The organism is Lentzea albidocapillata (assembly GCF_000719115.1).
In the GTDB taxonomy this organism is placed as follows: Bacteria; Actinomycetota; Actinomycetes; order Mycobacteriales; family Pseudonocardiaceae; genus Lentzea; species Lentzea albidocapillata.
In genome coordinates this window covers 57,672-114,045 of the sequence record NZ_JOEA01000022.1, presented here as the reverse complement: position 1 = coordinate 114,045, position 56,374 = coordinate 57,672, and the positions used below count along the sequence as shown (strand labels likewise).

Below are 56,374 nucleotides of genomic sequence, written 5' to 3'. Positions count from 1 at the left end.
ACAGCAGGCAGAACCGAACTGCTGCGCGTACTTCTCCGCGACGTCCCCCTGGAGTCCGATGTGGACTTCGGCGAGGTGGCCGCCCGCACCCCGGGCTTCGTAGCGGCAGACCTCTGCGCCCTCCGCCGAGAAGGAGCAGTACGAGCCGCCCTACGCCAACGCGAGGTGGCAGAACCCCGAGTGGGCCAGGAAGACCTGCTGGGCGCCCTGAACACAGTCCGCCCGATCTCCATGTCCGCCTCCGACACCGTGCAAACCGGCGGCCTGACGCTGGACGACGTAGGCGACATGAAGGAGGTCAAGCAGGCCCTCACCGAGGCAGCCCTCTGGCCCCTGCGCTACCCGGACTCCTTCGCCCGCCTGGGAGTAGAACCCCCACGAGGCGTCCTGCTCTACGGCCCACCGGGATGCGGCAAGACGTTCCTGGTACGAGCCCTGGCAGGCTCAGGCCAACTGAACGTCCTGACAGTCAAGGGCGCCGAACTGATGGACAAGTTCGTAGGCGAGTCAGAACGAGCAGTACGAGAACTCTTCCGCAGAGCGGCAGACGCAGCCCCGGCCCTGATCTTCCTGGACGAGGTGGACGCCCTGGCCCCACGCCGAGGCCAATCCTCAGACTCAGGCGTAACCGACCGAGTGGTAGCCGCCCTCCTGACAGAACTGGACGGCGTAGAACCCCTCCGCGACGTAGTGGTGATCGCAGCAACGAACCGCCCAGAGCTGATCGACCCGGCCCTACTCCGCCCAGGCCGCCTGGAACGCCTCGTCTACGTGCCACCACCAGACGCAGAGGCCCGCACAGAAATCCTCAAGGCCTCATCCCGCAACACGCCCCTGACCGAAGACGTGGACCTGGCCGCCCTGGCAGGCGAACTGGACATGTACTCGGCAGCGGACTGCGCAGCACTGGTCCGCGAAGCAGCACTAACGGCAATGCGGGAGTCGCTAGAAGCGGCCGAGGTGACGCAGGCACATCTGGCGAAGGCACGAAACGTAGTGCGCCCATCCCTAGACCCAGCACAACTGGTGTCACTAGCCGCATACGCAGCAAACCGAACCCTCAAAGCAACAGGCAGCCGCCCAAAGCAACAGGCGTGCCATCAACCCACAGGCGGCGCTACCCCCTGATCAGATTGCCGGGGGTCTGGGGGCAGAGCCCCAGGGGAAGCACGCAACGCAAACTCGCCGCCCGCAAAGTGACCACCCGCTCGGTCGCGCCCCTGCAAGGCCGCCGCCCGCAAAGTGACCACCCGATCGGCGACCTACTTGTTCTTAGAAACACCCTGATAGTCATTGGTGACAATCAAAATGATCCCAGCCGCAGAAGACTGGATTCCATCGAACCGAGGCTCAACCCGGGCCCGCAACACCGAGGCCAGCTCCTTGGCAGAAGCTTCCTCATCAGTCCCAGGCCGGAAGTAGACGGTGGTGGTGGGAATGGTCCCACCGGAGTAGTTCCCAGTCCCCTCAACCGTCCACCCACTGGCCCGAACCTCATCAGAGGCCCTGGAAGCCAACCCGGTGATAGTCGAGTTGTTGTAAATCCGAACCGGAGCCTTGGCAGTCCCAGGCTGGGTAACAGGCGGAGGCGGCACAACAGAAGAAGCAGGCACAGTAGGCGAAGCCGAGGTAGTGCCGGCAGCAGAAGACGACACAGGCGGCTGCTCAGAAGAGGCCTGCGCGGAAGCGGAGGTAGTGGCCACGGGAGGAGGCGTTGTGGAAGACCCTCCGGCAACAGGGGGTGTGTCGGAAGACCCCCCGCTGAAGAGGCTCACAATGCCGATCACCAACGCGACGGCGGCGACGCCGAGCAGGGCGAAGCCGGCGGCCTTGGCCGGACGGGACGGGCTTGCGGACTCGGGGGAGGTCATCGGTCCTCGGTGCTCCTGGCGCGGGCGCGAACCCTTTGGCGGCCTGTCCGGACACCGCGCAGCCGTTTGACGAGCATCGGATCGGCAGCCAGGGCGGCTTCGGATTCAACGAGCGCGTTGAGCAGCTGGTAGTAGCGGGTCGCGGACATGTCGAACAGTTCCCTGATGGCCTGTTCCTTGGATCCCGAGTACTTCCACCACTGACGCTCGAACGCGAGCATCGTGCGTTCGCGGCTGGTCAGCCCGTCAGCAGAGGTGAGCGTCTCGGCGTGATCCATCTGGCTCCCCACGGTAGCCACACCATCTCAGGTGCGGGCAATTCAATCACGTGATCGTTCCAACCTACCGCGCGACACCGACAGTTTTGGACCGCATAAAGTTCAGCCATGGCCGTCCACCGCATCCGCATCGCCGGCGACCCCGTGCTCCACAACCCGACGCGCGAGGTCACCGAGTTCGACACCGGGCTGAAGACCCTCGCCGACGACATGTTCGAGACGATGGCAGCGGCTCGCGGAGTGGGGCTCGCGGCCAACCAGATCGGCGTCGACCTGCGGATTTTCGTCTACGACTGCCCGGACGACGAGGGTGTGCAGCACCGCGGTGCGATCGTGAACCCCACGCTCGAGACCTCCGGGGTCCCGGAGACCATGCCGGACCCGGACGACGACTTCGAGGGCTGCCTGAGCGTGCCCGGCGAGGCGTACCCGACCGGACGCGCCCAGTGGGCGAAGGTGATCGGCCAAGACCTCGACGGGCAGCCGTTCGAGGTCGAGGGCACCGGCTTCTTCGCGCGCTGCCTGCAGCACGAGACCGACCACCTCAACGGCTACCTCTACACCGACCGCCTGATCGGCCGGTACAGGAAGGAAGCCAAGCGGATGCTGCGCGACAACGAGTGGAACCAGCCGGGCCTCTCGTGGGACCCGACCGATCCCGCGAACTTCGACGAGGACGACGAGGACTAAGACTCAGGATTGGGGCCGGAGCACCGACTCCACCTGCGCCAGCTCGTCCACCGTCAAAGCGCCGAACTCCAGAGCACCCGCGTTCTCCTCGACCTGAGCCACCGTCCGGACGCCCGGAATCGGCACCAGGCGGGGAGAACGCGCCCAGAACCACGCCAGCGCACCCTGCACCAAAGTGCGACCGCCCGACGTCAGCACGTCACGAACGGCCTCACGAGCCGCGAAGTACGCCGGTGACGGCCGACCGTCGACGAAGAACCGCAGCCAGGACGGGTTCGTCACACGTACGTCGTCCGCAGGCAACTCCGAGAACGTCTCCCGCGCCAGCAGCCCCATCGCCAACGGCCTCCGGCACAGCACCGCGAAGTCACCCGCGTACATCGCAGGGTTGTCGAACAGCAGGTTGATGTCGGCCTGCGCCGCGATCCCGTGCTCGCCCTCGCAGAAGAACCGCGCCCGCTCGACGTCGTCGGTGCTCCACCCGTAGGCGCGGATCTTGCCGGCCGCGACCAGCGCCTCGCACTCGTCGCGCAGCAACGCCGCCGCCTCCAGCCCCAGGTCGCCCACGTGCAGCTGGTAGAGGTCGATCCGGTCGGTCCCCAGCCGCCGCAACGACCCCTCGACGGCGCGGCGCAGGTACTCGACCGACCCCTCGTTCCCGGTCATCCGCCTCGACGAGGCGTCGAACCCGCAGCCCCACTTCGTGGCGATCAACACCTGGTCACGCACTTCCGCAAGCGCTTGCCCCACCAGGGTCTCCGCGTGCCCGCAGCCGTAGACGTCCGCGGTGTCGAACAGCGTCACGCCCAGCTCCACCGCCCGCCGCAACGCTTTGACCGACTCGCCGTCGTCAGTCGGCCCCCAGCCGACCGGCAGGCCGTCCGGGCCCGAGAACGGTCCACCCATGGCCCACGTGCCGAATCCCAGCTTGCCCAGTTCCAAGGTCATGGGGCCACCGAACATCCTGGAGCGCGCTCCAGGTCAAGAAACAAGTTGCGGGAACCAGCGACCATCAACGCATGCCCATCGACAACATCGTCGCCTTCGTCGCGGCCTCGTTCCTCATCGCACTGTCGCCCGGACCTGGCACGGCCATGGTCCTGCGACAGTCGGTGCACGGGCGAAAAGCCGCGCTGGCGACGGTGTTCGGCATGGAGGTCGGCGTCGCCTGCTGGGCCATCGCCACCGCCCTGGGCCTGAGCGTCCTGCTCACCGCGTCCGAGATCGCGTTCCACGCACTCCGGATCGCGGGAGCCGTCTTCCTGATCTACCTGGGCATCAAGGCCCTGATCAGCAAGAGCCTGCCCGACGCCGCGCCGCCGCCCGCCGGCCACGCGTTCCGCAGCGGCCTGGTCGTGAACCTGGCCAACCCGAAGCTCGGCGTGTTCGCGATCTCGTTCCTACCGCAGTTCGTGCCTGCCGGGGAGGCCGGCCAGGGGGTTCTGCTCTTCCTCGCCATCGGCTGGGTGCTGATCGACACCGTCTGGTACCTGATCATCGTCTCGATCCTGCACACGATCAGGGGCTGGCTCGGCCGGCCGCGCGTCCGTCCCGCGCTCGAGAAGCTGTCGGGCGGCGTGCTGCTGGCGCTCGGAGTCCGGCTGGTACTCGACCCGCGTTGAGATCGGGTTGCCGCGGCGCCAGAAGAGCTCGGGCAACCCGGCCAGCTCACCGAAGGTGTGGCAGGTCGCCATCGACGCGTAGCCGCCGGCCAGCACGTGCGCGCGGATCCGGTCCAGGCGGCCGAACTCGATCACCTCACCGGCGATCAGGAACGGCAGCACCAGCTGCCAGGCCTGCACGACGGCCGGACGACGCCGGTGAGGTGCGCGCAGGGCCGCGCGGGCGACTCTCAGCAAATGCTCGTTCGCGCTCATCGTGTACGGGTGCGCCGCGTGGTCCCAGCTCCACCGGCGTTCCTCGGTGACCGCGCACCGCACGCACTCGACCGGCCCGGTGCCCAGTTCGGCGCCGCAGCGTGAGCACGCCAGCAGCGTCATCGCCCAGTCGACACACGTCCACGGGTACTGGCCGACGTCCGCGGAGGTGACCAGTTCGGCCAGCTCCCGGTCCGCCAGCTGGGACGACGTGCGCAGCGCCTCCCAGTCCGCGAGCCAGAACTGGTCGAGCAGTTCCGCGCAGAAGCCGCAGTCGGGGTAGCCCCGACCTGCGAGTTCTCCGCAGGAAGGGCATGCCGAGACCACGGCGGGACGCTGACCGCGACGCGCGCCGGGCGGGAACGGCTGGTGATCAGCCACGAGGAAGAGATTAGGGGCAAACGACGCCCTTGGCAGCTACGGCGCGCTCTGACTATGGTCGGTTCTCGACAACTCAACACAACGCGGGAGCTCGCGCCTGAGCGGGCTGAGAGGGTGACTGGCAGTAGTGCCGGCGTCACCGACCGCCTGAACCTGACCGGGTAATGCCGGCGTAGGGAGGAATGTCGTGACGGCACTTGACGACCGTTCGGTCAAGCCCAGTGTGACCACCGGCCCGATCTCTGGGTCTCGCAAGGTGTACCGAGATGGTGTGCCTTTTCGCAGGGTGGAACTGACCAACGGCGAACATGTCGATCTGTACGACACTTCCGGTCCGTATACCGACGACAACGCGACCATCGACGTCCACAGTGGACTCCCTGACCTGAGGTCGGGGTGGATCGCCGAACGGGAACCGATCAACGGAGCTGTCAGCCAGCTCGCGTACGCGAAGGCCGGGATCATCACCCCGGAGATGCGCTACATCGCGGTGCGGGAGAACCTCGACGCGGAGTTCGTGCGCGAGGAGGTGGCCATCGGGCGTGCGGTCATTCCGTTGAACCGCAAGCACCCCGAGGCCGAGCCGATGATCATCGGCAAGAAGTTCCTCGTGAAGATCAACGCCAACATCGGCAACTCCGCCGTGTCGTCGTCGATCGAGGACGAGGTCGACAAGATGGTGTGGGCGTCCCGCTGGGGTGCCGACACGATCATGGACCTGTCCACCGGCAAGCGGATCCACGAGACGCGCGAGTGGATCCTGCGCAACTCGCCGGTGCCGATCGGCACCGTGCCGATCTACCAGGCGCTGGAGAAGGTGAACGGCGACCCGGCGGCGCTGTCGTGGGAGGTCTACCGCGACACCGTGATCGAGCAGGCCGAACAGGGCGTCGACTACATGACCGTGCACGCGGGCGTGCTGCTGCGGTACGTGCCGCTGACGGCCAAGCGCGTCACGGGCATCGTCTCGCGCGGCGGGGCGATCATGGCCGCGTGGTGCCTCGCGCACCACAAGGAGAGCTTCCTCTACACGCACTTCGAGGAACTCTGCGACATCCTGCGCACCTACGACGTGACGTTCTCGCTGGGTGACGGGCTGCGGCCGGGTTCCATCGCGGACGCCAACGACGAGGCGCAGTTCGCCGAGCTCAGGACGTTGGGCGAGCTCACGCACATCGCCCGCGCCAAGGACGTCCAGGTCATGATCGAGGGCCCCGGCCACGTGCCGATGCACAAGATCGCCGAGAACGTCCGGCTCGAGGAGGAGTGGTGCGGCGAGGCGCCGTTCTACACCCTCGGGCCACTGGCCACGGACATCGCGCCGGCGTACGACCACATCACGTCCGCGATCGGCGCGGCGCAGATCGGCTGGCTGGGCACCGCGATGCTCTGCTACGTCACCCCGAAGGAGCACCTGGGCCTGCCGAACCGGGACGACGTGAAGATCGGCGTGATCACGTACAAGATCGCGGCGCACAGCGCGGACCTCGCCAAGGGCCACCCAGGCGTCCAGGACTGGGACGACGCGCTGTCCAAGGCGCGCTTCGAGTTCCGCTGGGAGGACCAGTTCAACCTGTCGCTCGACCCGGACACCGCGCGCTCGTTCCACGACGAGACGCTCCCCGCGGAACCGGCGAAGACGGCGCACTTCTGCTCGATGTGCGGGCCGAAGTTCTGCTCCATGAAGATCACGCAGGACGTGCGGCGCTACGCCGAGGAACGCGGACTGTCCACAGTGGAGGCGATCGAGGCGGGCATGGCGGAGAAATCCGACGAGTTCGCCGACACGGGCAACAAGGTCTACCTCCCGGTCGTGGAGACTTCGTGACCGAACCACCACTCAGGGTCCTCACCATCGCCGGAAGCGATTCCGGCGGTGGTGCGGGTATCCAGGCCGACCTCCGCACGCTCTTCGCGTGCGGAGTGCACGGCTGCGTCGCCCTGACGGCCGTGACGGTCCAGAACTCCCTGGGCGTCACGGGAGTCTCGGAGATCCCGGCGGACGTCGTCGCGGCCCAGATCATCTCGGTCGCCGAGGACATCGGCGTGCAGGCCGCGAAGACCGGCATGCTCGCGTCGGCGGCGATCATCGAGGCCATCACACCGGCCCTGGACCGCGTCGGCATCGGCTCGGGGAAGACGCCGTTCGTCGTCGACCCGGTCTCGGCGTCCATGCACGGCAACCAACTCCTCGCCGACAACGCCCTGGACGCGTTGCGCGGCCTGCTGTTCCCGCGCGCGACGCTGGTGACGCCGAACCTCGACGAGGTGCGGCTGATCACCGGCATCGAGGTGAAGGACCGCGTGGACCAGCGCGTGGCGGCGGAGGCGTTGCACGCCCTGGGCCCGGAGTGGGTGCTCGTGAAGGGCGGCCACATGTGGGACGACCCGGAGTGCCTCGACCTGCTCTACGACGGCCACGAGTTCATCGAACTACCCGGCCCGCGCTACGACACCGAGAACACGCACGGCAGCGGCGACACCTTGGCGTCGTCGATCAGCTCGGCGCTTGCTCGTGGTGCTTCGGTGCCGGAGGCCGTGCGGTTCGGCAAGGACTTCATCGTCCGGTCGGTCGCGGCGTCCTACCCGCTGGGTGGTGGCGTCGGCCCGGTGTCGCCGTTCTGGAGTCTCGACAGGTAGAGCCGGGTACGCACGTCGTAGGCCGCCAACACGAAGTCCTCGGTGTCGCTCGGTGGCGCTTCGTCACCGGCGTCCTCGTTGAGGAGCAACGTGTCGGCGGCCGCACCCAAGTCCTGCCAACAGCGGTCTTCCACGCCAAGGGGCCGAGCCACCGCCACCAGTTCGGCGAACGCCCTGCCGAGCAGGCCGTCGGCCATCAGCTCGCGGTAGCGGTCCAACGCCTCGTCCGGCAAACCGGACGAGGCGTGCTGGAGCTGGGTGCTCGCGCGTTGCCTGCGGTCGTGACATTCGGCCACGTCCTCGGCGGGCGCGGTGACGTCTGCCTCTCCCAGCACGGCGAGGACGAACATGCTGCGGAAGAACCACTCCTGGGCCGCTTCGTCACCCGCTTTGCGGTCGCTCCACACCGGGCTCTCATGCACGAGGCGCTGGACCTCTCCGAATTCCAGGCCGGTCGCTTCCCTCATGATCCGCATGGACTCGCGCTTCGGCACCCCTTGGTGCCGAAGCCTGGCGAGCACCTCGTCGTACTCGGGCATGAGGCGCTACTTCGGCTCCTCGCCCACCAGCGTCTCCAGCGCGTCGAGAGCGCCCACCAGGGCCGAGATGTGCTCCGGCGTGAGCTGTTCGATCCGCCGCTGCAACTCGCGCACCCGCGCGGACCGCACGCCGGACACCATCGTCTCGCCCTCGGGCGTGGGCGTGGCGAGCCAGGCTCGGCCGTCCTGCGGGTCGGGTTCGCGCTTCACGTACCCGGCCTCGACCAGTGCGGCGACGATGCGCGACAACGTCGGGGGTGCCACGCCCTCCTTGTTCGCCAGGTCTCCCAGGCGCATGGGGCCGCAGCGCGCGAGAGTGGCCAGCGCGGAGACCGCGCCCGGGCCGAGTCCGGGGGAACCGGTGCGTCGCAGCAACCGGGCCAGCCGGCCGATCGCCAGGTACAGACGCGCGGTCGCGTCCTCGACCTCGGCGTCAATGGGGGCCGTCACGGCTAGTCGTCCTCCTCGGCGGATTTCAGGTAGTGCTCAATCATCCCCCAACACGTGAGTACACAAGGTAGCGACTCAGAAACCCGGCGAAGACGCTTGGGCCCAAAAGCGCTGCGGAATTCGTCCGGCCAGGCGCGCCAGCCGTCCGCCCTCGACCGCACAACGCATGGCGGCGCCCATCCGTTCCGGGTCCTGGGCTCGGGTGACCGCGGTCGCCAGCAACACCGCTGAGCAGCCGAGTTCCATCGCCAGGGCCGCGTCCGAGGCCGTGCCGATGCCCGCGTCCAGAACTACTGGAACAGAAGCACGGGAAGTGATCAGCTCGATGTTGTGCGGGTTCCGGATGCCGAGACCCGTGCCGATGGGAGAGCCCAGCGGCATGACCGTCGCGCACCCGATGTCCTGGAGCTTCAACGCCAGCACCGGATCGTCGCTGGTGTAGGGCAGGACGACGAAGCCGTCGTTCACCAGCCGCTCGGCCGCGTCGAGCAGCTCGACCGGGTCCGGCAGGAGGGTCTCCTCGTCGTGCACGACTTCGAGCTTGACCCAGTTCGTCTCCAGCGCCTCGCGCGCCAACTGGGCCGTCAGCACGGCCTCGGCGGACGTGCGGCAGCCCGCCGTGTTCGGCAGGACCTCGATTCCAAGGCGCCGCAACAACTCCAGCACGCCGGTCTGACCAGCGGCGTCGACGCGGCGCATCGCCACGGTGGTGAGCTCGGTGCCGGACGCGACCAGGGCCCGTTCCAGCACCGAGAGGTTCGCGGCACCGCCGGTGCCGGTGATGAGCCTGGACCGGAACTCCCGGCCCGCGATGATCAGCGGATCGTCCACGTCAGCCTCCCTGGACCGCGGTCAGTACCTCGACCACGCCGCCGTCCGGCACGATCGTCCTGTCCCACAACGCCCTCGGCACCACAGCACCGTCGAGCGCCACGGCGACGCCCTTCTCGGGTGCTCCCACCAGCGTCACGACCGCGGCCACCGAAGTGCCCTCGGCCAAGTCACGGGAAGTCCCGTTCACCTGTGCCTTCACGAACTTCCTCCTTGGAGCAACTCGACGACGAGACGAGCGGTGTGCGGGGCCAGCAACAGCCCGTTGCGGTGGTGGCCGGTCGCGGCGATCACGCCGGGTTCCAGGAAACGCACGATCGGCACGTTGTCCGGGCTGCCCGCGCGGAACCCGACGGAGGCCTCGGTCAGCGCGTACTCGGCGATGCCCGGCAGCACGGTTTCCGCGTCCCGCAACAGGTCTCGCACGCCCGCGACGGACACGTCGGTGTCGAACCCGGCCTCGTACTGGGTCGCGCCGACGACCAGGCCGTCGTCTCGCGGCACCAGGTAGACCGGGCGGCCCGAGACCAGCGCGCGGATCGTGTGGCGAGGGGGCGGCAACGCGCCGGGCCGGTGCGTGAGTCTCAGGATCTCGCCCTTGACCGGGCGGATCACGTCCTTCAGGGCGGGGTGCAACCGGCCGCTCCACGCCCCGGCCGCGATCACCGTGACCTTTCCCTCCACTGAGGACACGACCCCGGCGTCCAGACAAGCCTTCCACAGTGCGGAAAGCAGCACCCTGTTGTCGACGGCGAGGTCTCCGGCCGCGTACACGCCACCGCGCACCGCCGGGCCCAGGGAAGGTTCGAGCGCCCGGATCTCCCGCGAGGTCAGCAACTCCCCCGCGTGCCGCAGATCGGCGAGGTCACCCGGCTGCGTCCCGACCGCCAGCGTCCCGGCGTCGAACAGCGGGACACCGATGGAGGCGGCGAACTCCGGCCACATCGCCAGGGCCTCGACCCCCTGCGCCACCACGGCTTCCTCGCCGGGCCAGGCCTCCGTCAACGGCGCGAGCATGCCGCCCGCGACCCGCGAACCCGCGTGCGGCGAACCTTCGTCGAACACGGAGACCGAGAACCCGGCCCGTGCCGCGGCCAACGCCACGGACAGCCCGATGACACCGCCGCCCCGGACGGCCAATTCCACACTACTCAAGGCATTCACGCTCCCTGCGCCGGCATGACCCGGATCAGGTTCGACGGTCGGAGCGAACCACGCTCCCTCTCAGCCCGGTGTTCTCCAGGCTCCCGTGCGGACCGACTTCAACATAACGGTTAACGTGCGTGCGTGCCAGGACTCGACGGAAACCTGATCAGGCAACGACTCGCCGACGCGACCCTCTACCTCTGCACGCCGAACCGGCCTGATCTGGCCGAGTTCGCGGACGCGGCGCTCGCGGGCGGCGTCGACATCATCCAGTTGCGGGACAAGTCACTGGAGGCGAAGCAGGAGATCGAGGCGATCGAGGTCCTCGCCGAGGCCACCGAACGCCACGGCAGGCTGCTCGCCGTCAACGACCGCGCGGACATCGCGCACGCCGTGCAAGCCGACGTGCTGCACCTCGGCCAGGACGACCTGCCCGTCCCGCTCGCCCGCCGGATCATCGGCGACGAGGTGGTGATCGGCCGGTCCACGCACGACGTCGGCCAGATGACCGAGGCGGCCGCGGAACCCGGCGTCGACTACTTCTGCACCGGCCCGTGCTGGCCGACGCCGACCAAACCGGGCCGCCCGGCACCGGGACTCGACCTCGTCCGCGCCACGAGGACCGACCGGCCGTGGTTCGCGATCGGCGGCATCGACCTGACGAACCTCCACGAGGTCAAAGCCGCCGGAGCCACCCGAGTGGTCGTCGTCCGGGCCATCACCGACGCCGAGGACCCCCGCAAGGCCGCCGAGTCGTTCAAAACTGAACTTGCTAGTTGAAATTTGAACTAACAGGCGTACTCTCGAAGACGTGAGCGCACCTGTGCTGTACCTGAGCCACGGGGCTCCCCCGCTGGCTGACGACAAGACGTGGACCAGAGAGCTCAAGGACTGGTCCGCCACCCTTCCGCGCCCGGAGGCCGTACTCATGGTCTCCGCGCACTGGGAGGAGGCGCCGACCACCATCGGCGCGACGACGACCGTGCCGCTGGTCTACGACTTCGGAGGCTTCCCGCAGCGCTACTACGAGGTCACCTACGAGGCGCCGGGCGCACCCGAGCTCGCGAACGACGTGCGCAAGCTCCTCGGCGGCCACGTCGAGCAGGACGAACAGCGCGGGCTCGACCACGGCGCCTACGTGCCGTTGAAGGAGATGTTCCCGGACGCCGACGTGCCGGTGCTGCAGATGTCGATGCCCACGCTCGACCCGCGCGAGCTGCACGAGATCGGCCGCAAGCTCGCGCCGCTGCGGGACCGCAACGTCCTGATCATCGGCAGCGGGTTCATGACACACAACCTGAGCTGTGTGAACTTCCCCGCCGGACCGGACTACGAGCCGCCGTCGTGGTCGAAGGAGTTCGACGACTGGGCGCACCAGCAGCTCGCGAACGGCGACGTCGACGCGTTGCTCGACTTCCAGCACAAGGCGCCGGCCGCCGGCATCGCACATCCGAGGACTGAGCACTTCGCGCCGTTGTTCGTGGCCCTGGGCGCGGCGAGCGACGAGAAAGCCCGTACCAGCGTTGAAGGCTTCTGGTACGGGCTCTCGAAACGATCTGTTCAGTTCAGCTAGATCAGCCGCGCGTCAGGGTCAGGCCGTAGCGCGACAGGATCGGGTTGAGCGGCTGGAAGAACGTGGTGCCGCCGGACGAGCAGTTGCCCGAACCGCCGGAGGTCACGCCCTGGGCCTGGCCGAAGCCGGAACCCGCCACCCACGAACCACCCGAGTCGCCACCCTCGGCGCAGGCGTTGGTGCGGGTGAGACCCCGGACCGAGCCCTGCGGGTAGTTCACGGTCTGGTTCTTGGCCTGGACGGTGCCGCAGCGCCACCCGGTCGTCGAACCGGAACGGCAGATCTGGGCGCCGACGGCGGCCTCGGTGTTGCCGCGGACGATGACGTTCGCGCCGCCGTAGCGGTTGACCCACGGCCGCGGCGTCCAGTTCGCGTTCGTGCGGACGTGCGCGTAGTCGTTGCCCGGGAACACCGAGCCGGCGAACGTGCCCTGGGCGACGCGGTTGAAGCCGGAGACCGCGGTGCCGGTACGGCCACAGTGGCCTGCGGTGACGTAACCACCGGACACGGAGAAGCCGAGCGAGCAACGGCCGCCGCCCATGTAGATGGCGTCACCGCCGCGCAGGTCGTACAGCGGGGTCGGGCTCTCGGTCACCTCGGCGACCCGGACCGAACCGCTGATCGACTTGGCGGTCGCGATCCACTGGTCCGCGGCCGCGTCGCGCACGTTCTTGTTGACCTCGACGACGACGCTGTTCGACTGCTCGTCGACGCGCCAGCTCGTGATCGCCGAAGGGGCGTTCATGAGGTCGAGGACCGACTTGGTGCCGGTCAGCTGGGAGAGCGAGTTCGTGACGACCTTGGTGTCCGCGCCGGTCACGGAGAGTCCCGGCCTGGTCACCGCCACCGTCAGTCTGCCGCTCGCCTGGTCGATCCAGGCTCCGCCGAACGCGTCGCCCAGGGAGGACTTCGCAGACTCCGCGACTTGGCCTGACTGGGCGTCATTGGCCAACCGGACGCGTGCCTGGTCAGCGTTCAGGCCCAAATCACGCTGGACCGCTTGGAGCAATTCGGCCGGGTAGCTCTCCGTATCGGAACCGGATCCGGTGACCGGTGCGGCAGGGGCGCCAAACGCCGGTACGCTGAGAGCAGTGACGACTCCGGTGGCGAGAATCAGGGCACCGGTTACACGGGCCGCACTCGTGCGGTTCATCAGACGTCTCCCTCACTTTCGGGTGCAGGGGAACCCGAGAGATCGGTTGCAGGGACCTCTCTCGGGGGCTCTAGGGGGACGGGTGGTGGGGCGGCGGCAGGGGTCGCCCCACCCCTCCCGTCCACAGTTGCCTCTCTAATCCGGTGCAGGCGCTGTGTCCTCCACCGAAGGCGCCGGGCTCAAGCGGACGTGCCACGAGCCTCATTGCGCCTCCTCACGGTCTCTTTCGGACCGAAACATTTCGCCCGTTCGAGTGAAGTTGCGGGCCTATCGGCTATGACGCCCCGCCTCGAACGTGAACGAAGTGTGTCACAGCTCACGACAGATCAACTCCGGCGCGTAGCAATTGACAGTTAACTATCGCTCAACGTAGTGACCTGATCACCCAATGGGGTCGGCGGTTGACGGTGGCGTCGAGCTGTCCGTCGGCTGTCGCGATGCTGTCGTCGACGAGGGCGCGGTCGTCGTGGTGCTTTCCGACGGAGACTGACCGGACGTGCTCGGAGGGGCCGTCACGGTGATCGTCTCGGTCTTCGTCGTCTCGGTGCGAGTCTCGGTCTGGGTGCTTGTGGACGGTTGACCGGGATCGGCTGTGACCGGTTTGCCGGTGACGAGCTGGACGCTCGTCGCTGTGAGGACGGTCACCACGAACACGAGCACTCCGCCGACGGCGATTACCTGCCAACGCTTCTCGCGTTCCATCGACCGTTGGTAGAACACGGCGCCCACTGTGGTGACGACGCTCGCGAGAATCGCACCGACGATGGTGCCGACGACGTTGAGGCGAAGGCTCAGCACGGCCGCGGTGGCGGCGGCGAGCACACTCGCGATGAGCTTGACGGGGGTGATCTTCTCCTTCTCAGACATGACATAGGTAGGACGTTGGGCACAGTTCACCGGTTGTGCCCCGGTGACGTGCATCATCGACATATGCGCCTGGTGACTCTCGAAGACGTCCACGCGGCCGCCGCCGCGATCGCCCCGCATGTGGTCCACACCCCGTTGCTGTCCTTCGACTCCGGCCTGTGGATCAAGCCCGAGTCGCTGCAGCCGATCGGTGCGTTCAAGCAGCGCGGCGCGGTGAACGCGTTGTCCCGCATACCTTCCGCGGACCGGGCGCGCGGTGTCGTGGCGTATTCGAGCGGTAACCACGCGCAGGCGGTCGCCTACGCGGCCAAGATCCTCGGCATGCCGGCCGCGATCGTCGTGCCGGAGAACACGCCGCAAATCAAGATCGACGCAACGCGGGCGCACGGCGCCGAGGTGTTCGTCGTCGGCATCACCGAACGCGAGTCGCGCGCCTACGAACTGGTCGAGGAGCGGAAGGCGACGCTCATCCCGCCGTTCGACCATCCGGACGTGATCGCCGGGCAGGGCACCATCGGCCTGGAGATCTGCGCCGACCTCCCCGACGTGGCGACGGTCCTGGTGCCGGTGAGTGGCGGCGGACTGATCTCCGGTGTCGCGGCGGCAGTGAAGTCGTTGCGCCCCAACGTCCGGGTGATCGGTGTCGAGCCCGAGCTGGCCGGTGACACCGCCGCGTCGTTCGCCGCCGGTGAGCTGGTCCGCTGGGACGCGCACGATCGCGCCCGGACCGGGGCGGACGGACTGCGCGCCGAGCCCTCCGAACTGACATGGGCACACATCCGCAAGTACGTGGACGACGTCATGACCGTGTCCGAGGACGAGATCCGGGACGCGGTGAGGCAGATCTCCCGCCGCACGCGGGTCGTGTCCGAGACGAGCGGCGCCGTCGCCGTGGCGGCGTACCTGAACCGCGAACTGCAGGCCGGTCCGGCCGTCGCGGTGGTCTCCGGCGGCAACATCGAACCCAAGCTGCTCGCGTCGATCCTCGGATGATCGCGCTCCCAGACATCCGTTCGGCGGCGACGGTCATCGCACCGCACGTGGTGCGCACACCGCTGCTGCCGTTCGGCCCGGGCTGGCTCAAACCGGAGAACCTGCAGCCCGTCGGCGCGTTCAAACTCCGGGGCGCGCTGAACGCGTTGGCACGCCTGGAGAATCGGGCGAACGGCGTAGTCGCCTACTCCAGCGGCAACCACGCGCAGGCCGTGGCGTTCGCCGCGCGCCTGCACGGCGTGCCGGCCGCGATCGTGATGCCGGACAACACCCCGGCGGTCAAGATCGAGGCCACGAAGGCGCTGGGGGCGGAGGTCTTCATCGTCGGCATCACCGAACGCGTCGAACGCGCCGAGGCCCTGGTGGCCGAACGCGGCGCGGCGCTGATCCCGCCGTTCGACCACCCCGACGTGATCGCCGGCCAGGGCACCATCGGCCTGGAGATCCTCGCCGACCTGCCGGACGTCGAGACCGTCGTGGTGCCGATGTCCGGCGGCGGGCTGATCTCCGGCGTCGCCACGGCGATCAAGTCGCTGCGCCCGGACGTCCGCGTGATCGGTGCCGAGCCCGAACTGGCCGCGGACATCGCGGAATCGCTCAAAACGGGCGAACTGGTGCGCTGGGATCCCCTCAAACGCGCTCAGACGGTCGCTGACGCTCTCCGGGACGAGCCCTCGGCTCTCACCTGGGCGCACATCAGCGAGTACGTGGACGACGTGATCACCGTGTCGGAGGACGAGATCCTCGCGGCGGTGGCCGGCCTGGCCCGGCGGGCGCGGCTGATCGCCGAGCCGAGCGGGGCCGTCGCGGTGGCGGCGCAGGCGAAGATCGGCGGAGGTGGAGTCGCCGTGGTCTCCGGCGGCAACGTGGACCCGGCGCTGCTGGCGCGTTTGCTGGCGGCCTGAGCGCTACCGGGGTGCGGCCAGTGCTCCGCCCTTCAGGGCGGAGTGAAGGGCGGAGCCGGGAGGGTAGCCAAGGCCCGAACAGTGCCCTTGGCCTGGCGCTGCTGGATCGCTCCGGTGCGGGGCGAAGGGCCGGAGTACCGGAGTGCCGGTGCTCGCCGGAAGCCCCGAGATGTCACGACGGACACAGCGTGACAGTCGCCGCAGGGCTTGCGGAGACGTGAAACGCTCGTGGAGGGACCGTAAGACCCGGCCGTGTGTAGCGGTGGGCGATCCCGATGAAGCGAGAACCCACCTTGGTGTTGTGCATGTGTTCCGTGCGCGGCACGGAGGGAGTCGCCGCCATTCACGGCGGCGAGGATGTCAATGGTGCGCCTTCTCGCCGCCTGACCGGATGTGCGTCGGCGGGCCCTCCACGCCGCAGTGCAGGCACTCGCCGGGGTGCGGGGCCTCCTGCTGCTCCGGCGCCGCGGCGAGCACCCGGTTGTCCACGCCGATCGCGAGCACACCGCCGATGATCGCCGCGACCGCGCACAACACGAGAGCCATCTCCCACCCGGCGGTCATGACCGCCGGGTTCGTGTAGTCGTCGCCCGTCAGTCCCACGGCCGCGGGCAGCACGGCCATCGCGAGCAGGCTGCCGGTACGCGCCACGGCGTTGTTCACCCCGGACGCGACACCCGCTTGGTGATCAGGAGCGGAGGCGAGCACCGTGGCGGTCACCGGAGCCACCACGACCGCCAGGCCGATGCCGAACACCAGCACGCCGGGCAGCACGCCGAAGACATAGGACGCGCCCGGTGTGGTGTTGCGCAGCAACAACATTCCGACGCCCACGAGGATCGGCCCCACGATCAGCTGGAGGCGCGGGCCGTGGCGCTGAGCGATCTTCCCGGACGTCGACGAAGCCAGCAGCATGATGATCGTGATCGGCACGCTGGCCAGGCCCGACGCCGTCGGCGAGTAGCCGAGCGAGATCTGGAGCTGCAGCACGAGCAGCACCATCACGCCGCCCAGCGCCGCGTAGACGAGGAAGGTCAGAACGTTGGAAAGTAGGAACGTTCGATTGTTGAACAATTCAACAGGGACGAGCGGGTCGCTGGACCGTTTCTGCAGCAGACCGAAAGCGATCATGGCGAGCAGCCCGAGGATTGTCACAACGTAGGATTGTTCAACAATCCCACCAGTCAACAAAGCCAGCCCCAGAGCCCCGACCAGCGCGGACAGGTAGTTGGGGTGGCCGGACGACTCGTCGCGAGACTCCGGCACGAACTTCCGCGCCAAGTACACGCAGACCACGGCCACCGGCAGGTTCACCAGGAACGCGAGCCGCCACGACCAGGCCTGCACCAGCAGCCCGCCGACTAGCGGCCCGACCGCCGTGGCCACACCGGACAGTCCGGACCACGCGCCGATAGCGCGCGAACGGTCCTCCCGGTTGAACGACGACTGCAGGATCGCCAGCGCGCCGGGCGTCAGCAACGCCGCGCCCACGCCCTGCAGCACACGTGCCGCCACCAGCACCGGCGCGCTCCACGCGGCACCGCACAGCAGCGAGGCCACGCCGAACCAGATCACGCCGATCACGTAGACCCGCCGCCGGCCGAACCTGTCGCCGAGCGAACCGGCGATCAGGATCAGCGAGGCCAGCGCGAGCAGGTACCCGTTGAGGATCCACTGCAAGTCCGTCACCGACGCGGAGAACTCCGCGCCGATCCGGGGCAACGCCACGTTGACGATCGTCCCGTCGAGCATGGCCATGCCCGAGCCGAGGATCGTCGTCGTCAGCACCCAGCGGGCGCGTGGCGTGCCCCAGGCGATCAAGACGGCCGGTTCAGCGTGGCGACGAACTTGTAGCGGTCACCTCGATAGACCGACCGGACCCACTCGATCGGATTGCCCTCCGTGTCGAACGAGTGCCGCGACAGCAGCAGCATCGGCAGGCCGATGTCGGCGCCGAGCAGCTCCGCCTCCTCCGGCGAGGCGAGCGCCGTCTCGATCGTCTCCTCGGCGTGTCCCATCTCGACACCGAACCGCTCGGACAGCACCTGGTACAGCGACGCACCGGGCGCCAGGTACCGGCGCAGACCGCGGAAGCGGCCCAGCGCGAGGTGTGTCGTCTCGATGGCCATCGGCTCGTTGTCGGCGAGCCGCAGCCGGTGCAGGCGCAGGACCTTGGCACCGGGACGCACGCCCAGGTACCGGGCGAGCTCGGCCTCCGCCGGCATCTCCGAAGCCTCGATCAGCTTCGACGACGGCACGCGGCCCTGGGCTCTCATGTCCTCTGTGTACGAAGACAGCTGCAACCTCTGGGCGACCTTCGGTTCCGCCGCGAAGGTGCCCTTGCCCTGCACTCGGAGCAGCCGGCCTTCGACCGTCAGCTCGGCGAGCGCCTGGCGGACGGTCGTCCTGGAGACGTCGAACTCCGCGGCCAGCGACCGTTCCGTGGGGATCGGCGAACCGGGCGGCAACGCCCTCAACAGGTCGAGCAGGTGCCGCTTGAGACCCCAGTACTTGGGTTCGCGTTGCGCCCGTGTCCTGGCGTCCACGCCTGATGCAGGCGTCGTCTCCAGCATGGCCTCCTCCTCGCACTCCATGTCACGCATCACAAGGATGCCTTGTCCGTGTCGATTCGTGCGTCCGAACCCCCTACATCCGCCCCGAAATTCGTCCGATGACTTCGCAACGTCTTGGCAACGCGCTTGACAGACGCGGTGACGCAGCACACGCTGTTCCGCATTGGTCTACACCACTTGGACGTTCCGGCCGAGTGCCGGACTTGGTGAAAGGGCGCGAACTGTGAAGGGCTGGAGAGGACTCGCTGCTGGTGCCGCCGCACTGGCAGTGGCCGTGTCAGGTTGTGGCACGAGCACGAGTGGTAGCGGCACGGAGACCAAAGAGATCACCGTGTGGCTCATGGACGGCTCAGCGGCGCCGACCCTGACCGACGCCTTGAACAAGGAGTTCGAGTCAGCGAACGGCATCAAGGTCAAGTACGAGGTCCAGAAGTGGACCGGCATTCAGGAGAAGCTGACCACCGCGCTGGCGAGCAGCACGCCGCCGGACGTCATCGAGCTCGGCAACACCCAGACGGCGAGCTTCGCCGACCAGGGCACGCTGGCCGACCTGACCGCTGACGCCGGTCAGTTCAACAGCGGTGAGTGGCTGGGTGGCCTCAAGGACTCGCTGACGCTCAACGGCAAGCAGTACGGCGTTCCGTTCTACGCCGCGAACCGCACCGTCATCTACCGCACCGACCTGCTCCAGGCGGCCGGCGTCACGACGCCGCCCGCCTCGCGTGCCGAGTGGATCGACGCGATCAACAAGCTCAAGGCCGCCAACGCGTCCAACCCGGACTTCCAGGCCCTGTACCTGCCGGGTCAGTCCTGGTACTTCCTGCTCTCGCTGATCTGGGACGAGGGCGGCGACATCGCCAAGCAGGACGCCGGCAAGTGGACCGGCACGCTCGACACCCCGCAGGCGAAGGCGGGCTTCGAGGCCTACAAGGCGATCTACGAGGCGTCGGCCACCAAGAAGGTTCCGGCTGACATCGACGAGGCGAAGCCCCAGCAGATGGAGGTCTTCGGCACGGGCAACGTGGGCATGATGGTCGGCCTCCCGTGGGAGCTCGGCGGCGCCGTGAAGGCGAAGCCGGACCTGGCGGACAAGACCTCGGCGTTCCCGATCCCGTCCAAGAAGGCCGGCGCGTCCGCTCCCGTGTTCCTGGGCGGCTCGAACCTCGCCATCCCGACGTCCAGCAAGAACACCGAGGCGGCCAAGAAGTACCTGGCGCTGCTGTCGTCCAAGAAGTACCAGGACATGCTCGCCGAGGGCGGCGCGGTTCCCGGCACCTCGAAGGACACCGCCAAGCTGGCCACCAACGCGGTCGGCAAGGCTCTCGCGGCCTCCTCCCCCAACGGCAAGGTCACCCCGGTGACGCCGAAGTGGGCGGCCGTCGAGGCGGGCCAGAACCCGCTGAAGGACGCTCTCACCGCGTACCTGACCGGCGCCAAGACGCTGGACCAGGCGACGAAGGACGCGAGCGACGCCATCACCAAGGCCATGGCCTAGCCAAGCTGAGATGACGGCCGTCAAAACGACCGAAACGGCAGCGCCGGTGGGGAACATCCCCCCGGCGCTGCCGCCTGCCGTGACGGGTGGGGCGCGCAAGCGCCGCCGCCGGGGCAGCGCCTTCGACCGGGCGCTGCCCTACCTGCTGCTCGCTCCCGCTCTCATCGCGATCCTCTGGCTGATCGGCTGGCCGGTCGTCTCCGTCTTCGTGACGAGCTTCCGCCAGCTGAACCTCGGCGAGCTCGTTCGCGGTGAGGTCGTGTGGACGGGCTTCGAGAACTACGTGGCGGTGCTGAAGGACGAGCGCTTCTGGGAAGTCTCGTTGCGCACCGTCGTGTTCACCGTCACCGTCGTCGTCGCGTCGGTGGGCGTGGGCCTCGGGATCGCACTGCTGATGCGCGTGCTCACGCCGTGGGTGCGAGTCGCTCTGCAGATCGCGATGCTCTGCGCCTGGGCCATGCCGATCCTCGCGTCGACCACGGTCTACCAGTGGATGTTCGACCAGAACTACGGCATCTTGAACAAGACGCTGGTGCAGCTGGGTTTCGACTCGTTCGCCGGCTACTCGTGGTTCTCCTCCGGCACGTCGACGCTGTCCGTCGTCGGCCTGCTGATCATCTGGCAGGCGATCCCCTTCCTCGCCTTCTCGCTCTACGCGGGGCTCGTCGGCATCCCCCGCGATCTCTACGAGGCGGCGGGCATCGACGGTGCCACGGGCTGGCAGACGTTCCGCGCGGTGACGTGGCCGGAGATCCGGTCGCTGCTGATGATGGTGACGTTCCTGTCGACGTTGTGGGACTTCAAGGTCTTCGCCCAGATCTGGGTGTTCCGCGAGGGCGGTCCCAGCGGTGAGAGCACGACGCTGCCTGTGTTGCAGTACCTGGAAGGCATCGCGAAGAGCCACTTCGGCATCGCGGCCGCGATCTCCGTGCTGATGATGGTCATCCTCGGCCTGATCACGTTCCAGTACCTGCGCAAGCTGCTGCAGACCGAGGAGGGCAAGCTCTGATGCTCAAGAAGTCCGCAGCGAACTTCGCGGGTCTCGCACTCGCGTTGTTCTTCCTCTTCCCGACGTACTGGATGATCACGACGGCGCTGAAGCCGAGGGGTTCGACGATCACGTCGGACTACGACCTGATCCCGTTCTCGGTGACGTTCACGAACTTCGTGACGGCGTGGACGAAGCCGGGCTTCCTGTCCTCGCTCGGCAACAGCCTGCTGGTGACGCTGACCGCGGTCGTCGCCGCGATCGTCATCGGCATCACCGCGGCGGTCGCCATGTCGCGCTTCGCGTTCCGCGGCCGCAAGAGCTTCGTGCTGCTGATGCTGGTCGCGCAGATGGCGCCGTTCGAGGCGTTGCTGATCCCGATGTTCCTGATGATGCGGGACCTCCAGCTCTACGAACACCTCTCGTCGCTGGTCCTCGTGTACTTCGCGGTGACGCTGCCGTTCTGCGCGTGGACGTTGCGCGGGTTCGTCAACGGCATCCCGGTGGAGCTCGAGGAAGCCGCGATGGTCGACGGCTGCGGCCGTTGGAAGGCGTTCCAGAAGGTGACCCTGCCTCTGCTCGGGCCGGGCCTCGTGGCCACGTCGGTGTTCGCGTTCATCACCGCGTGGAACGAGTTCCTGTTCGCCAAGGTGCTGATCCGCAGCCAGGACAGGGAGACCCTGCCGGTGTGGCTGTCCGGGTTCCAGACCGCGTTCGGCACGGACTGGGGTGGCGCGATGGCCGCGTCCGTCCTGTTCACCGTGCCCGCGCTGGTGTTCTTCCTGATCGTGCAACGCAAGATGGTCGCCGGCGTCACCGCCGGTGCAGTGAAGGGATGACGCGTGGATCAGTTGGCCGCTGCCGTTCTGCTTCCCGGCTTCACCGGAACGACCGCCCCCGACTGGTTGCTGCGGCGGGTCGCTGACGGTCTCGGCGGCGTTGTGCTCTTCGGGCGCAACGTCGTCGACGACGCCCAGGTGACCAGGTTGTGCACCGAACTGCGTTCGGTGCGCCCGGACGTGGTGATCGGCATCGACGAGGAGGGCGGCGACGTCACGCGTCTGGACGCGGGCCGCGGCTCCGAGGTGCCGGGCAACCATGCCCTGGGCGCGGCGAACGACCTGGACCTCACGCGCTCGGTGGCGGCGTCCATCGGCGCGCGGCTGGCGAAGTGCGGGATCTCGCTGAACCTGGCGCCGTCCGCCGACCTGGTGCTGACGCTGGACGACCCGATCATCGGCGTCCGGGCGTTCGGGTCGGACCCGGTGCTCGCCGCCCGGCACGTCGCCGCGTGGGTCGAGGGCCTGCAGACCGTGGGCGTCGCCGCCTGCGCCAAGCACTTCCCCGGCCACGGAGCGTCCACTGAGGACTCCCACGAGCAGCTCCCGGTGCTTCCCCGCACCGAGGAACAACTGCGCGCCGTGGAGCTCGTCCCGTTCCAGGCGGCCGTGAACGCGGGCGTCCGCTCGATCATGACCGGCCACCTCGTGATCCCCGAGTGGGGTCCGGCGCCGGTGACGCTGAACAAGCACGCCATCGACCTGCTGCGCACCGAGCTGGGCTTCACCGGCGCGGTGATCACCGACGGGCTGGACATGAAGGCGGTGGGCGGCGACCTGGCCGTCGGCGCCGTCCGGGCACTGGCCGCCGGGGTGGACTCGTTGTGCCTGGGCGGCATGGCCCTGGACGACGACGACCTGCAGTGGCTGATCGACTCGATCGTCGCGGCCGTGAAGTCCGGCGACCTGTCCGAGGAACGCCTGACCCAGGCAGCGGCCCGCTCCCTGGCGCTGGGCCTCCCGCCGTCCACCGTCGACGCCCACGACGCCGAGATCGGTCTCACAGCCGCTCGACGCGCTGTGTCCGCACGTGGCCGGGTTAGTGTCGGGACGGACCCGGTGGTCGTCGACCTGGTGGTGGACTCCTCGATCGCGGTCGGCGACGTCCCGTGGGGCCTGGGCCCGTACCTCAAGGAGGTACTTCCCGGCACCGAGGTGATCGCGGCACGCGACATCTCGGCCGACGAAGTTGCGAAAGTCGCGGGTGACCGCACGATTGTGGTCGTCACGCGCGACGCCCACCGCCACTCCGCCGCTCGACAACTGGTAACAAACTTAACTAATCTGCAGCTGGACGTGGTGCACGTCGAAACCGGCGTGCCTGGTCCGGACCTGGGCAGCGTCGCCCGCGTCGACACCCACGGCGGTTCTCGGGTGAGCCTCCGAGCCGCGGCCGAGCTGATCCTGAAAGGCACGACATGACCACGCCCCAGCCAGGCCGGCACATGGCAGCGGAGATCGCCGCGCAGCCGTCGATCTTCTCCGACCTCTACGCCTCGCGGTCCGCGATCGCGGAGGTGGCCGCCGTGATCCGCGAACGCGCTCCGCGCTTCGTGCTCTTCGCGGCCCGCGGTTCGAGCGACCACGCCGCGATCTACGCGAAGTACCTGACCGAGATCCTGCTCCAGCTCCCCGCGGGCCTGGTCTCCGCGTCCACCACGACGCTGTACGGCGCGGAGCCCGACCTGCGCGACGTCCTGCTGGTCACGGTCTCCCAGTCCGGCGGCTCGCCCGACCTCCTGGAGGTCACCGCCTCCTACCGCAGGCGCGGCGCCCTGACCGTGGCCGTGACCAACACGGCGGACTCCCCGCTGAACGCGGCCGCCGAACTCTCGGTGGACGTCTCGGCGGGCGTCGAGCACGCGGTGGCCGCCACCAAGACCTACTCGGCCACGCTGCTGGCCCTCTACCTGCTGATCGACGCCGTTCGCGGCGGCAACGGCGAGGCGGCGGCGTCGCTGGGCGAACTGGCCCAGGTGACCCTCGACCAGGCGGCGCCGACCGTCGACGAGGCCGTGCGCCGCTACCGGTTCGTGGACCGCGTCCTCACCACGGGCCGCGGTTACTCCTACGCCACGGCGCTGGAGGCGTCCCTCAAGCTCGCGGAGACGTCGTACCTGGCGGCACGCGCCTACAGCGGCGCCGACCTGCTGCACGGTCCGGTGGCCGCGGTGGACGGCGAGACCGCGGTCCTGGCCATCACGTCACTGGGCAAGGGCGGCGACTCGCTGCGCGACGCCCTGGACGTCGTGCACCAGCGCGGTGCCGACGTCGTGGCCGTCGGCTCGGCCTCGGAGAAGATGGGGGCGACGCTCGCCATCGCCATCCCCGAAACCGCCGAGGAAGTGGCGCCGGTGCTGGAGATCCTCCCCGTGCAGCGCCTGGCCCACGGCCTGGCACTGGCACGCGGCGGCGACCCGGACAGCCCGCGCGGCCTGAACAAGGTCACGCGCACCCTGTAGGTCCGGCAAGGACGAGAGCCCGCCTGGTCCCCCCAGGCGGGCTCTTTCCTCGGCCAGCGAAAGGCCCGCCCGGTTGTCACCGAGCGGGCCTTTCGCCGACTGTGCCTACTGTCCTGCGGTGGCGTACCCGGCCACGACCGGTGCCACGGGCACCTCGGCGTCGAACACGACCCGTCCGTCGACCCAGACCTTCTTGGGCCGCAGGTCGTCGTCCCACCACACCAGGTCCGCGACGGCCCCCGGCGCGAGCCGGCCGAGACCGGACTCACCGATGACCTCGGCGGGCACGATCGTCGCCGATGCCAGCGCGTCGGCCACCGGAACACCCACGGACACGATGTTCCTCACCGCGCGGTCGAGCGTGAGCGCGGAACCCGCGATCGTGCCCTCCGGCGACCGGGGCACCCCTTCCTCGGTGAGCAGCACGTCCGCCCCTCCGAGGTGGTAGCGCCCCGGCGGCATCCCCGCGGCGGCAACGGCATCCGTCACCAGCGCGACTCGTGCCCCGGCGGCGTTGAACACGAGGCGGCACACGTCCGGGCCCACGTGGGCCAGGTCCGCGATGAGCCCGAGCGTGAAGCGCTCGTCCACCAGCGCCACCCCGGGAACCCCGGGCTCGCGATGCCCCAGCGGACGCTGGGCGTTGAACAGATGCGTCACCATGCGGGCACCCGCATCGGCGGCGGCGCGGGTCTGCTCACCCGTGGCGTCGGAGTGGCCCACCGCGACGAGCACGCCGGCCTCGACGAGACGGCGTACCGCCTCCAGGCCACCGGGCTGTTCGGGAGCCATCGTCACCATCCGCAGGGCGCGGCGGATCAGCTCGTCGTCGAGCAGGGCCGAGATCTGGTCCGGACCAGGCTCGACCATGAACGACGGGTCGTGCACCCCTGCCCTTTTGGGCGACAGGAAGGGGCCTTCGAGGTGCACGCCGAGAGGGCGGGCACCAACTCCGTCCGGCAGAGCGGCGGATGCGGCCAGAACCGCCCGCGCCTGCCTCAGGACCACGTCGACCGGTGCGGTGATCAACGTGGGCAAGAACCGGGTCACACCGGTGGACGGCAGAGCTTCGGCCACGGCACGCATTCCGGCGGCGTCCACCTCGGCGAAGTCGACGCCGACGGCGCCGTTCACCTGCACGTCGACCAGGCCCGGTGTCAGCAGGCCGTCGGACAGGACCTCCGCGCCGGGTGGTGCTTCACCGGTGGTCACCTCGACGATGCGGCCGTCCCTGATCCGCACCGAGGCAGGACCGACGATCGTGCGACCGAGCAATGCGCGCGGTGCTGCGACAACGGCGTCCAAGATCCCTCCTTGAATGGTCCAGACCATTATGGCCACAACAGAGGTCCGCGTCACGCGTCGTTAAGAGATAACCATCTTACATAACACCTGGTGAATCAGGTCCAAAAAGACCGGGATGCCACGAAGATGACCACCCGTGGCGCATACTGGCCCTCAGACATCCGAGGTCTACGACGAGTTGAGGGTGCCGTGGCAGTCACTGACGATGCGATCCTGCGCGTCAAGGAGATGATCGTTTCGGGCGAACTCAAGCCCGGCGACCGCCTCCCGCGGGAGGCTGACCTGGCAGAACGTCTCGGTCTGTCGCGCAACTCGCTGCGCGAGGCCGTGAAGGCACTGTCACTCGTCCGGGTGTTGGACGTCCGCCAGGGCGACGGCACGTACGTCTCGTCACTTCGCGCGGACGACCTGCTCGGCGCGCTTTCCTTCGTGCTCGATCTGCACCGCGGCGAAGATTCGGTGCTGGAAGTCCTCCAGGTACGCCGGATTCTCGAGCCCGCGGCGGCCGCCATGGCCGCCCAGCGCGTCGATCCGGAAGAGATCATCAAGCTCCGCGCCCTCTGCGACGCCGCCGAAGGCGCGAAGTCCGTGGAGGAACTGGTCGAACACGACCTCGACTTCCACCGCGCCATCGCTCAGTGCTCGGGCAACGCCTACCTGGCCCAGCTCCTCGACACGCTGGCAGGCCCGACCGTTCGCGTCCGCATCTGGCGCGGCATCACCCAGTCGAACGCCGTGGACCGCACGGTGGCCGAGCACCGTGCCATCGTCGACGCGCTGGCCGCACACCAGCCGGAACTCGCGCGCAGCTGGTCCACGGTGCACGTGGCAGGCGTCGAGCAGTGGCTGTCAGACCTGGCGTAGCTGCTCCAGCACCACGCGCACCGCAGGCTGCCCGTCCGCCCGGTTCCGCACCACGGCCGAGACCGTCCGGAACACCTGCTGCTTCAACGGCCGCAACGCCACCCCGGGCCGCCGGGCCACGGACGGCACCAGGGCGACCCCCAGCCCGGCCTCGACCAGCCCGCACATCACCCCGAAGTCGTCGCAGTAGGCCTGCGCCCGCGGCACGAACCCGGCGGCACCGCACGCCCGCTGGGTCAGCTCGTGGCACGACGCGTCGGTGCGCGGCATGATCCACGGCCGGTCGGCCAGCACGGACAGGTCCACCGAATCCTGCTGCACCAACGGATCGCTCAACGGCAGCGCCACGTTGACCGGTTCCACGAACAGCTCGAACGACTCGCAGGACTCGGGCAGCGAGCGCGGCATGATGTTGTACGAGTGGATCACCGCGATGTCGATGTCCCCGCGCCGCAACGCGGGCAGTGACGCCTCGGGTTCCATCTCGTGCACGAACAGGTCCACATCGGACCCGTGCGCCGACCGCAGTACCTGGATCACGCGCGGCAGCAAGGCTGCGACCGACACGAACGCTCCGACGCGCACGGCGCCGGACACGGACGTGCGCAGCGACGCCAGGTCCGCCTCCGCCGCGGCCAGCTGGTCGAGAACCAGCTGCGTGTGCGCCGCCAGCACGTGCCCGGCGCGGGTGAGCACGAGCCGGCGCCCCTCCCGTTCGACCAGGGCGACGCCGGCCTCCCGTTCCAGCGCGGCCAGCTGCTGGGACACGGCCGGAGAGGTCACGTGCAGGGCCTCCGCGGCGGCGGTGACCGTGCCGTGGACCGACAGGGCGTGGAGCAATCGGAGCCTTCGCACATCCAACACAAAGCTCAGCTTAACGTTCCGGGCAGAACTTCTAACTGGAACTTTGCGAAGACTGGAGTCACGCTGGAGTCATGTTCGGACGAGTGCTGGTAGCGATGGTCACCCCGTTCACCCCCGACGGTGACCTGGACCTCAAGGGTGCGCAGGAGCTGGCGGCGCACCTCGTCGACAAGGGTGGCGTGGACGGGCTGGTCGTCAACGGCACGACCGGCGAGGCGCCCACCACCACGGACGCCGAGAAGGCGCAGATCATCAGGGCCGTGCAGGAGGCCGTCGGCGACCGCACGCAGATCCTCGCGGGCGTCGGCACCAACTCCACGCGCCACACCATCGAGCTCTCCCGCCAAGCCGAGGAGAACGGCGCCGACGGCCTGCTCGTCGTCACGCCGTACTACAGCAAGCCCACGCAGGAAGGCGTCGAGAACCACTTCAGGCAGGTGGCGAACGCCTCCGGGCTCCCGGCGCTGCTCTACGACATCCCCGGCCGCACCGGCACGGCGATCGACACCGAGACGCTGCTCCGGCTCGCCGAACACCCGCGGATCGCCGGCGTGAAGGACTGCAAGGCCGACCTGCTCGCTACCGCGCGCGTGATCGCCGAGACCGGCCTCGACTTCTACTCCGGCAACGACGAGCTGATCCTGCCGCTGTACTCGATCGGCGGCGTCGGCACGGTCAGCACCGTCGGCCACGTCGTCGGCAACGAGATCAAGGCGATGCTCGACGCCTACGACGAGGGCGACAACAAGGAAGCCCTGCGCCGCCACCAGGCGTTGCTGCCGGTGATCACCGCGATCATGACCCGCGAACCCGGCGCCGTCGCCGTCAAGGCCGCGCTCACCCTGCTCGGCCTGCCGGCGGGCCCGGTCCGCGAACCGCTCGCCGGGGCGACTCCCGAGCTGATCAACGAGCTGAAGGCGCTTTTCTAGAGTGCATAGACCCGGCGAGCAGTGCCCGCGAAGATCGCGGCCTGCTCGTCGGGCGACAGCTCGGCGACCAACTCCCGAGCCGCGCCAAGCCACTCCTCGTAGGTGGCCGCCAGCAGGCACACGGGCCAGTCCGAGCCGAACATCAGCCGCTCAGGCCCGAACGCGTCCAGCACGACCTCGAAGTACGGCCGGAGCGTCGCCACGTCCCACGACTTCCAGTCGGCCTCGGTGACCAGGCCGGACAGCTTGCACGTCACGTTCTCGTGCGCCGCCAGCGACCGGATCAGCTCGGCCCACTCCCCCGGATCCGAACCGATCGCGGGCTTCGAGCAGTGGTCCACCACGAACTCGACCTGCGGCAACGCCGCCACGGTCCGGCGCGCGGCCGGCATCTGGTGCGGCAACGTCAGCAGTTCGTAGACCAACCCATGAGCGCCCACGGCTGCCAGCCCGTTCCAGACGTCCTTGCGGCACAACCACTCCGGGTCCGGCTCTCCCTGCACCTGGTGCCGGATCCCGCGCAGCCACGAGCCATCAGGACCATCCACCAACGCGGCCAACGAGTCGCCGACGGCAGCCGAGGTCAGGTCGGTCCAGCCCACCACCGCGCCGACGACGTCCGAAGAAGCCGCCACCGCAAGGAACTCCGGCGTCTCCTCCGGCACGCACACCGTCTGCACCAGCACGGATGTGGCGACCTCGGGTGCGGCGGCGACGAAGTCCGGCTCCAGGAACGACCGCCGGATCACGCCCATCGGCGGATCGGTGATCCAGCCCTGGTCCCGGACGGACAGGTCCCACAGGTGGTGGTGAGCGTCGACGATCACGGCGTCGGAACCTCCGCATCCAGCAGTCCCAACGACTTCAGCTCCTCCCACAGCCCGGCGGGTATCGAAGCCGAGAAGTACTGAGCGTTCGAGGTCATCTGTGAGGCGTTGCGCGAGCCGATCACGACCGACACCACCGCGGGATGCCCGAGCGCGAACTGGATGGCCACCTCGGGCAACGTCACCCCGTGCCGCTCGCAGACCGAAGCGATGGCCCGAGCCCGCGCCACCAGGGCGGCAGGAGCCTCTTCGTAGTCGTACTTCGCATCGGCGGCCACGACGGGCTTCGACAACAGTCCGGAGTTGAACACCCCGCACGCCACCACCGAAACACCGCGCTCGACGCAGGCAGGCAGGAACGACGGCAACGCGGGCTGTTCCAGCAACGTGTACCGCCCGGCCAGCATCACCACGTCGATGTCGGTCTCGCGGACGAACCGCTCCGGCATCTCCCACTGGTTCATCCCGACGCCGATCGCGCCCACGACACCCTGCGACCGCAGCTCCTCAAGAGCCGGATAGGCCTCACCGAAAGCCACATCCCAGTAGTCGTCGGGATCGTGGATGTAGACGATCTCCACCCGGTCGGTCCCGAGACGCTCCAAGGAGGACTCGAGTGACCGCTTCACGCCGTCGGCCGAGTAGTCCCGAATCCGCCGGAACGTCCGCGGCACCGCGAAGCCCTCGTCATCGAACCCGGTGCCGTCGAACGGCTCCAGCACCCGCCCGATCTTCGTGGAGATCACGTACTCGTCGCGCGGTTTCCCTGCCAGCGCCGCACCGAGCCGGCGCTCCGACAACCCGAGCCCGTAGTGCGGCGCCGTGTCGAAGTACCGGACCCCGGCGGCCCATGCGGCCTCCACCGCACCGACAGCCTCGGCCTCGGGCGTCTCCCGGTACAGGTTGCCGATCGGCGCGGCACCGAAGCCAAGACGAGAAACAGCGACCTTCACGGCAGCTCCCACACGAGTCGCACAGCGGGTTCGGCGCCGGAGTAGTCGTCCTCGACCTCCAGCAGTTCGGCCATCCGAGCCTGCCACGGAACGTTGGCCGGGTGCTCGGCCAGATAGGCGCGCATCGCGTGGAAGTCATCCACCTCGACGAGGTGGAACAGCTCGCGCCCAGAACGCCAGATCCGCCACGACGAGACACCGGCCGCGCGCAGCGCCTCGTCCAGTTCCGAGGGAATCGTCGCGTGGATGCGGTCGTAGTCGGCCTCGCGTCCCTCGCGAAGCCGGGTGTGCAACGCAACGGTCTCCAACGCTCACTCCTGTTTCTGCCCGGTGGCGAATCGCGTCACGATCAGCGCCAGGATGATCACCGCACCATACGAGGCCTTGATGTAGAAGCCGGAAACACCCTGCAACCGCAGGATCTGCTCCACCAGCCCCAGCATCAGCACGCCGGACAACGCGCCGAACAGCGTGCCCTTGCCGCCCTGCAGCGAGATTCCGCCGATCACCGCGGCCGCGAAGACCTGGAAGATCATGCCCTCGCCCTGTGTGGCGGCAACGGAACCGAGCCGTCCGGTCATCAGGATGCCCGCGATCACGGCCAGCACCGAACCGATGATCAGCACGGTCCACACCACGCGGTCGACCCGGATGCCGGCGGCCCGCGCCGCCTCCGAGTTGCCGCCGATCGCGTACAGCGAACGGCCTGCGCGCAGGTACTTCAGCACGAAGATCCCCGCCGCGTAACAGACGACGCAGATCCACACCGCCGCCGGCAGCCCGAGCCACGTCGTGGAACCCAGGTACAGGAACGACTCCGGCACGTCGATCAGCGACTTGCCCTCGGTGATCGCGAGCTGCAGACCGCGCAGCAACGTCAGCATGCCCAGCGTCACCATGAACCCGGACAGCCCGACCTTGAGGATCAGGAACCCGTTCAGGCCACCGATCGCGACGCCGATCAGCAGACACAGCGGCAACGCCAGCCACGCCGCGAAGCCGACGTCCAGCCCACCGGCCGAGGACGGGATGATCAACGCGACCGCCAGCGCGGGCGCGAGACCGACCGTCGACTCCAGCGACAGGTCCATCTTGCCGACGATCAGGATCATCGCCTGGCCCAGCACCAGCAACGACAGCTCGCTCTGCTGGGTCAGCACGGCGATCAGGTTGTTGGGCGTGAGGAAGATCGGCGAGAGGATCGCCCCGATGATCAGCAGCAGGATGATCACCGGGACCAGCGCGAGGTCCTGGTACCGCGCCAGCCGGAGCTTCTGCTTCTCCGGCGCGGGTGCCGCGACCGGCGGACTCATGGCCTTGGTCATTCCGCTGTGTCCATTTCTTCGGCAAATCCTTCAATCGCAGAGATGAGTTCCTGATCGCGCCAGCCGCGTGCGAACTCCCGCACGACCTGGCCGTGGAACAGCACCAGAACACGGTCGCAGACCCGCAGGTCGTCGAGCTCGTCGGAGACGACGATCGCGGCCTTGCCCCGGCGCGCCTGCGCGTCGACGACCCCGAGCAGCGACTCCTTGGACTTCACGTCGACACCCGCGGTCGGGTTGATCAGCACCAGCACGGACGGATCGCCGGCCAGAGCCCGCGCCATCACGACCTTCTGCTGGTTGCCGCCGGACAGGTCCGAGACCGGCTGGTCCGGACCGGCGGCCTTGACGTCGTATGACGCGATCGCCGTGCTGCCGGCCGACCGCTGCGCCGACGGCCACACGAACGCACCGGCGGTGCTCATCGTCGCGTTCTCCGCGATCGACAGGTCCAGCACGAGCCCCTGGTGGTGCCGGTCCCGTGGCACACAGCCGATTCCGGCTTTCAAAGCGGCCGGAACATCGCCTCCACGCACCACCGAACCGTTCACCGAGATCGTGCCGGCAGACGGTTTGCGCAGCCCGTAAACCGTCTCCGCGAACTCGTGCTTGCCGGACGACGCGCTGCCCGCGAGCCCGATGACCTCGCCTTTCCTCGCGGACAGTGAGATGTCCGAGAAGTGGTCCCCGCTCAACGCCGACACGGTCAGCACTTCCTCGGGGGAAGAAGGCCTGTCGTCGCCGCTGGGCACGTTCAGCCCACCGGCCTCACCGGTCATCGCCTCGATCAGGTCGGGCTTCGACATCTCGGCCACCGGAGCGGTGACGATGTGCCGCGCGTCGCGGTAGACCGTCACCGTCTGGCAGACCTCGTAGACCTCCTGCAGGTGGTGGGAGATGAACAGGAACGTCACTCCCTTGTCCTGCAACGACCTCATCCGGTCGAACAGCCGCTCGATCGCCGGGCCGTCGAGCTGCGCGGTCGGTTCGTCGAGGATCACGAAGCGCGAGCCGATCGACAACGCCCGCGCGATCTCGACCAGCTGCCGCTGCTCGACGGTCAGCGTGGACACCAACGACTCGGGGTTCACCGCCACGTCGTAGGTCTCCAGCAGCTCCGAGGCCTGAAGACGCAACTTCTTCCAGCTGATCAGGCCGCCGCCGAGGTCCTGCCGGTTGATGAACAGGTTCTCGGCGACCGAAAGTTCCGGCACGACCGTCGACTTCTGGTAGACGCAGGCGACGTGCCGGCGCCAGGCCGAACTGTCGGCGACGGGCGGCGCGGGTTCGCCGAAGAAGCTGACCTCGCCCGCGTCCGGCGTCTGCATGCCGGTCAGGATCGAGACCAGCGTCGACTTGCCCGCGCCGTTGCGACCGACGAGCGCGTGCGACTCGCCAGCCCGGATCTCGATGCTCACGTCGTCCAACGCGAGCGTGCGCCCGAACGTCTTCGTCACGCCCCGCGCGACGGCTGCGTACTCGGTCATCAGATCTGGTTGCCCCAGAACGCCTTGTCGTCCACGTTCTCCTTGGTGATCAGCGGCGCGGGCAGCTGGTCCTCAAGACGGCCGCCGCCCACGTCGACGATGGTGGAGTCGTGGTCGGTCGGGCCGGGCTGGAACGTCTTGCCCTCGACAGCGGCCTTCGCGTAGAAGAGCGCCCACTGCGCGTAGAGGTCGGCCGGCTGCGACACGGTCGCGTCGATCTCGCCCTTGCGGATGGCTTCGAGCTCCGACGGGATGCCGTCGTTGGAGACGATGAAGACGTGCTTGGGGTCGCTCGGCGGGACCAGCAGGTTCTTCTGCTTCAACACCTGCAGCGTCGGCGCGAGGAACACACCACCGGCCTGCATGTAGATGCCGTTGATGTCCGGGTGCTGGTTCAGCCTGGTCTGCAGAGCCGCGGACGCCTTGGCGCCGTCCCAGTCGGTCGGCTCCTCGAACACCGTGATGCCGGGGTAGTTCTGCTTCATGCAGGCGGCGAACGCCTCGGAGCGGTCGCGGCCGTTGACCGACGACAACGCGCCCTGGAACTCGATGACCTTGCCCTTGCCGCCCAGCTTGTCGCCGAGGAACTTGCAGGCCTTCTCGCCGTACGCCTTGTTGTCCGCGCGCACGACCATGTAGGTCTTGCCCTTGTCCGGACGGGTGTCGACGGTGACGACCGGGATGCCGGCCTTGTCGAGCCGGTCCAAAGTGGACGCGATCGCGCCGGTGTCCTGCGGGGCCATCACGATCGCCTTGGCGCCCAGCGACTGCAGCGACTGCGCGTTGGCGACCAGGTTCTCGACCTTGTTCTGCGAGTTGGTCGGGTTCAGCAGGTTGATCCCGAGTTCCTTGGCCTTGTCCGGGAAGTACTTGATGTAGGAGTTCCAGAAGTCGGAGTCGGCCCGCGGGTGGTCGGCGCCGATCGGGCCGATGCCACTGGCGCCGGTACCGGCGGCACCACCGCCGCACGCGGACAGTGTCAGTGCACCGGCGAGCGCGAGGCACACCGCGGCGGTGAGGTTGCGACGCTTCATCGTTGAATTGCCTTTCATGACTGCTTGGGACGCAAGCGCAGGCCGTACATGCCACCGTCGACCGCGAGGATCGTGCCGGCGGTGGAACCCGAAAGCGGGCTCGCCAGGTAGGCGATGGCTCCCGCGACCTCATCGGCGGAGACGAGCCGGCCGTGCGGCTGGCGTGCCTCCAGCGCGGCTCGTTCGGCTGCCGGGTCCGGCGCCGAGTCGAGCAGACGGCTCACCCACGGGGTGTCCGCCGTGCCGGGGGCGACCGCGTTGACGCGAATGCCTTCGCGCACGTGGTCGGCGGCCATCGCGAGCGTCAGCGAGTACACCGCGCCCTTGCTGGCCGAGTAGAGAGCGCGCTGCGGGAGCCCGGCCCAGGCAGCGATGGAGCAGGTGTTGACGATCGCCGCGGACGGCGAGTTCCGCAGGTGCGGCAGCGCGGCCCGCGAGACGCGGACCATGCCCAGCACGTTGACGTCGAGCACCTTCGCCCACTGCGCGTCGTCGTTGGCCGTGACGTCGCCCTGCGCGCCGATGCCGGCGTTGTTCACCACGACGTCGAGCCGTCCGAACCGGGCGACGACCTCGGTGATGGCGGCCTTGATGCTCTCGTCGTCGGACACGTCCGCGCGAATGCCGACGAGCGGGTCCGCGACCTCCGGGATGAGGTCGAGCGCGACGACCGTGGCTCCCCTGCTGCTCAGCAGTTCGGCCGTGGCCAGGCCGATGCCGGACGCGCCGCCCGTGACGACGGCGACGAGTCCTTCGAAGTCAGTCATTCTCAGCCTCCAGTGCCGTCCACACAGGACCGTCGGGGTAGGCGTAGTCGGCCAGCGTCTCGTCCTTGAGCTGCGCGGAGAACCCCGGCGCGGCGGGTGCCAGGTAGCGGCCGTTCTCGACGACGGCCGGGTCCAGGAAGTGCTCGTGCAGGTGGTCGACCCACTCGATCACGCGCTCGCCGACCTCACCGGAGATCGCGACGTAGTCGAAGAACGACAGGTGCCTGACGAGTTCACACAGGCCGACACCGCCGGCGTGCGGGCACACCGGGACGTCGAACTTCCTGGCCAGCAGCAGGATCGCGATGTTCTCGTTGACGCCCGCGACCCGGCAGGCGTCGAGCTGCAGCACGTCGATCGCGCCGGCCTGCAGCAGCTGCTTGAAGATCACGCGGTTCTGCACGTGCTCGCCGGTGGCGATCCGGATCGGCGACAGCGCGTCCCCGATCGCGCGGTGCGCCAGCACGTCGTCCGGGGAGGTGGGCTCCTCGATCCAGTACGGGTTGTACGGCGCCAGCTCGCGCATCCAGCGCACGGCCGTGTCGACGTCCCAGCGCTGGTTCGCGTCGACCGCCACGCGGGTGTCGTCGCCGACGACCTCGCGGGCGAGCTTCATCCGGCGGACGTCGTCGTCGAGGCTGCCGCCGACCTTGAGCTTGATCATGTCGAAGCCGTCGGCGAGGGCCTGGCGGGCGAGGCCAGCGAGCTTCTCGTCGGAGTAGCCGAGCCAGCCCGGTGACGTCGTGTAGGCCGGATATCCGTCGCGGGCAATGGTTTCCGTACGTTCGGCCTTGCCGTGCTCGACCTTGCGCAGGATCTGCAGGGCCTCGTCGGGCGTCAGGGCGTCGCTCAGGTACCGGAAGTCGACGAGGCTGACGATCTCCTCGGGCGACATCCGGGCGAGGAACCGCCAGACCGGCAACCCGGCGCGGCGGGCGGCGAGGTCCCAGGCCGCGTTGACGACGGCGCCGATCGCCATGTGCGCGACGCCCTTCTCGGGGCCGAGCCAGCGGATCTGCGAGTCGCCGATCAGCTCGAAGTACAGCTCGGCCAGCGCCTTCGCGTTCTCCGGCACGTCCTTGCCGACGACGTGCGGTGCGAGCGCCTTGATGCCGGCGGCCTGCACGTCGTTGCCACGGCCGATGGTGAACGCGAGCCCGTGCCCCTCGGGGCCCTCGTCGGTCCGCAGCACCACGTACGCGGCGCTGTAGTCCGGGTCCGGGTTCATCGCGTCGGAGCCGTCGAGCTCGCGCGAGGTCGGGAACCGGATGTCGAGGACGTCCAGTGCGGTGATCTTCGGCATGGCCTCAGGCCTGCCCGAGGATCTGACGCTGCCTGCCGAGGCCCTCGATCTCCAGCTCGACCACGTCACCGGCGCGCAGGTACGGCTTCGGCTCCGGCTGGCCGAGCGCGACACCAGCGGGTGTACCCGTGTTGATGACGTCACCCGGACGAAGGACAAGGAACTGGCTGAGGTAGCGCACGATCTCCGCCACCGGGAAGATCATGTTTTTGGTGGACGAGTTCTGCTTGATCTCGCCGTTCACCCAGAGCCGCATGTCCAGGCTCTGCGGGTCGGCGATCTCGTCGGCGGGCACGAGGAAGGGGCCGAGCGGGTTGAACGTCTCGCAGTTCTTGCCCTTGTCCCACGTCCCGCCGCGCTCGATCTGGAACTCGCGCTCGGAGACGTCGTGCGAGAGCACGTACGCGCCGATGCAGCTCAGAGCGTCCTCTTCGGACTCGAGGTAACGGGCGGTGCGCCCGATGACGACGCCGAGCTCGACCTCCCAGTCGGTCTTCACGGACCGGCGCGGGACGAGCACCTCGTCGTACGGGCCCACGATCGTGTCGGGCGTCTTGAGGAACATCACGGGCTCGCCCGGGATGGCCGCGCCGGTCTCCTCCGCGTGGTCGCGGTAGTTGAGGCCGATGCAGATGACCTTGCCCGGATGCGCGAGCGGTGACCCGACGCGCACGCCCTCCGTGCTCAGGGCTTCGAGCTCACCGCTTTCGAGCGCGGCACGCACGCGGTTGACGCCGTCGTTCGCGAGGAACGCCCCGTCGATGTCCGGAGTGATCGGCAGGAGGTCGTATGTGGTCCCGTCGTTGGTCCTGACTGCAGGACGTTCGTCACCGACCGGCCCCAGACGCAAGAACTGCACGGCCGTTCCTCCTCTGCTCACACCCTACGAAATACATCGGATGTATAGCCCCGCGATACCGCCTGCGTCTAGGGCTGAGCGCGAAGTCGTCCGATGAATAAGAGGAGTTGATCATGAATCTGGTGACCGCGGCACTCCTGACGGGCGCACTACTGGCGCCGGTCGGCCCAGTCGACACTGTAACCGTTTTCGTCGAGCTGACCTCGACCGCAGCGGTCGAATCACGCACCGTTGCGCAGGCGCGTTCAGCCCGGGACCGGACGTCGGAGCACGTGTCGCGGGTCGTCTCCCGGTCCGGCGGCCGGGAAGTCGCCCGAACGACCAACGCGGTGCCCGGCGTCGTGCTGTCGGCGGACAGGGCGCGCCTCGCGGCGCTGGCGCGCATGCCCGAGGTGCGGGCGGTCCACCGGATGGTCCCCAAGAAGCTCTCGAACGCACACGCCGTCCGCCTCACCCGGACGTCCGACGTGTGGAAGTCACTCGGCAGGCTCGGCGACGGCGTGCGGATCGGCGTGATCGACACCGGCATCGACTACCGGCACGCGGACTTCGGCGGCGGAACCTTCCCGAACGCCAAGGTCGTCGGCGGGTACGACTTCGCGGGCGACGCCTACACCGGCACGTCCGAGTCCCTGCCGGAGCCGGACGCCGACCCGGTGGACTGCGACGGTCACGGCACACACGTCGCCGGCACCGCGGCCGGCTACGGGGTCAACACCGACGGCACGACCTACCGCGGTTCGTACTCCTCGATCGACCTGGACGCGATGCGGATCGGACCGGGTACGGCCCCGAAAGCGCAGCTCTACGCGTTGAAGGTGTTCGGCTGCAAGGGCGGCACGAACCTCACCGCGCAGGCGCTGGACTGGGCGCTCGACCCCAACGGCGACGGTGATTTCTCCGACAGGCTCGACGTGGTGAACCTGTCGCTGGGCAGCGACTTCGGTGCTCCGGACGACCCGGACGCGCTGTTCGTGCGCAAGCTCGTCGAGCACGGCGTGGTGGTGGTCGCGGCGGCCGGCAACGGCGGTGACTTCTACGACGTGTCCGGTTCGCCGGGCAACACCCCCGAGGCGATCTCCGTCGCGAACAGCCGCGACTCGTTCTCGATGCTGGACGGGCTGGAGGTCGCCGGTCAGCGGTGGGCCGGCCAGTACAGCCAGAACTTCAAGGAGTCCTTCGACCTCACCCTGCCCGTTGTGCGGCTTTCGTCCAATATGGATGGCTGCCAGCCGATCTCGGAGCCGCTGGCCGGGAAGATCGTCTGGCTGGAGTGGGACGACAGCGACGCCACCCGTGCCTGCGGTTCGGGTGCCCGCACCGACAACGCGTGGAAGGCCGGGGCGGCCGGGGTGCTGCTGCCGACGACGTTGCCGGTGTTCGCGGCCGGAATCGCCGGAAATGCCCACATTCCGGCGTTCCAACTGACGGCGGCGGCGTCGTCCGCGCTGCGCCCGGCGCTGGAGGCCGGGACGCTGACCGCGCACCTGACCTCGGCGTTGAAGGTCGCGGTGCCCTCCGTCGAGCCGTCCATCGCGGACACGATCACGCCGTCGTCGTCGCGCTCGCGTTCGTCGATCGCGGTGGCCGCGCCGGGCGACACGATCTTCTCCGCCGCCTCCGGGACGGCCTCGGACGGCGTGTCGCTGGGCGGCACGTCGATGGCATCACCGCACGTGGCGGGCATCGCCGCACTACTGCGCGAGGTTCATCCGGAGTGGACGGTCGCCGAGATCAAGGCGGCGCTGATGAACACCGCCTCCGGCGTGATCAGGGATTCGTCGGGTGTGCGCGAGGCGCCGATGCGGGTCGGCGCGGGCCGGGTGGACGGGCTCGCCGCGCTGTCGTCGGACGTGCTGGTGCTGGGCGACGCGTCGTTCGGCACGGTCGAGGTGGACGGTCCGGTGCTGACCAGCCGCACTCTCGAAGTGGTCAACAAGGGCTCCCGGACCGTCCGGCTGCACGCCGGCTACGAGCCGATCACCAGCGTGCCCGGCGTGTCCTTCCGGGTCACCGTGCCCTACCTCGTGCTGCGGCCGGGCGGTTCGGCCTCGGTGTCCGTGCAACTGCGGATCTCCGACACCCGCGCACTGCGCAAGACGCCCGACCCCACGGTCTCGCTCGACGAGGGCCGCCAGTTCCTGGCGGAGGCGTCCGGCCTGGTGACGTTCACGGGCGACCGATCGCTGCGGGTGCCGGTCTACGCGGCGCCGAAGCCGGTGTCGCGCCTGACCGTGGCCGGTGACCGCGTCGCCGGGCGCGGCCTCGACCAGCCCGGCTACCAGTCGCGGATGACCGTGCTCCAGCTCGGCGCGAGCTCCGGCCGCCTGCCCGACTGCGGCCCCGGCGTCCAGGACGACTGCGCCGTGAACCGCACCGCGCGTGGCGGCGACCTGCGGTTCGTGGGCGCGACGGCCACCTCCGACCTGCTGGCGTTCGGCGTCGCCACCTGGAGCACCTGGGCGAACATCGGCAGCAACATCAAGCCCGCGGTGCGGTTCTCGGTGGGCGGCAAGGACTTCGTGACCACCGCCGAGAAGCCGACGAACCCCGACGGCGAGGTGACGGCCGACATCTGGCTCGCCCGGACGGTGGTGGCCGGCACCGAGGACGTCGTGGACGAGCAGCCGCTGAACGGCCTCGACGGCTCGTCCGACACGAACCTGTTCGACAGCGACGTCGTGGTGCTGCCGGTCGCGCGGTCGGCTCTGCCGTCCGGCCCGGTGACCTACACCGCCGGCGTGCGGACCCGTTACACGGCGCCCGCCGACACCGACGACGTGGTCGACGTCGCCCCCGCGGCCACGTTCGACTACAGCCTGATCGTTCCCTCACTGTCCACAGTGGTACGTCCGGGTGATCGAGTTCCTTCTGGATCGTTGGTGTTCTTCCACCACAACGCAAGCGGTAACCGGGCTTTCGTCAGGTGACACCCGGTTGGGTGTCCCTCAGCCGACCGTCTCTCGGCATACTCGACCGTTATGGATCTGGTCGTGGGACTCGACGCTGGCGGCACGTCCACCAGGGCCCTGGTGCTCGGACTCGACGGCGCCCGCCTGGGTCAGGGCCTGGCGGGCGGCGCGAACCCGAACTCGCACCCACCTGCCGTGGCCGCCGCCCACATCGGCGAGGCGCTGGCGGAGGCGTTGGACGGTCTCGACTCCCGCAAGGTCCGCTCCGGTGTCCTCGGCATGGCGGGCGCCTCCCGCATGACCGACCCCGCGGTCCTGGACCTCTTCCAAGGAGCCTGGGAACGCGCGGGCCTGCACTGCCCGATGCGCGTGATCACCGACTGCGAGGCCGCCTTCGCCACCGGCACCTCGTCAGCGGACGGCACGGTTCTGGTGGCGGGCACCGGTTCCATCGCGGGCCGCATCTCGGGCCATCGCATGGTCGGCCAGTCCGGCGGCTACGGCTGGCTGATCGGCGACGACGGCTCGGCGTTCTGGCTGGGCCGCGAAGCCGTCCGCGCCACGGTGAAACTGCTCGACCTGGACGCACCGCTGGAAGGCCTGGCCACCGCCGTCCTGACCGCGGCGGGCGCTCGCAACCGGGGCCAGCTGATCACCGCCGTCAACGCGGCGGCGCCCATCGAACTCGCCCAGTTCGCTCCGTTGGTGAGTTCTGCCTACCACCACGGCGATCCCGAGGCGCTGACGATCGTGGCGTCCGCCGCCCGCCTGCTCGCCGACACGGCCACGGCCGTCCGCGAGCCGTCCGACACCTCCCCGATCGTGCTGGTCGGCAGCCTGATCAAGACCCCGGTCGGCACGCACCTGAAGCAGGAACTGCTCACCCGCTGCAACGCTGCGGTGATCATGACGACGGAGGGTGCGGCGGGAGCGGCCTGGCTGGCGGCGGTCGACGTGCTGGGGCCGGACGCGCCGAGGCCCAGCTGACCGCGCCGTCATTCCCCGGGAGCGGTCACCGGGAGTCCAAGACCGATGGCAGCTGCCGCCAGGCGTTTGTCGTAGGTCACGAACGCGGTGATCTTCTTGTCCGACGCGACAAGCAGATCGGCCGTGGCGAGATGGATGGCGTCCAACGATCGCAGCTGTGGATCGGCATAAGCAGCCGCCGTGGCGCGAACGGCAGCGTTGATGTCCACCCGGTGGAGCCGGGCGAGCACACCTGCGACAGCGCCCAGCACACCAGGCGAACTACGCCGAAGAGCACGAGGCAACTCCACCTCGATCAACGCGGACGACACGAGGGACTGGTCCGCGGCGTCGTTCAGCCACTCGACCAGCGCCTCGGTCTCCTTCTCCTCGCGCACCAGTTTCACGACCGCCGCCGTGTCGAGATAGATCACCAGCGTTCCTCGTCACGCATGGTCGAGACCAGTTCCCCCGCATCCGCTCCCGGCTCCGCCTTGGCGCGCGGCATCGGGATGGGACCCGCGATGGTCGGCGGCGTCACCACGCCCGCGGCAATCAGGTCGTCGAGTTCACCCTCGACCACCGGCACGATGCGCGCGATCGGCTTGCCTCGGTTGGTGATCTCGACCGTCTCGCCACGCTCGACGAGTTCCAGCACACCAGCCGTGTTCTGGTTCAACGTGCGGATTGGAATCTGCTCCATGAAGCCATGGTACTACATCACGTACTACAAGTGGTCAGCCGAACAGGCCGCAGATGTCGTCGACATCGAGGCTTGCGCCGAAGAAACGCTGACCTATGACGCCAGCAGCCGGCCCGAGTGCGGCGTCCGCTCGTGGTACGCGCGCAGCAGGCCGGCGTGCACGTCGTCCACGTGTTCGGCGGCGTCGGTGTTCCACACCAGCGTGATCCGCCGGTGCAGCGGGTTGCCGATGATCGGTTTGAGCAGCACGCCCGGCAGGTCGTGACCGGGGAAGAACCCCGCCACGGCACCGGTCGACCGCACCAGGTCGGCCGCGACGACCGGATCGACGCCGAAGTGCGCGCACCTCGGCGTGAACCCGACGGCCTCGCAGGCCAGGTCGAGGTTCAGCCGCCCGCCGTGGTTCTCGTCCGGCACGACCCACTCCTCGCCGGCGAGTTCGGACAGCAGCACCTCGCTGCGGCCGGACAGCCGATGGCCCACGGGGACGCCGATCAGCATGCGTTCCGTGACGACGCCGCGCAGGCCGACTGCTTCCGGGAAGCGCAACGGGCTGCGCGGGAACTCCACCACCAGGGCCAGGTCGAGGTCGCCGGTGCGCACGAGTTCCAGCACGACGTCACCGCCGCGTTCGATGTGCGTGGTCTGCGGCAGGCTCGGCAGCATCTCCCTGACCACCCCGACCAGCAGCGCGGTCGGCGAGCCCGCCACACCACCGAGCCGGATGCCGGAGTCGCCGCGTTCGGCCAGCCTGCGCGAGGTGACGAGCAGGTCGTCGAACCGTTCGACCAGGTCCTGGGCCCGCAGCACGACGTGGCGGCCCAGCTCGGTCAGCTCGACGCCGTCGGTGCGGCGCAGGAACAACGGCCCGCCGAGACTCGCCTCGATCCTGCGCACCTGAGCGGTCAGCCCGGCCTGGGCGATCTTCATCTGGGAGGCGGCCCGGCTGATGCTGCCCGCCCGCGCCACGGTCAGCACCACGTGCAGATGCCTCAGCTCCATTCGCACTGAGGAAGCCTAGGACAGTTGCCCACCAACGAACACGGCCACGCGGGTGGCACCGGATGACGCTCCGTCGCCGTTGCAAGGGCGGTTGCTCTGTCAGGCCGATAACTCGCGAATTATCGGCACCTCACACCTGCCGCTGCGCGCGCGGACTGCACCACTCTGCTGCTGACACCAAACGATCGCAGGGGGTGTGAGCGCCATGAGGAAAGCGTTGCGGCTGCGACGCCTTTCCCGTCCGCACGACGACAGGTACCTCTTCGTGCCGTTGGACCACAGCGTTTCGGACGGTCCGGTGGTGCCGCGGGACCGGTGGCAGGACCTGATCCACGCCGTGGTGCTGGGCGGCGCCGACGCCATCATCGTCCACAAAGGACGCGTGCGCACCATCGAACCCGCTGTGCTGGGCGGATGCGCGCTGATCGTCCATCTGAGCGCGGGCACCTCGCATATGGCGGACGCCAACGCCAAGGTACTCGTCGGCGAGGTCGACGAAGCGTTGCGGCTCGGTGCCGACGCGGTGAGCGTGCACGTCAACATCGGCTCCGACACGGAGTCCCGCCAGCTCACCGACCTCGGCACGGTCGCGGCCGCGTGCGACTCGTGGAACGTCCCGCTGGTCGCGATGGCCTACGCCCGCGGCCCCCGCATCGGCGACCCTAAGGACCCGGCTCTGCTGGCGCACGTCGTCAACATCGCGGCGGACCTCGGCGCGGACATCGTCAAGACCACCCTCGCGCACCCGGCCGAGGACATGGCGGACGTGGTCGCCAGCTGCCCGATCCCCGTGGTCGTGGCAGGTGGTCCCGCCTCCGCGCACAGCATCGCCGGACATGCCCGAGTGGCCATGGACGCGGGCTGCGCCGGCCTCGCCGTCGGACGGCGGGTCTTCACCTCGCCGACGCCGATGCACCTGGTCGCGGAGCTGGCGTCGATCGTGCACGCGCCCACCGACGCAAGTCTCATCCACGCCCTGACCGCCACCATGGAGAACCGGTCATCATGAACTCGTCTCTGAAGGAACGAGTTTGCCAATCGCCGCGAGCGGCGGTTTTCAGGCTTGCTGCTGCCGTCCTAGCTGGCTGCCAGGATGGGCGCTGCGTCTGGGCGCATGACTTCGCCCCAGCACACGACACCACATGCCGCGATGTTGAGCGCTGCGTTGTGGTCGGCATGCCCAACGAAGTCACACCGGCCACAATGGAATACCGCCTGACTGCGGCGGTTGCGTTTGTCGACGTACCCGCAGGCGTGGCAGGTCTGCGAGGTGTAGGCCGGATCGACCTGCACCACCACCACACCAGCCTGCTGGGCCTTGTAGGTCAGGAACTGACCGAGCTGGGCGAACGCCCAGGAGTGCAGCGTGGCCCGTTGGGGCTTGCGAAGCCGTACCCGCGCGCGGATTCCCGTCAGTTCCTCGACAGCGATCCCGCGTCCGGTGCGTTCAGCCTCGGCCACGATGTTCTTACTGATCCGGTGGTTCACGTCGGCCGCGAACCGGGCCTCCTTGCGGCGGCGTTTCTTGAGCAGCCGTCTCGCGGAGGATGTCTTCTTGGCCTGCAACCGCTTCCGCAGCCGCAGTTGACGCTTGCGGTAGCGGTTCAGACGCGACCCGCAGAACCGGTCACCGTCAGAGGTGGTCGCGATGTTGACGATGCCCAGGTCGACCCCGAGGAACCCGTTCGCCGGTTCCCGCCGGGCGGCCTCGGGACTGTCGACGACGGCGTGCAGCAGCCACACCCCGTCCCGGTGCAGCAGATCGGTTTCCCCGATCGCCGACCGGGAGCGCAGCAGGGCCAGATGCCGGGGGTTTGCGACGATCCGCACGGTGCGGAGCCGACCGGCGACCGTCCAGATCGACACCGTCCCGTCGCGGCCAGCGTCACCGAGCTGCCAGGACAGGCAGCGGGCGTCGAACGGCTGCCCTGCAAGCGGGCGGAACCTGATCGGGGTGTCCTCGGCCTTTCTGCGCCGGTCCGACCCAGGCGGCCCGTAGTTGCCTGCCCTGAGGTTGGCCCGCAGGGTCGTGTAGGCGTCCACTGTCTTGCCGATCACCCGGATCGCCGGCTGCGCGGCCAGCCCGAACCGTTCCCGCAATTCGGCGTAGAAGCGTTTATGCACGTCGAACTTCCGGAACACCTGGTCGGTGTGCATCCGCGCGGACAGCCAGGAAGCTGCCGTGTTGCAGACGCGCAGGGTATCGCCCAGCGCCGACGCCTGCTCCGGCGTCGGCAGCAACCGCACCTGCACAACCTGCTTCACGTTGATCACCATAACGTTGTCTATGTCACCGCGATGGGAACCCGACCCCGACGTACGCGGGGGACGCAGTACCGGCGTGGCGCGTTCACCGGTCAGATCCTGCGCCGCTGCAAGGAGATCATGCGGGACGTGTGCGCCGGCCTGGGCGCGCAGCTGCGCGAGTTCAACGGCGAGACCGACCACGTGCACTACCCGCCCAGTCTGGCCCTGTCCACACTGGTCAACAGTCTCAAAGGCGTCTCCTCCCGACGCCTGCGGCAGGAATTCCCCGCGCACATCCGCCGATACCTGTGGGCGCAGCACTTCTGGTCGCCCTCCTTCTTCGCCGGGTCGTGCGCAGGCGCGCCCTTGTCACTCATCAAGGAATACATCGACCAGCAGAAGCGTCCCGACTGACGCCCCGCCGCGCGGGCAGCACAAGGCGCGATCAGCTCCTCCTGGCCATAAACCACCAGCCTTCCCCCGATTGGAGTTCAGGTGAAGTTCGCCTGGATCGACCTCAGGACCGTCCCGGAAGCGCACTGGACCGCCGTGATCGACGCGGCCGTGCACAGCCGGATCGGAGTCGTCACGGACGACCCGTCGCTGCTCGACGACCTGCCGCCCACGATCACCCGCGTGCTGCTCACCGAGAACCAGGTCGAGAGCCCGCACCTCGTCACCGTGGCGGTGCACGACCAGGACCAGCTGGACCGGCTGCCCTCGGGTTCCGCGTTCGTGACGGTCAGCGACGACCGCACGCTCAAACTCGCCTGTGCCGCGGCGGAACGGCTCGACCACACCGTCGTCGCGTTCACCGACCCGACGAAGATCCCGCTGGAGATCGTGATCGCGGCCGCCGACGGCGCACCCGGCAAGCTGATCACCGTCGTCGCCGACCTCGTCGAGGCCGCGATCGTCCTGGAGGTCCTCGAACACGGCTCGGACGGCGTGCTCTTGGCCCCGCGCGACGCGACCGACGTGTTCAAACTGGCGCGGCTGCTGGAAGTGACGTCCCCGCCGCTGACCCTGACCACGCTCACCGTGGAAGCGTTGGCCCACAACGGCCTCGGCGACCGAGTCTGCGTCGACACCGCCTCGCACTTCCGGGAGGACGAGGGCATCCTCGTCGGCTCGTTCTCGTCGGGCTTCATCCTCTGCTGCAGCGAGACGCATCCGTTGCCGTACATGCCGACGCGGCCGTTCCGGGTCAACGCGGGCGCGCTGCACTCGTACGTGCTGGGTCCGGCGAACCGCACCAACTACCTGTCCGAACTGCGTTCCGGCAGCAAGGTCCTCGCCGTCGACGCCGACGGCCGCACCCGCGAACTCACCGTCGGCAGGGCCAAGCTCGAGTCACGCCCGATGCTCACCATCACCGCGCGCTCGCCGGAGAACGTCGTGGTCGACCTGATGGTGCAGGACGACTGGCACGTCCGCGTCCTCGCGCCCGGCGGCAAGGTCCGCAACGTGACCGAACTCCAGCCCGGCGACGAACTGCTCGGCTACATCGCTTCCGAACAACGGCACGTCGGCCTTCCCATCGGCGAGTTCTGCAAGGAGTCATGAAGTGCGTGCGTTCATCACCGACCTGTTGCACCGCCACGGCGACGAGGTGCCGATCTTCAGTCATCGCAACACAGTCACGCACGGCCTACTGCGCGCCGACGTCACCGCTCACGCTCTTCGTTTCGCCGCCGTCGGAATCGGTGACGGCAGCACGGTAGCCGTTCAGGTGCCGCCGAGCTTCAGCCAGCTGGAAGCCGTGCTCGCGTTGTGGAGCATCGGCGCGCAGGTGATCTCGATCGACCACCGCCTGCGCCCGGCCGAGGCCCACGTCCTGCACGAGCTGACGCGCCCGGAGTTCCTCGTGCACCCCGGCGGCACTCCCGGTCAGGATTTCCAGGAGCGGTACGGACTCGTGGCCGAACGGGTCGACGGCCTCCCCGCTGCTTCTCCGCACCGACTCGTCCAGTTCAGCTCCGGCTCGACCGGCCGCTCGAAGGTCATCGGCCGCAGCACGTCGTCGCTCATCGACGAGGTGGACCGCTTCTCCGCCTCCGACGGCATGGTGCGACGCGGCGAACGCCTGCTGCTGCTCAACTCCCCCGCGCACAGCTTCGGCCTGATCGGTGGCCTGCTGCACTCTCTCGCGGCAGGCGTGCACCTCGTGTTCGCCGCAAGGCCGACCGCAGAAGACATTCTCGACTCTGCACGAACTCATGAGGTCGACTTCGTCACCGGCCTGCCGTTCCACTTCGACCTGCTGGCCTCCTCACCCGACCGCGACACGTTGCGCACGGTCCGCGGCGCGTTCGCCGGCGGCGAGATGATGCCGCAGGACGTGGCCGACAGATTTCTTGCCGCGTATGGCTTCCCGGTCGGCGAATGCTTCGGCACCACCGAAACCGGCGCGCTGACCATCGCGGTTTCCGGCACGGTCCGCCCGTCCGTCGGCAGGCCGATGCAAGGCATCACAGCACGAGTGCGCGACGGCCTGGTGGAAGTGGCCTTGCAGGAAACGCCTTACCTGGCCGAGAACGACCCGGCACGCTTCTCCGGCGGCTGGTTCCGCACCGGCGACCGCGGCGAGTTCACCGCCGACGGCGAACTGCGCCTGCTCGGCCGTGCCGACTCGCTGGTCGTGGTGCGCGGCAACAAGGTCGACCTGACCGAGGTCGAACACGTCCTACGTGGACACCCACAGGTGACCGAGGTCGTCGCGGTGGGGCGGACGGAAATCCGTGCCTATGTGGGCACCCGCAGCAACACACTCACCGCGCAGGCGCTGTCGGAGTGGTGCACGGAAAGGCTCGCAGAGTTCAAGCTCCCAGCCCGAATCCACGTCATGGAAACCCTGCCCAGAACGTCGAGCGGCAAGATCATCCGAAACATGGAGCCGCTCCATGCGTCCTACCTTCAGGCACATTTGGCCGGAAACAATGGCACGAAATGACTTGCCAGGCCTAGCTTTTCGACATGCCCAAAAGATCCTCCAGCGTGGCGGGACGGGAGTTCGGTGCCGGTGTGCGCGCCGTCATCGCTCGTACCGGGCTCACCCACCGACAGCTGGCCGAACGCATCGGCTGGCAGGAAGCCAAACTCTCGGACATGACCCTCGGCAAGGGCGGCGTGTCCGAGGTCGAGGTCCAGATCGTGCTCGCCTACTGCCAGGCCACGGTCGAGGAACGCGAGTACCTCCTCGCTCTGTTCCGCGAATCGGGCAAGGCCTGGCTCCAGATGCCGGAAGACGGCCTGCCGGACCAGGTCCGCACGCTGATCGACCAGGAACGGGACGCGGAAGAGATCATCTGCTGGTCGATGATCGTCGTCCCCGGCCTGCTGCAAACACACGAATACGCTTACGTCGTCGCCGAGCACTCGACGGTGATCAAGGCGGAGGATGTGCCCAAGGTCGCCGCCGCAAGGGCCGCACGAGCGAACATCCTGGAGCCGGGCAAGAAGTTCACGTTCTTCGTGCACGAGCAGGCCTTGTTGCTACCAGCCGGCGAAACCGAGGTGTGGCGCGAGCAGTTGGCTCACCTGCTCAGGATGTCCGTGCGGAAGTACATCAGCCTGCGGATCATTCCTCGCGCTGCCGGAATGCACGCAGGCATATGCGGCGACTTCAGGGTGATGAAGTTCCCGAGGTACCCGTCCGTCGTCTACATCGACAGCATCAATTCCTGCCTGTTCTTCGACGACGCGGACACCGTCAAGGTGTACGAGGACATCCTGACGGCCCTCGCAGCCGTCGCCCTGGCTGAGGAAGAATCAAGGGCGGTGATCGACAACATCTTGGAGGGTCTCTGATGACCACCTGGCGGAAGAGCAGCTACAGCGCCAGCAGCGACAACTGCGTCGAGGTAGGCCGTGGAGTCGGCATCCGGGACAGCAAGGCGCCGAGCGCTCACATCCCCGTCTCGCCGGCGGCCTGGTCGGCCTTCCTCAAGTCCGTCGTCTGAGGGTGCCGGAATCCGGGGTGGTCTGCTGGTAGCGCCCGCTTCAGCAACCACCCCGACACCAGGATGCAGGCGATCTGCAGCGGCCATGACAACGCGATCCGCAGCGTCGCCAGCCAGTAGACCTGGGCGTCCAGCCACAACGGCGTGAAGACCGCCACCCGCAGCACGTACTGCCCGACCCAGGCCCACGACGCGACCGAGTAAGCGCGCAAAAGGGCAGGATCGCGACGCCACCGGGTCTTCTGCCCGAGCAGCGTCCCCACCACCACGCCGAGCAACGGCCAGCGCACCGCGATCGAACCCGCCCACGCCAGGGCCGAGGCGACGTTGGACAGCAACTGGATGAGGAAGAAGTCCTCGACGCGCCCGGTGTAGAGCGCCACCAAAGCGGCCGCTACCACGAGCAGCACGGACAGGATCACCGCGCGGGGTTTCTCGCCGCGCACGAAGCGCACGATGCCGATCACCACGCCGCACAGCACGGCGGCGATCGCGCCCGCGCCGATCGAGTGCCCGAACAGCAGCCAGCCCGCGACGAACGCCAACGGCGGCAGGGAGGCGTCGAGGGCGCCGCCTCGGCCTCCTAGCAGTGATGCGAGCGACTCCTGGCGCACGTCGGTCATGGTTCCAGGGTGCCTTAGGCGAACCTAACTCAGGTAACGGACCTATATCGGGGATTGACCCCGGTGAAGCCGGTCACTACCGTCTGCGGAAATCGTCTGGAAAGTTAACAGACAGGAGCGGACCTAATGCGTGCCGGAAGCCCACGACTGTTGCGGGAGATCAACGACCGCGCAGCCATCGAGGCTTTGCTGCGCAACGGGCCGCTGACCAGGTCGGAGTTGGAAGGTCTGATCGGCCTTTCCAAACCGGCGACCGCACAGTTGCTCACGCGGCTGGAAGCCGGCGACTCCGTGGTCCGCAACGGACTGCGGGGCGGTGGCCGTGGGCCGCGTGCCCAGCTGTGGTCGGTCAACGGGGCGCTTGCACACATCGCCGCTGTCGATCTCACCCCCGAGACGGTCGACATCGCGATCGCGGACATCTCCGGTGCCGTGCTCACCGAGCACAAGGCACCGATGCCCGCGAAGTACGGCGTGCTGGAGGCGTTTGTGAGCGCGGTCGGCAAGGCCTGCGAACAAGCAGGCCTGAGCGCCGACCAGTTGCTGCACGTCGTGGTGGGCTGTCCGGGAGCGGTGAACCCCGCGAACGGTGAGCTCGCCTACGCACCACACCTGCCCGGCTGGAGCAATTTCGACATGCCCGGCCAGTTGCGGGAGCAGCTCGCGACTTCGGTGAGCGTCGAGAACGACGTCAACCTCGTCGCGCTGGAGGAGATGGTCGCCGGACGGGCCACCAAGGTGAGCGACTTCGTCGTCATCTGGCCCGCGGATCTCGTCGGTGCCGCCGTCGTCGTCAACGGATCGCTGCTGCGCGGCGCTTCCGGTGGCGCGGGCGAGATCGACGGCCTGATGATCCCGGACCGCGCGGCGGCCGACACCGACACGGACCGCTCCGGCGGCACGTTCGGTGAACTGCTCAGCAGCACGTCGATCTGCAAGCTCGCACGCGCCCACGGGCTCGCCGCGCGCAACGGCCACGGTGCCGTGCGCAAGGCGCTGGCCGCGGGTCCGGCGGGCCGTGAGTTCATGGTCGATCTCGCCAGGCGCATCGCCACGGGCGTGGCTAGCGTCGTCGCGGTGCTCGACCCGGAACTCATCCTCCTGTCCGGCGACATCGCGCAGGCAGGCGGAACCACGCTGAACGACCTCGTTGCCGCGGAACTGCGGCAACTGGTGGTGCCGCGAACACCGATCCAGCTGGCCTTGGTGACCGGGAAACCAGTGCGCAGCGGCGCACTGCACTCGGCACTGGCCGTGGCACGAGAACAGGTGTTCGGCCTCCCGGCAGCCACCACGGCTCCATTCCGCGGCCCAGTGGTCGCCGGGTCCCCACGTTGATCGAGAAGGAGTGCACATGCGCAAGCACACACGTGCTGCCTTGCTCTGTGTCGCCGCAGCGCTGACCCTCACCGCATGTGCGGCGGGCAAGGGTGGTGGCGCCAATTCCGACGCCGCAGCTGCTCCTGGCAAGGACGAGAAGCTGACGCTCACGGTCTGGAGCAACTACTCCGACCGTGAGTACGAAGAAGTCACGAAGGCCCTCAAGACGTTCAACCAGAAGTTCCCGAACATCGAGATCAAGCACGAGGGCTCGCAGGACGACGACAAGATCACCGCGGGTATCCGTTCGGGCAACACGCCGGACGTCGCGCTGTCGTTCACCACGGACAACATCGGCCAGTTCTGCTCCTCCGGGGCGTTCCAGCCGCTGAAGGCCTACATCGACCGCGACAAGGTCGACCTGAACCAGCTCACCCCCGCGGTGCAGAAGTACACCGAGTACAAGGGCAACCGCTGTGCGATGCCCATGCTCACCGACGTCTACGCCATGTACTACAACAAGGACATGCTGTCGGCGGCCGGCATCACGACCCCGCCGAAGACGCTGGACGAGCTGTACGACGCGGCCGTGAAGGCGACCAAGAAGGCGCCGAACGGTGACATCGAGGTCGCGGGCTACCTGCCCACGATGGGCTTCTACGCCAACCGCCCGACCATTCTCGCGCCGACGTTCGGCGCGGAGTGGGAGAAGGACGGCAAGTCCGGTCTCGCCAGTTCCCCCGGCTTCACCGAGATGATGACGTTCCAGAAGAAGCTCGTCGACTTCTACGGCTACGACGCTCTCGAGCGGTTCCGCGCGGGTCTCGGCCAGGAGTACTCGGCCGACCACGCGTTCCACCAGGGCAAGATCGCGATGATGGTCGACGGTGAGTACCGCACCGCCTTCCTCAAGGCGCAGGCGCCGCAGATCAAGTTCGGCACGGCTCCGTTCCCGACCTCGAAGCCCGCCGACTACGGCACCGCGTTCACCACCGGCACGATCATGGGCATTCCCAAGGGCGCCAAGAACCCCGGCGCCGCGTGGGAGCTGATCAAGCACCTGACGTTCGACACCGACACGATCGTCGGCCTGTCCAACGCCATCAAGAACGTCCCGAGCACCAAGGCCGCCATGGAGAGCCCCAAGCTCGAGGTGGACGAGCAGTTCAAGACGTTCATCGACCTGGCCAAGAGCGACAAGCTCAAGGGCAACCCGGTCACCCCGATCGGTGACGCGCACATCAAGGCTGTCACCGACTTCTCGGTCTCCTACCAGTCCGGCAAGGTCCCGGACCTGGCGGCAGGCCTCAAGGAAGTCGACAAGAACATCGACGACCTGATCGCCAAGAGCGGCAAGTAGGGGATTCGCAAGATGACCGCCACGCTCGGCGCCCGTCCCGCCCCCGGCAGGGGGCGGGCACGTGCCCGCCACCGTCTCGCCGTGCTCGGGTTCATGGCCCCGGCAATCATCGGCTTCGTCCTGTTCTTCGGTTATCCGCTGGTCACCACGGTCGTGCTCTCGTTCACGAAGTACGACCTGATCAACCCGCCGGAGTTCAACGGACTCGACAACTACACATTCATGTTCAAGGATCCCCTGCTCATCAAGGCGATCACGAACACGCTGTGGTTCGTCGTGGTGCTCACGATCGCGCGGACCGTGTTCGCGCTGGGCGTGGCATCGGTCATCGCTCGCCTGAAGTCGGGCGTCGGATTGATCCGCACGCTCTGCTACCTGCCTTCACTGGCACCGCCAGTGGCCGCGACACTCGTGTTCTTCATGGTGATGCGTCCCAACGGCGGTCCGCTGGACAGCGTGCTCGGCTGGTTCGGTGTCGACGCACCGCTGTTCTTCTCGGACCCGGCATGGGCCAAGCCCGGCATCACCGCGATCATGCTGTGGATCTCCGGCGACCTGATGATCATCATCCTCGCCGCGATCCTCGACGTGCCGCAGGAACAGTACGAGGCCGCCGAACTCGACGGCGCCGGCCCGATCCGGCGCTGGTGGCACGTCACGCTTCCGACGATCTCACCGGTGCTGCTCTTCGGCATCGTGAACTCGGTGATCCTCGCGTTGCAGCTCTTCACACAGGCGGTCGTCGCGGGGTCGGCCGGCTCGGGAGCGGCGGACGCGACGGGATCGACCAAATATCTCGGTTTCCCGGACAACTCCACGCTGACGTTCCCGGTTTACCTGTACACGCAAGGCTTCCGCTACTTCGACATGGGCTACGCGGCCGCCATGGCCACGGTCCTGTTCATCATCTCGTTCGCCGTGACCATCGTTCTGGTGCAGCGGATGCGCAAGAACTCCACCGCTGAGGAAGGGGGTCCGGGAGCATGACCGCCACGCTGACCAAACCACCGGTCGACGTCCCCTCGGAACCGGAGCAGCCGCGCCGCAAGCGCGACGTCGCAGGCATCCTGAACTGGGTGGCGACGCACGCGATCGGCCTCGCGCTCGGCCTGATGTTCGCCACGCCCGTCGTGTTCGTCTTCCTCACCGCGGTGATGTCGGACGACCAGGCGTTCACCTCGAACCTCTGGCCGCGCGAATGGCACTGGGGCAACTTCGTCGAGGTCTTCGACAAGGCCCCGCTGTTCCAGTACCTGATCAACAGCCTCACGTACTCGCTGCTCGCGACCCTGGGCATGCTGATCTCGTCGATCCCGGCGGCCTACGCGCTCGCGAAGCTCAAGTGGCGCGGCCGGAACGTGGCGTTCCTCCTCGTCATCGGCGCGATGATGCTGCCACCGCAGGTCGTGGCCGTGCCGCTGTACGACACGTGGTCCTCGCTGGGCCTGACGGGCACGCTGGTGCCGTTGATCGCGCCGTACTTCCTGTTCGACGCGTTCAGCATCTTCCTGCTGCGCCAGTTCATGCTCACCATCCCGCAGTCCTATGTGGACGCGGCACGGGTGGACGGGTGCTCGGAGTTCCAGGCGCTGGTCCGGATCATCATCCCGATGGCGAAGCCCGGCATCGCGGCGACCGCGCTGTTCTGCTTCCTCTTCACCTGGAACGACTACTTCGGCCCGTTGCTCTACACCGGTGAAGTCAAGGACCAGTGGACGTTGTCGCTGGCACTGGCGACGTTCAAGGGCATGCACATCGTCCAGTGGAACTCCTCGATGGCCGTCACGTTCCTGACGATGATCCCGGCCGTCGTCCTCTTCGTCTTCGCCCAGAAGTCGTTCGTCAAGGGAATCACGTTCACGGGGGTCAAGGGATGAAACTCACCGTCGTCGGTGGCGGGTCCACCTACACACCTGAGCTGATCGACGGCATCGCCGGCCGTCGCACCAGCCTGGCGGTGGACGAGATCGTCCTCGTCGACCCGGACGAGCACCGCCTCTCACTGATCGGCCCGTTCAGCCAGCGGCTGCTGGAGCACGCGGGTCACTCGGCGAAGGTGCGCACCACCACGTCGCTCGAAGAAGGCATCGAGGGCGCGTCCGCGGTTCTGCTGCAGCTGCGTGTCGGCGGGCAGAAGGCGCGTGCCTCGGACGAGACGTTCCCGCTCACCTGCGGGTGCGTCGGCCAGGAGACCACCGGCGCGGGAGGCCTCGCCAAGGCCCTGCGGACCGTGCCGGTGGTCCTGGACATCGCGGACAAGGTGCGCCGGCTCGCCGGTCCCGACACGTGGATCGTGAACTTCACGAACCCGGTCGGCATCGTGACGCGCGCTCTGTTGCAGGAGGGTCACAAGGCGATCGGCCTGTGCAACGTGGCGATCACGTTCCAGCGCTGGACGTCCGCACTGCTCGGCGTCGATCCGTCCACTGTGGAGCTGGAGCACGTCGGCCTGAACCACCTCACGTGGGAACGCGGCGTGTACGTCGACGGCGTCGACCGCATGCCGGAACTCCTCGCCGACCACATCGAGGGCCTGGCGAAGCACATCGGCATCGACGGCGCGCTGATGCGGCGCCTGAACATGGTGCCGTCGTACTACCTGAACTACTTCTACAACCACGACGCCGTCGTGAAGAAGCAGCTCACCGAACCGCCGCGGGCCGAGGTCGTGGCGGCGGTCGAGAAGGAACTGCTCGACATCTACGGCGACCCGTCGGTCGTGACGAAGCCGGAGCAGCTGTCGCAACGCGGCGGCGCGTACTACTCCGAGGCGGCCGTGCAGCTGGTGCACGCGCTGACCGGTGGCGCAGGCGCTGAGAAGCACGTGGTTAACGTGCAGAACAACGGCTCGCTGCCCTTCCTGCCCGACGACGCCGTGATCGAGGTTTCATCCACAGTGGACGCGAACGGCGGCAGGGCGCTGCCGGTGCGTCCGGTGGAACCGTCCATCTCCGGCCTGATCTCGCACGTCACCGCGTACGAGTACCTGGCGCTGGAAGCCGCAAAGCACGGCGGCCGGGACCGAGTGGCGAACGCGCTGCTCGCGCACCCGCTGATCGGCCAGCACGCGATCGCGGACCAGCTGGCCGACGAGCTGATCGCGCAGAACCGCGACCTGCTGCCGTGGGTGAAGGGAAACTGACAACGATGACGGACCGGGTGCTCGCCATCGACGGTGGGAACAGCAAGACCGCTGTGCTGCTGGTCGACGCGGACGGCAAGGTGCTCGCGCAGGTGCGCGGCCCTGGTGCCCCGCCTCAGACCGTGGGCATGAAGCGCGGACTCGACGTGTTCGAGGGACTGGCACGCGAGGCCGCAGCTCAGGCGGGACTGTCCCCCGACGAGCCGATCGCCACGCACACGTCCGCCTACCTTGCGGGTGCAGATCTGCCCCGCGAGGAGGAGGACCTGACGCGGGCGATCACCGAGCGGGGCTGGTCGACAACGACGTTCGTCGGCAACGACACCTTCGCGCTGCTGCGGGCGGGCACCGCTGCCGCCGGCGGCGTGGCGGTCGTCTGCGGCGCGGGCATCAACGCGGTGGGCGTGGCCAGGGACGGCCGGACCCACCGCTTCCCCGCCCTGGGCGCGATCTCCGGTGACTGGGGAGGCGGCGGCCAGCTCGGCAACGACGCGCTCTGGCACGCGGTGCGAGCGGAGGACGGCCGGGGCAGGCCGACCCTGCTGCTGGACGCCCTCCTCGCACACTACGGCGAGAAGTCGATCGCCAAGGTGGTCGAGAAGATCCACTTCGAGGAGATCGGACTGGACCCGCACGCCCTCTGCCCGTTGGTGTTCGAGGTGGCCGAGCAGGGCGATTCCGTTGCCCTGGAACAGATCGACCGCCTGATCGAGGAGATCGTGCTGCTCGCCACGGTCTCCATGCGCAAGCTCGAACTGATGAACGAGCCCGTGGACGTGGTGCTGGGCGGCGGAGTCCTGACGCACACCGGCGACACGGTCGTCGGCCCGGTTCGCCGGCAGATCGTGGAAGCCGCCCCACTCGCCCAGGTCCGCCTGGTCGACGTGCCACCCGTGGTGGGTGCGGCTCTCCTGGGCCTCGACCACATCGGGGCCTCGCCGGGCGCAGAGCTGAGGCTGCGCTCGGCCTACAACGACAACGTCCCGGCAGCCGTCCTGGACGTGGCAGCAAGCGGTTAGACCACCAGACCCCGTCTCAGGGGGCGAATCGGCGGCGGTGCCCCCTGAGA

The 56,374-nt window shown here is 68.4% G+C and carries 58 protein-coding genes and 2 riboswitches (1 of these 60 running past the window's edge); of the genes, 30 read left to right on the top strand and 28 right to left on the bottom strand.

The window, feature by feature from the left end; translation table 11 throughout:
• Positions 1-1,128, top strand: partial view of an AAA family ATPase gene (locus IG04_RS0132740; protein WP_084590035.1) — the 3' portion only. The gene continues 1,095 nt to the left of window position 1, outside the view; the window shows 1,128 of its 2,223 coding nt (coding positions 1,096-2,223); its start codon lies beyond the left edge, outside the window; the stop codon is at positions 1,126-1,128.
• 134 nt (positions 1,129-1,262) lie between these two features.
• On the opposite strand, the gene IG04_RS45735 is transcribed toward IG04_RS0132740, so the two are convergent.
• Positions 1,263-1,871 (bottom strand): LytR C-terminal domain-containing protein, encoded by a 609-nt coding sequence (locus tag IG04_RS45735; protein ID WP_084402096.1) that lies wholly within the window; start codon positions 1,869-1,871, stop codon positions 1,263-1,265.
• Positions 1,868-2,149 carry a DUF3263 domain-containing protein gene (locus IG04_RS0132735; RefSeq protein WP_030480610.1) on the bottom strand — a complete coding sequence of 94 codons (282 nt, stop codon included), beginning with the start codon at positions 2,147-2,149 and terminating at the stop codon, positions 1,868-1,870. Before IG04_RS0132735 ends, IG04_RS45735 begins: the two co-directional genes overlap by 4 nt.
• A gap of 108 nt (positions 2,150-2,257) precedes the next feature.
• On the opposite strand from IG04_RS0132735, the gene IG04_RS0132730 reads away from it, so the two are divergent.
• Positions 2,258-2,839, top strand: coding sequence for a peptide deformylase (locus IG04_RS0132730; protein ID WP_030480609.1), 582 nt, complete (start codon positions 2,258-2,260; stop codon positions 2,837-2,839).
• 3 nt (positions 2,840-2,842) lie between these two features.
• Here the strand turns inward: IG04_RS0132730 and IG04_RS0132725 are convergent, their stop codons facing one another.
• Positions 2,843-3,787 (bottom strand): aldo/keto reductase, encoded by a 945-nt coding sequence (locus IG04_RS0132725; protein ID WP_211257852.1) that lies wholly within the window; start codon positions 3,785-3,787, stop codon positions 2,843-2,845.
• 71 nt (positions 3,788-3,858) lie between these two features.
• On the opposite strand from IG04_RS0132725, the gene IG04_RS0132720 reads away from it, so the two are divergent.
• From IG04_RS0132720 to thiD, 3 genes are all read left to right on the top strand, one after another.
• On the top strand, positions 3,859-4,461 hold the full coding sequence (locus tag IG04_RS0132720; RefSeq protein WP_030480607.1) for a LysE family translocator: 603 nt from the start codon (positions 3,859-3,861) through the stop codon (positions 4,459-4,461).
• A gap of 709 nt (positions 4,462-5,170) precedes the next feature.
• Positions 5,171-5,295, top strand: a riboswitch (TPP riboswitch).
• Entirely contained in the window at positions 5,285-6,925 is a 1,641-nt protein-coding gene (thiC, locus tag IG04_RS0132710) for a phosphomethylpyrimidine synthase ThiC (RefSeq protein WP_030480605.1), read from the top strand. Its footprint overlaps the riboswitch before it by 11 nt.
• Positions 6,922-7,737 carry a bifunctional hydroxymethylpyrimidine kinase/phosphomethylpyrimidine kinase gene (gene thiD / locus IG04_RS0132705; RefSeq protein WP_030480604.1) on the top strand — a complete coding sequence of 272 codons (816 nt, stop codon included), beginning with the start codon at positions 6,922-6,924 and terminating at the stop codon, positions 7,735-7,737. The genes thiC and thiD overlap by 4 nt, the downstream gene beginning before the upstream one ends.
• On the opposite strand, the gene IG04_RS0132700 is transcribed toward thiD, so the two are convergent.
• From IG04_RS0132700 to IG04_RS0132680, 5 genes are all read right to left on the bottom strand, one after another.
• Positions 7,680-8,276 (bottom strand): hypothetical protein, encoded by a 597-nt coding sequence (locus IG04_RS0132700; RefSeq protein ID WP_030480603.1) that lies wholly within the window; start codon positions 8,274-8,276, stop codon positions 7,680-7,682. The genes thiD and IG04_RS0132700 overlap by 58 nt on opposite strands.
• Before the next feature lie 6 nt (positions 8,277-8,282).
• Positions 8,283-8,726, bottom strand: coding sequence for a MarR family winged helix-turn-helix transcriptional regulator (locus IG04_RS0132695; RefSeq protein WP_229693556.1), 444 nt, complete (start codon positions 8,724-8,726; stop codon positions 8,283-8,285).
• Between the two features lie 75 nt (positions 8,727-8,801).
• Entirely contained in the window at positions 8,802-9,557 is a 756-nt protein-coding gene (gene thiG / locus IG04_RS0132690; protein WP_030480601.1) for a thiazole synthase, read from the bottom strand.
• 1 nt (position 9,558) lies between these two features.
• Complete coding sequence (gene thiS / locus IG04_RS0132685) at positions 9,559-9,759, bottom strand: sulfur carrier protein ThiS (protein ID WP_030480600.1); 201 nt, start codon at positions 9,757-9,759, stop codon at positions 9,559-9,561.
• Entirely contained in the window at positions 9,756-10,703 is a 948-nt protein-coding gene (locus IG04_RS0132680) for an FAD-dependent oxidoreductase (RefSeq protein ID WP_338043627.1), read from the bottom strand. Before IG04_RS0132680 ends, thiS begins: the two co-directional genes overlap by 4 nt.
• Before the next feature lie 3 nt (positions 10,704-10,706).
• Positions 10,707-10,818, bottom strand: a riboswitch (TPP riboswitch).
• A gap of 26 nt (positions 10,819-10,844) precedes the next feature.
• On the opposite strand from IG04_RS0132680, the gene thiE reads away from it, so the two are divergent.
• Positions 10,845-11,483, top strand: coding sequence for a thiamine phosphate synthase (gene thiE, locus IG04_RS0132675; RefSeq protein ID WP_030480598.1), 639 nt, complete (start codon positions 10,845-10,847; stop codon positions 11,481-11,483).
• A gap of 31 nt (positions 11,484-11,514) precedes the next feature.
• Positions 11,515-12,276 carry a dioxygenase family protein gene (locus IG04_RS0132670; RefSeq protein ID WP_084402099.1) on the top strand — a complete coding sequence of 254 codons (762 nt, stop codon included), beginning with the start codon at positions 11,515-11,517 and terminating at the stop codon, positions 12,274-12,276.
• 1 nt (position 12,277) lies between these two features.
• Here IG04_RS0132670 and IG04_RS0132665 read toward each other — a convergent pair whose 3' ends face one another.
• Positions 12,278-13,228, bottom strand: a complete 951-nt coding sequence (locus IG04_RS0132665) for a S1 family peptidase (protein ID WP_338043625.1) — start codon at positions 13,226-13,228, stop codon at positions 12,278-12,280.
• A 582-nt stretch (positions 13,229-13,810) separates the two neighbouring features.
• Positions 13,811-14,296, bottom strand: coding sequence for a hypothetical protein (locus IG04_RS0132660; protein WP_030480595.1), 486 nt, complete (start codon positions 14,294-14,296; stop codon positions 13,811-13,813).
• A 63-nt stretch (positions 14,297-14,359) separates the two neighbouring features.
• Between IG04_RS0132660 and IG04_RS0132655 the strand changes: the two genes are divergently transcribed.
• Positions 14,360-15,289, top strand: a complete 930-nt coding sequence (locus IG04_RS0132655; protein ID WP_030480594.1) for a threonine ammonia-lyase — start codon at positions 14,360-14,362, stop codon at positions 15,287-15,289.
• Positions 15,286-16,194: a threonine ammonia-lyase gene (locus IG04_RS0132650; RefSeq protein ID WP_030480593.1), complete on the top strand. Its 909-nt coding sequence runs from the start codon at positions 15,286-15,288 to the stop codon at positions 16,192-16,194. The genes IG04_RS0132655 and IG04_RS0132650 overlap by 4 nt, the downstream gene beginning before the upstream one ends.
• A gap of 360 nt (positions 16,195-16,554) precedes the next feature.
• Here the strand turns inward: IG04_RS0132650 and IG04_RS0132645 are convergent, their stop codons facing one another.
• Both IG04_RS0132645 and IG04_RS0132640 read right to left on the bottom strand, forming a co-directional pair.
• Positions 16,555-18,015, bottom strand: a complete 1,461-nt coding sequence (locus IG04_RS0132645) for an MFS transporter (RefSeq protein ID WP_030480592.1) — start codon at positions 18,013-18,015, stop codon at positions 16,555-16,557.
• Positions 18,012-18,767 carry a GntR family transcriptional regulator gene (locus tag IG04_RS0132640; RefSeq protein ID WP_030480591.1) on the bottom strand — a complete coding sequence of 252 codons (756 nt, stop codon included), beginning with the start codon at positions 18,765-18,767 and terminating at the stop codon, positions 18,012-18,014. The genes IG04_RS0132645 and IG04_RS0132640 overlap by 4 nt, the downstream gene beginning before the upstream one ends.
• Positions 18,768-18,990: 223 nt before the next feature.
• Between IG04_RS0132640 and IG04_RS0132635 the strand changes: the two genes are divergently transcribed.
• The 5 genes from IG04_RS0132635 to IG04_RS0132615 are packed head-to-tail and all read left to right on the top strand — an operon-like array spanning position 18,991 to position 24,551.
• On the top strand, positions 18,991-20,262 hold the full coding sequence (locus IG04_RS0132635; RefSeq protein WP_030480590.1) for an extracellular solute-binding protein: 1,272 nt from the start codon (positions 18,991-18,993) through the stop codon (positions 20,260-20,262).
• Positions 20,263-20,272: 10 nt separating this feature from the next.
• Positions 20,273-21,271, top strand: coding sequence for a carbohydrate ABC transporter permease (locus IG04_RS0132630; RefSeq protein ID WP_030480589.1), 999 nt, complete (start codon positions 20,273-20,275; stop codon positions 21,269-21,271).
• Positions 21,271-22,089, top strand: a complete 819-nt coding sequence (locus IG04_RS0132625) for a carbohydrate ABC transporter permease (protein ID WP_030480588.1) — start codon at positions 21,271-21,273, stop codon at positions 22,087-22,089. The genes IG04_RS0132630 and IG04_RS0132625 overlap by 1 nt, the downstream gene beginning before the upstream one ends.
• 3 nt (positions 22,090-22,092) lie before the next feature.
• Complete coding sequence (locus IG04_RS0132620) at positions 22,093-23,511, top strand: glycoside hydrolase family 3 protein (protein WP_030480587.1); 1,419 nt, start codon at positions 22,093-22,095, stop codon at positions 23,509-23,511.
• On the top strand, positions 23,508-24,551 hold the full coding sequence (locus IG04_RS0132615; RefSeq protein WP_030480586.1) for an SIS domain-containing protein: 1,044 nt from the start codon (positions 23,508-23,510) through the stop codon (positions 24,549-24,551). The genes IG04_RS0132620 and IG04_RS0132615 overlap by 4 nt, the downstream gene beginning before the upstream one ends.
• A 105-nt stretch (positions 24,552-24,656) precedes the next feature.
• Here the strand turns inward: IG04_RS0132615 and nagA are convergent, their stop codons facing one another.
• Entirely contained in the window at positions 24,657-25,856 is a 1,200-nt protein-coding gene (nagA, locus tag IG04_RS0132610; protein WP_051771138.1) for an N-acetylglucosamine-6-phosphate deacetylase, read from the bottom strand.
• Between the two features lie 189 nt (positions 25,857-26,045).
• On the opposite strand from nagA, the gene IG04_RS0132605 reads away from it, so the two are divergent.
• Entirely contained in the window at positions 26,046-26,720 is a 675-nt protein-coding gene (locus tag IG04_RS0132605; RefSeq protein ID WP_030480584.1) for a FadR/GntR family transcriptional regulator, read from the top strand.
• Here IG04_RS0132605 and IG04_RS0132600 read toward each other — a convergent pair.
• Positions 26,706-27,584 carry a LysR family transcriptional regulator gene (locus tag IG04_RS0132600; RefSeq protein ID WP_030480583.1) on the bottom strand — a complete coding sequence of 293 codons (879 nt, stop codon included), beginning with the start codon at positions 27,582-27,584 and terminating at the stop codon, positions 26,706-26,708. The two genes, IG04_RS0132605 and IG04_RS0132600, sit on opposite strands and share 15 nt — an antisense overlap.
• Before the next feature lie 71 nt (positions 27,585-27,655).
• On the opposite strand from IG04_RS0132600, the gene dapA reads away from it, so the two are divergent.
• A complete protein-coding gene (dapA, locus tag IG04_RS0132595; protein WP_030480582.1) occupies positions 27,656-28,513 on the top strand; it encodes a 4-hydroxy-tetrahydrodipicolinate synthase in 858 nt (285 codons plus the stop codon).
• Here dapA and IG04_RS0132590 read toward each other — a convergent pair.
• The 9 genes from IG04_RS0132590 to IG04_RS0132550 are packed head-to-tail and all read right to left on the bottom strand — an operon-like array spanning position 28,510 to position 37,068.
• The gene (locus IG04_RS0132590) at positions 28,510-29,340 is read right to left on the bottom strand and encodes an amidohydrolase family protein (protein WP_030480581.1); all 831 of its coding nucleotides are present in this window, start codon (positions 29,338-29,340) and stop codon (positions 28,510-28,512) included. The genes dapA and IG04_RS0132590 overlap by 4 nt on opposite strands.
• Entirely contained in the window at positions 29,337-30,293 is a 957-nt protein-coding gene (locus tag IG04_RS0132585) for an aldo/keto reductase (protein WP_211257851.1), read from the bottom strand. The genes IG04_RS0132590 and IG04_RS0132585 overlap by 4 nt, the downstream gene beginning before the upstream one ends.
• Complete coding sequence (locus IG04_RS0132580; RefSeq protein ID WP_030480579.1) at positions 30,290-30,601, bottom strand: L-rhamnose mutarotase; 312 nt, start codon at positions 30,599-30,601, stop codon at positions 30,290-30,292. Before IG04_RS0132580 ends, IG04_RS0132585 begins: the two co-directional genes overlap by 4 nt.
• 3 nt (positions 30,602-30,604) lie before the next feature.
• Entirely contained in the window at positions 30,605-31,618 is a 1,014-nt protein-coding gene (locus IG04_RS0132575; protein WP_030480578.1) for an ABC transporter permease, read from the bottom strand.
• Positions 31,615-33,105 (bottom strand): sugar ABC transporter ATP-binding protein, encoded by a 1,491-nt coding sequence (locus IG04_RS0132570; RefSeq protein ID WP_030480577.1) that lies wholly within the window; start codon positions 33,103-33,105, stop codon positions 31,615-31,617. Before IG04_RS0132570 ends, IG04_RS0132575 begins: the two co-directional genes overlap by 4 nt.
• A complete protein-coding gene (locus tag IG04_RS0132565) occupies positions 33,105-34,139 on the bottom strand; it encodes a sugar ABC transporter substrate-binding protein (RefSeq protein WP_030480576.1) in 1,035 nt (344 codons plus the stop codon). The genes IG04_RS0132570 and IG04_RS0132565 overlap by 1 nt, the downstream gene beginning before the upstream one ends.
• 14 nt (positions 34,140-34,153) lie before the next feature.
• Positions 34,154-34,906, bottom strand: a complete 753-nt coding sequence (locus IG04_RS0132560) for an SDR family NAD(P)-dependent oxidoreductase (RefSeq protein ID WP_030480575.1) — start codon at positions 34,904-34,906, stop codon at positions 34,154-34,156.
• The gene (locus IG04_RS0132555; RefSeq protein ID WP_030480574.1) at positions 34,899-36,209 is read right to left on the bottom strand and encodes an enolase C-terminal domain-like protein; all 1,311 of its coding nucleotides are present in this window, start codon (positions 36,207-36,209) and stop codon (positions 34,899-34,901) included. Before IG04_RS0132555 ends, IG04_RS0132560 begins: the two co-directional genes overlap by 8 nt.
• Before the next feature lie 4 nt (positions 36,210-36,213).
• Positions 36,214-37,068: a fumarylacetoacetate hydrolase family protein gene (locus IG04_RS0132550; RefSeq protein WP_030480573.1), complete on the bottom strand. Its 855-nt coding sequence runs from the start codon at positions 37,066-37,068 to the stop codon at positions 36,214-36,216.
• Positions 37,069-37,340: 272 nt separating this feature from the next.
• Here IG04_RS0132550 and IG04_RS0132545 point away from each other — a divergent pair, with 272 nt between their 5' ends.
• Positions 37,341-39,998, top strand: a complete 2,658-nt coding sequence (locus IG04_RS0132545) for a S8 family peptidase (protein WP_276326723.1) — start codon at positions 37,341-37,343, stop codon at positions 39,996-39,998.
• A gap of 63 nt (positions 39,999-40,061) precedes the next feature.
• Positions 40,062-40,967: an N-acetylglucosamine kinase gene (locus IG04_RS0132540; protein WP_338043624.1), complete on the top strand. Its 906-nt coding sequence runs from the start codon at positions 40,062-40,064 to the stop codon at positions 40,965-40,967.
• A gap of 8 nt (positions 40,968-40,975) precedes the next feature.
• Here IG04_RS0132540 and IG04_RS0132535 read toward each other — a convergent pair whose 3' ends face one another.
• From IG04_RS0132535 to IG04_RS0132525, 3 genes are all read right to left on the bottom strand, one after another.
• Entirely contained in the window at positions 40,976-41,380 is a 405-nt protein-coding gene (locus IG04_RS0132535; protein WP_030480570.1) for a type II toxin-antitoxin system VapC family toxin, read from the bottom strand.
• Positions 41,377-41,649, bottom strand: a complete 273-nt coding sequence (locus IG04_RS0132530) for a type II toxin-antitoxin system Phd/YefM family antitoxin (RefSeq protein ID WP_030480569.1) — start codon at positions 41,647-41,649, stop codon at positions 41,377-41,379. The genes IG04_RS0132535 and IG04_RS0132530 overlap by 4 nt, the downstream gene beginning before the upstream one ends.
• 93 nt (positions 41,650-41,742) lie before the next feature.
• Positions 41,743-42,651, bottom strand: a complete 909-nt coding sequence (locus IG04_RS0132525) for a LysR family transcriptional regulator (RefSeq protein WP_030480568.1) — start codon at positions 42,649-42,651, stop codon at positions 41,743-41,745.
• A 205-nt stretch (positions 42,652-42,856) separates the two neighbouring features.
• Between IG04_RS0132525 and IG04_RS43165 the strand changes: the two genes are divergently transcribed.
• Positions 42,857-43,660 carry a 2-amino-3,7-dideoxy-D-threo-hept-6-ulosonate synthase gene (locus IG04_RS43165; RefSeq protein ID WP_051771132.1) on the top strand — a complete coding sequence of 268 codons (804 nt, stop codon included), beginning with the start codon at positions 42,857-42,859 and terminating at the stop codon, positions 43,658-43,660.
• 68 nt (positions 43,661-43,728) lie between these two features.
• Here the strand turns inward: IG04_RS43165 and IG04_RS0132515 are convergent, their stop codons facing one another.
• Positions 43,729-44,916, bottom strand: a complete 1,188-nt coding sequence (locus tag IG04_RS0132515) for an RNA-guided endonuclease InsQ/TnpB family protein (RefSeq protein ID WP_211257850.1) — start codon at positions 44,914-44,916, stop codon at positions 43,729-43,731.
• Positions 44,917-44,949: 33 nt separating this feature from the next.
• Here IG04_RS0132515 and tnpA point away from each other — a divergent pair, with 33 nt between their 5' ends.
• From tnpA to IG04_RS45730, 5 genes are all read left to right on the top strand, one after another.
• Positions 44,950-45,312 carry an IS200/IS605 family transposase gene (gene tnpA / locus IG04_RS0132510; RefSeq protein ID WP_030480565.1) on the top strand — a complete coding sequence of 121 codons (363 nt, stop codon included), beginning with the start codon at positions 44,950-44,952 and terminating at the stop codon, positions 45,310-45,312.
• A gap of 81 nt (positions 45,313-45,393) precedes the next feature.
• Positions 45,394-46,464, top strand: a complete 1,071-nt coding sequence (locus tag IG04_RS0132505; protein ID WP_030480564.1) for a 3-dehydroquinate synthase II family protein — start codon at positions 45,394-45,396, stop codon at positions 46,462-46,464.
• Between the two features lies 1 nt (position 46,465).
• Positions 46,466-47,851 (top strand): class I adenylate-forming enzyme family protein, encoded by a 1,386-nt coding sequence (locus IG04_RS0132500; RefSeq protein ID WP_063758346.1) that lies wholly within the window; start codon positions 46,466-46,468, stop codon positions 47,849-47,851.
• 23 nt (positions 47,852-47,874) lie between these two features.
• Positions 47,875-48,708, top strand: a complete 834-nt coding sequence (locus tag IG04_RS0132495; protein WP_144065656.1) for a helix-turn-helix domain-containing protein — start codon at positions 47,875-47,877, stop codon at positions 48,706-48,708.
• Positions 48,708-48,860 carry a DUF397 domain-containing protein gene (locus IG04_RS45730; RefSeq protein ID WP_084402101.1) on the top strand — a complete coding sequence of 51 codons (153 nt, stop codon included), beginning with the start codon at positions 48,708-48,710 and terminating at the stop codon, positions 48,858-48,860. Before IG04_RS0132495 ends, IG04_RS45730 begins: the two co-directional genes overlap by 1 nt.
• Here IG04_RS45730 and IG04_RS0132490 read toward each other — a convergent pair.
• Entirely contained in the window at positions 48,806-49,483 is a 678-nt protein-coding gene (locus tag IG04_RS0132490) for a DUF3159 domain-containing protein (RefSeq protein ID WP_051771128.1), read from the bottom strand. The two genes, IG04_RS45730 and IG04_RS0132490, sit on opposite strands and share 55 nt — an antisense overlap.
• 126 nt (positions 49,484-49,609) lie before the next feature.
• Between IG04_RS0132490 and IG04_RS0132485 the strand changes: the two genes are divergently transcribed.
• Genes IG04_RS0132485 through IG04_RS0132460 form a run of 6 tightly spaced genes read left to right on the top strand, consistent with a single transcriptional unit; the run spans position 49,610 to position 56,324 of the window.
• The gene (locus IG04_RS0132485; protein WP_030480560.1) at positions 49,610-50,821 is read left to right on the top strand and encodes an ROK family protein; all 1,212 of its coding nucleotides are present in this window, start codon (positions 49,610-49,612) and stop codon (positions 50,819-50,821) included.
• Positions 50,822-50,837: 16 nt separating this feature from the next.
• Positions 50,838-52,163 (top strand): ABC transporter substrate-binding protein, encoded by a 1,326-nt coding sequence (locus IG04_RS0132480; RefSeq protein ID WP_030480559.1) that lies wholly within the window; start codon positions 50,838-50,840, stop codon positions 52,161-52,163.
• A gap of 12 nt (positions 52,164-52,175) precedes the next feature.
• On the top strand, positions 52,176-53,150 hold the full coding sequence (locus IG04_RS0132475) for a carbohydrate ABC transporter permease (RefSeq protein WP_030480558.1): 975 nt from the start codon (positions 52,176-52,178) through the stop codon (positions 53,148-53,150).
• Positions 53,147-54,040, top strand: a complete 894-nt coding sequence (locus IG04_RS0132470) for a carbohydrate ABC transporter permease (RefSeq protein ID WP_030480557.1) — start codon at positions 53,147-53,149, stop codon at positions 54,038-54,040. The genes IG04_RS0132475 and IG04_RS0132470 overlap by 4 nt, the downstream gene beginning before the upstream one ends.
• A complete protein-coding gene (locus IG04_RS0132465) occupies positions 54,037-55,305 on the top strand; it encodes a 6-phospho-beta-glucosidase (protein ID WP_030480556.1) in 1,269 nt (422 codons plus the stop codon). The genes IG04_RS0132470 and IG04_RS0132465 overlap by 4 nt, the downstream gene beginning before the upstream one ends.
• A gap of 5 nt (positions 55,306-55,310) precedes the next feature.
• Positions 55,311-56,324, top strand: a complete 1,014-nt coding sequence (locus tag IG04_RS0132460; protein ID WP_030480555.1) for an N-acetylglucosamine kinase — start codon at positions 55,311-55,313, stop codon at positions 56,322-56,324.
• Positions 56,325-56,374: the final 50 nt, after the last annotated feature.

Bases quoted from the DNA above. Each gene is read 5' to 3' on its own strand.
- IG04_RS45735 (WP_084402096.1), bottom strand. From the start codon at position 1,871: ATGACCTCCCCCGAGTCCGCAAGCCCGTCCCGTCCGGCCAAGGCCGCC.
- IG04_RS0132735 (WP_030480610.1), bottom strand. From the start codon at position 2,149: ATGGATCACGCCGAGACGCTCACCTCTGCTGACGGGCTGACCAGCCGC.
- IG04_RS0132730 (WP_030480609.1), top strand. From the start codon at position 2,258: ATGGCCGTCCACCGCATCCGCATCGCCGGCGACCCCGTGCTCCACAAC.
- IG04_RS0132725 (WP_211257852.1), bottom strand. From the start codon at position 3,787: ATGACCTTGGAACTGGGCAAGCTGGGATTCGGCACGTGGGCCATGGGT.
- IG04_RS0132720 (WP_030480607.1), top strand. From the start codon at position 3,859: ATGCCCATCGACAACATCGTCGCCTTCGTCGCGGCCTCGTTCCTCATC.
- IG04_RS0132700 (WP_030480603.1), bottom strand. From the start codon at position 8,276: ATGCCCGAGTACGACGAGGTGCTCGCCAGGCTTCGGCACCAAGGGGTG.
- IG04_RS0132660 (WP_030480595.1), bottom strand. From the start codon at position 14,296: ATGTCTGAGAAGGAGAAGATCACCCCCGTCAAGCTCATCGCGAGTGTG.
- IG04_RS0132655 (WP_030480594.1), top strand. From the start codon at position 14,360: ATGCGCCTGGTGACTCTCGAAGACGTCCACGCGGCCGCCGCCGCGATC.
- IG04_RS0132650 (WP_030480593.1), top strand. From the start codon at position 15,286: ATGATCGCGCTCCCAGACATCCGTTCGGCGGCGACGGTCATCGCACCG.
- IG04_RS0132640 (WP_030480591.1), bottom strand. From the start codon at position 18,767: ATGCTGGAGACGACGCCTGCATCAGGCGTGGACGCCAGGACACGGGCG.
- IG04_RS0132630 (WP_030480589.1), top strand. From the start codon at position 20,273: ATGACGGCCGTCAAAACGACCGAAACGGCAGCGCCGGTGGGGAACATC.
- IG04_RS0132625 (WP_030480588.1), top strand. From the start codon at position 21,271: ATGCTCAAGAAGTCCGCAGCGAACTTCGCGGGTCTCGCACTCGCGTTG.
- IG04_RS0132615 (WP_030480586.1), top strand. From the start codon at position 23,508: ATGACCACGCCCCAGCCAGGCCGGCACATGGCAGCGGAGATCGCCGCG.
- dapA (WP_030480582.1), top strand. From the start codon at position 27,656: ATGTTCGGACGAGTGCTGGTAGCGATGGTCACCCCGTTCACCCCCGAC.
- IG04_RS0132575 (WP_030480578.1), bottom strand. From the start codon at position 31,618: ATGACCAAGGCCATGAGTCCGCCGGTCGCGGCACCCGCGCCGGAGAAG.
- IG04_RS0132570 (WP_030480577.1), bottom strand. From the start codon at position 33,105: ATGACCGAGTACGCAGCCGTCGCGCGGGGCGTGACGAAGACGTTCGGG.
- IG04_RS0132565 (WP_030480576.1), bottom strand. From the start codon at position 34,139: ATGAAGCGTCGCAACCTCACCGCCGCGGTGTGCCTCGCGCTCGCCGGT.
- IG04_RS0132560 (WP_030480575.1), bottom strand. From the start codon at position 34,906: ATGACTGACTTCGAAGGACTCGTCGCCGTCGTCACGGGCGGCGCGTCC.
- IG04_RS0132555 (WP_030480574.1), bottom strand. From the start codon at position 36,209: ATGCCGAAGATCACCGCACTGGACGTCCTCGACATCCGGTTCCCGACC.
- IG04_RS0132530 (WP_030480569.1), bottom strand. From the start codon at position 41,649: ATGGAGCAGATTCCAATCCGCACGTTGAACCAGAACACGGCTGGTGTG.
- IG04_RS0132525 (WP_030480568.1), bottom strand. From the start codon at position 42,651: ATGGAGCTGAGGCATCTGCACGTGGTGCTGACCGTGGCGCGGGCGGGC.
- IG04_RS43165 (WP_051771132.1), top strand. From the start codon at position 42,857: ATGAGGAAAGCGTTGCGGCTGCGACGCCTTTCCCGTCCGCACGACGAC.
- tnpA (WP_030480565.1), top strand. From the start codon at position 44,950: ATGGGAACCCGACCCCGACGTACGCGGGGGACGCAGTACCGGCGTGGC.
- IG04_RS0132495 (WP_144065656.1), top strand. From the start codon at position 47,875: ATGCCCAAAAGATCCTCCAGCGTGGCGGGACGGGAGTTCGGTGCCGGT.
- IG04_RS45730 (WP_084402101.1), top strand. From the start codon at position 48,708: ATGACCACCTGGCGGAAGAGCAGCTACAGCGCCAGCAGCGACAACTGC.
- IG04_RS0132490 (WP_051771128.1), bottom strand. From the start codon at position 49,483: ATGACCGACGTGCGCCAGGAGTCGCTCGCATCACTGCTAGGAGGCCGA.
- IG04_RS0132485 (WP_030480560.1), top strand. From the start codon at position 49,610: ATGCGTGCCGGAAGCCCACGACTGTTGCGGGAGATCAACGACCGCGCA.
- IG04_RS0132480 (WP_030480559.1), top strand. From the start codon at position 50,838: ATGCGCAAGCACACACGTGCTGCCTTGCTCTGTGTCGCCGCAGCGCTG.
- IG04_RS0132475 (WP_030480558.1), top strand. From the start codon at position 52,176: ATGACCGCCACGCTCGGCGCCCGTCCCGCCCCCGGCAGGGGGCGGGCA.
- IG04_RS0132470 (WP_030480557.1), top strand. From the start codon at position 53,147: ATGACCGCCACGCTGACCAAACCACCGGTCGACGTCCCCTCGGAACCG.
- IG04_RS0132465 (WP_030480556.1), top strand. From the start codon at position 54,037: ATGAAACTCACCGTCGTCGGTGGCGGGTCCACCTACACACCTGAGCTG.
- IG04_RS0132460 (WP_030480555.1), top strand. From the start codon at position 55,311: ATGACGGACCGGGTGCTCGCCATCGACGGTGGGAACAGCAAGACCGCT.